55 protein-coding genes and 1 pseudogene (2 of these 56 only partly in view) are annotated in these 55,462 nt (G+C 68.8%); 27 read left to right on the forward strand and 29 right to left on the reverse strand.

Features of this window, described 5'->3' with window-relative positions; all coding sequences use genetic code 11:
* The 6 genes from AC5Y6X_RS04380 to AC5Y6X_RS04405 all read right to left on the reverse strand — a co-directional run.
* Positions 1-762: the 5' portion of an SDR family oxidoreductase gene (locus AC5Y6X_RS04380; RefSeq protein ID WP_499985240.1), read on the reverse strand. The gene continues 21 nt to the left of window position 1, outside the view; the window shows 762 of its 783 coding nt (coding positions 1-762); the start codon lies at positions 760-762; its stop codon lies beyond the left edge, outside the window.
* A 2-nt stretch (positions 763-764) separates the two neighbouring features.
* A complete protein-coding gene (locus AC5Y6X_RS04385; protein WP_499984810.1) occupies positions 765-1,892 on the reverse strand; it encodes a hypothetical protein in 1,128 nt (375 codons plus the stop codon).
* 88 nt (positions 1,893-1,980) lie between these two features.
* Positions 1,981-2,286: a hypothetical protein gene (locus AC5Y6X_RS04390; protein WP_499984813.1), complete on the reverse strand. Its 306-nt coding sequence runs from the start codon at positions 2,284-2,286 to the stop codon at positions 1,981-1,983.
* Between the two features lie 36 nt (positions 2,287-2,322).
* Positions 2,323-3,381, reverse strand: a complete 1,059-nt coding sequence (gene dmpG, locus AC5Y6X_RS04395) for a 4-hydroxy-2-oxovalerate aldolase (protein ID WP_499984815.1) — start codon at positions 3,379-3,381, stop codon at positions 2,323-2,325.
* The gene (locus AC5Y6X_RS04400; RefSeq protein WP_499984817.1) at positions 3,378-4,304 is read right to left on the reverse strand and encodes an acetaldehyde dehydrogenase (acetylating); all 927 of its coding nucleotides are present in this window, start codon (positions 4,302-4,304) and stop codon (positions 3,378-3,380) included. The genes dmpG and AC5Y6X_RS04400 overlap by 4 nt, the downstream gene beginning before the upstream one ends.
* Positions 4,305-4,361: 57 nt before the next feature.
* The gene (locus AC5Y6X_RS04405) at positions 4,362-5,147 is read right to left on the reverse strand and encodes a 2-keto-4-pentenoate hydratase (protein WP_499984819.1); all 786 of its coding nucleotides are present in this window, start codon (positions 5,145-5,147) and stop codon (positions 4,362-4,364) included.
* A gap of 71 nt (positions 5,148-5,218) precedes the next feature.
* On the opposite strand from AC5Y6X_RS04405, the gene kstD reads away from it, so the two are divergent.
* Both kstD and chsH3 read left to right on the forward strand, forming a co-directional pair.
* Entirely contained in the window at positions 5,219-6,910 is a 1,692-nt protein-coding gene (gene kstD / locus AC5Y6X_RS04410) for a 3-oxosteroid 1-dehydrogenase (RefSeq protein WP_499984821.1), read from the forward strand.
* 1 nt (position 6,911) lies between these two features.
* A complete protein-coding gene (chsH3, locus tag AC5Y6X_RS04415; protein WP_499984823.1) occupies positions 6,912-7,781 on the forward strand; it encodes an enoyl-CoA hydratase ChsH3 in 870 nt (289 codons plus the stop codon).
* A gap of 114 nt (positions 7,782-7,895) precedes the next feature.
* Here the strand turns inward: chsH3 and ltp2 are convergent, their stop codons facing one another.
* From ltp2 to AC5Y6X_RS04445, 6 genes are read right to left on the reverse strand one after another with little or no spacing between them, the layout of a single operon-like run.
* Positions 7,896-9,065: a 17-hydroxy-3-oxo-4-pregnene-20-carboxyl-CoA lyase gene (gene ltp2 / locus AC5Y6X_RS04420; RefSeq protein WP_499984825.1), complete on the reverse strand. Its 1,170-nt coding sequence runs from the start codon at positions 9,063-9,065 to the stop codon at positions 7,896-7,898.
* Positions 9,065-9,466: a MaoC family dehydratase gene (locus tag AC5Y6X_RS04425; protein WP_499984827.1), complete on the reverse strand. Its 402-nt coding sequence runs from the start codon at positions 9,464-9,466 to the stop codon at positions 9,065-9,067. Before AC5Y6X_RS04425 ends, ltp2 begins: the two co-directional genes overlap by 1 nt.
* Positions 9,463-10,413, reverse strand: coding sequence for a bifunctional MaoC family dehydratase N-terminal/OB-fold nucleic acid binding domain-containing protein (locus tag AC5Y6X_RS04430; RefSeq protein WP_499984828.1), 951 nt, complete (start codon positions 10,411-10,413; stop codon positions 9,463-9,465). The genes AC5Y6X_RS04425 and AC5Y6X_RS04430 overlap by 4 nt, the downstream gene beginning before the upstream one ends.
* Complete coding sequence (gene fadE29 / locus AC5Y6X_RS04435) at positions 10,410-11,573, reverse strand: acyl-CoA dehydrogenase FadE29 (protein ID WP_499984830.1); 1,164 nt, start codon at positions 11,571-11,573, stop codon at positions 10,410-10,412. The genes AC5Y6X_RS04430 and fadE29 overlap by 4 nt, the downstream gene beginning before the upstream one ends.
* Positions 11,558-12,577 (reverse strand): acyl-CoA dehydrogenase family protein, encoded by a 1,020-nt coding sequence (locus AC5Y6X_RS04440; protein WP_499984832.1) that lies wholly within the window; start codon positions 12,575-12,577, stop codon positions 11,558-11,560. The genes fadE29 and AC5Y6X_RS04440 overlap by 16 nt, the downstream gene beginning before the upstream one ends.
* Positions 12,577-13,830, reverse strand: coding sequence for a cytochrome P450 (locus AC5Y6X_RS04445; protein WP_324673434.1), 1,254 nt, complete (start codon positions 13,828-13,830; stop codon positions 12,577-12,579). The genes AC5Y6X_RS04440 and AC5Y6X_RS04445 overlap by 1 nt, the downstream gene beginning before the upstream one ends.
* 127 nt (positions 13,831-13,957) lie before the next feature.
* Here AC5Y6X_RS04445 and AC5Y6X_RS04450 point away from each other — a divergent pair, with 127 nt between their 5' ends.
* The 3 genes from AC5Y6X_RS04450 to AC5Y6X_RS04460 are packed head-to-tail and all read left to right on the forward strand — an operon-like array spanning position 13,958 to position 15,974.
* Positions 13,958-15,118: a steroid 3-ketoacyl-CoA thiolase gene (locus AC5Y6X_RS04450; RefSeq protein WP_499984833.1), complete on the forward strand. Its 1,161-nt coding sequence runs from the start codon at positions 13,958-13,960 to the stop codon at positions 15,116-15,118.
* Positions 15,119-15,125: 7 nt separating this feature from the next.
* On the forward strand, positions 15,126-15,512 hold the full coding sequence (locus tag AC5Y6X_RS04455) for a DUF8021 domain-containing protein (RefSeq protein WP_324673430.1): 387 nt from the start codon (positions 15,126-15,128) through the stop codon (positions 15,510-15,512).
* Positions 15,513-15,527: 15 nt separating this feature from the next.
* Complete coding sequence (locus AC5Y6X_RS04460; RefSeq protein WP_499984834.1) at positions 15,528-15,974, forward strand: nitroreductase family deazaflavin-dependent oxidoreductase; 447 nt, start codon at positions 15,528-15,530, stop codon at positions 15,972-15,974.
* 120 nt (positions 15,975-16,094) lie between these two features.
* Here AC5Y6X_RS04460 and AC5Y6X_RS04465 read toward each other — a convergent pair whose 3' ends face one another.
* Positions 16,095-17,000 (reverse strand): SDR family oxidoreductase, encoded by a 906-nt coding sequence (locus AC5Y6X_RS04465; protein ID WP_499984835.1) that lies wholly within the window; start codon positions 16,998-17,000, stop codon positions 16,095-16,097.
* A 15-nt stretch (positions 17,001-17,015) separates the two neighbouring features.
* Positions 17,016-17,774: an SDR family oxidoreductase gene (locus AC5Y6X_RS04470; RefSeq protein ID WP_499985241.1), complete on the reverse strand. Its 759-nt coding sequence runs from the start codon at positions 17,772-17,774 to the stop codon at positions 17,016-17,018.
* Positions 17,775-17,869: 95 nt separating this feature from the next.
* Between AC5Y6X_RS04470 and echA20 the strand changes: the two genes are divergently transcribed.
* Genes echA20 through AC5Y6X_RS04505 form a run of 7 tightly spaced genes read left to right on the forward strand, consistent with a single transcriptional unit; the run spans position 17,870 to position 23,217 of the window.
* A complete protein-coding gene (gene echA20 / locus AC5Y6X_RS04475) occupies positions 17,870-18,628 on the forward strand; it encodes a (7aS)-7a-methyl-1,5-dioxo-2,3,5,6,7,7a-hexahydro-1H-indene-carboxyl-CoA hydrolase (protein ID WP_499984837.1) in 759 nt (252 codons plus the stop codon).
* Positions 18,625-19,509, forward strand: coding sequence for a cholesterol ring-cleaving hydrolase subunit IpdA (gene ipdA / locus AC5Y6X_RS04480; RefSeq protein ID WP_499984838.1), 885 nt, complete (start codon positions 18,625-18,627; stop codon positions 19,507-19,509). The genes echA20 and ipdA overlap by 4 nt, the downstream gene beginning before the upstream one ends.
* Positions 19,506-20,249 (forward strand): cholesterol ring-cleaving hydrolase subunit IpdB, encoded by a 744-nt coding sequence (ipdB, locus tag AC5Y6X_RS04485; RefSeq protein WP_499984839.1) that lies wholly within the window; start codon positions 19,506-19,508, stop codon positions 20,247-20,249. The genes ipdA and ipdB overlap by 4 nt, the downstream gene beginning before the upstream one ends.
* Positions 20,246-21,319 carry a (3aS,4S,5R,7aS)-5-hydroxy-7a-methyl-1-oxo-octahydro-1H-indene-4-carboxyl-CoA dehydrogenase gene (gene ipdC / locus AC5Y6X_RS04490; protein WP_499984841.1) on the forward strand — a complete coding sequence of 358 codons (1,074 nt, stop codon included), beginning with the start codon at positions 20,246-20,248 and terminating at the stop codon, positions 21,317-21,319. Before ipdB ends, ipdC begins: the two co-directional genes overlap by 4 nt.
* A gap of 54 nt (positions 21,320-21,373) precedes the next feature.
* The gene (locus AC5Y6X_RS04495) at positions 21,374-21,790 is read left to right on the forward strand and encodes a PNPOx family protein (RefSeq protein ID WP_499984842.1); all 417 of its coding nucleotides are present in this window, start codon (positions 21,374-21,376) and stop codon (positions 21,788-21,790) included.
* Positions 21,791-21,832: 42 nt separating this feature from the next.
* Positions 21,833-22,480 carry a SatD family protein gene (locus tag AC5Y6X_RS04500; protein WP_499984844.1) on the forward strand — a complete coding sequence of 216 codons (648 nt, stop codon included), beginning with the start codon at positions 21,833-21,835 and terminating at the stop codon, positions 22,478-22,480.
* On the forward strand, positions 22,477-23,217 hold the full coding sequence (locus tag AC5Y6X_RS04505) for a hypothetical protein (protein WP_499984846.1): 741 nt from the start codon (positions 22,477-22,479) through the stop codon (positions 23,215-23,217). Before AC5Y6X_RS04500 ends, AC5Y6X_RS04505 begins: the two co-directional genes overlap by 4 nt.
* 84 nt (positions 23,218-23,301) lie before the next feature.
* Here the strand turns inward: AC5Y6X_RS04505 and fadA6 are convergent, their stop codons facing one another.
* The 4 genes from fadA6 to ipdE1 are packed head-to-tail and all read right to left on the reverse strand — an operon-like array spanning position 23,302 to position 27,044.
* Positions 23,302-24,462, reverse strand: coding sequence for a steroid 3-ketoacyl-CoA thiolase FadA6 (gene fadA6 / locus AC5Y6X_RS04510; protein WP_499984848.1), 1,161 nt, complete (start codon positions 24,460-24,462; stop codon positions 23,302-23,304).
* The gene (gene kstR2, locus AC5Y6X_RS04515; RefSeq protein WP_499984850.1) at positions 24,462-25,067 is read right to left on the reverse strand and encodes a TetR family transcriptional regulator KstR2; all 606 of its coding nucleotides are present in this window, start codon (positions 25,065-25,067) and stop codon (positions 24,462-24,464) included. The genes fadA6 and kstR2 overlap by 1 nt, the downstream gene beginning before the upstream one ends.
* A 43-nt stretch (positions 25,068-25,110) precedes the next feature.
* Complete coding sequence (gene ipdF / locus AC5Y6X_RS04520) at positions 25,111-25,899, reverse strand: (5R,7aS)-5-hydroxy-7a-methyl-1-oxo-2,3,5,6,7,7a-hexahydro-1H-indene-carboxyl-CoA reductase (protein ID WP_499984852.1); 789 nt, start codon at positions 25,897-25,899, stop codon at positions 25,111-25,113.
* Positions 25,896-27,044, reverse strand: coding sequence for an acyl-CoA dehydrogenase IpdE1 (gene ipdE1, locus AC5Y6X_RS04525; protein WP_324679282.1), 1,149 nt, complete (start codon positions 27,042-27,044; stop codon positions 25,896-25,898). The genes ipdF and ipdE1 overlap by 4 nt, the downstream gene beginning before the upstream one ends.
* A 51-nt stretch (positions 27,045-27,095) precedes the next feature.
* On the opposite strand from ipdE1, the gene fadD3 reads away from it, so the two are divergent.
* Genes fadD3 through AC5Y6X_RS04550 form a run of 5 tightly spaced genes read left to right on the forward strand, consistent with a single transcriptional unit; the run spans position 27,096 to position 32,848 of the window.
* Positions 27,096-28,637, forward strand: a complete 1,542-nt coding sequence (fadD3, locus tag AC5Y6X_RS04530) for a 3-((3aS,4S,7aS)-7a-methyl-1,5-dioxo-octahydro-1H-inden-4-yl)propanoate--CoA ligase FadD3 (RefSeq protein WP_499984854.1) — start codon at positions 27,096-27,098, stop codon at positions 28,635-28,637.
* Positions 28,637-29,770 (forward strand): acyl-CoA dehydrogenase family protein, encoded by a 1,134-nt coding sequence (locus AC5Y6X_RS04535; protein WP_499984856.1) that lies wholly within the window; start codon positions 28,637-28,639, stop codon positions 29,768-29,770. The genes fadD3 and AC5Y6X_RS04535 overlap by 1 nt, the downstream gene beginning before the upstream one ends.
* On the forward strand, positions 29,770-30,723 hold the full coding sequence (locus tag AC5Y6X_RS04540) for an acyl-CoA dehydrogenase family protein (RefSeq protein ID WP_499984857.1): 954 nt from the start codon (positions 29,770-29,772) through the stop codon (positions 30,721-30,723). Before AC5Y6X_RS04535 ends, AC5Y6X_RS04540 begins: the two co-directional genes overlap by 1 nt.
* Positions 30,720-31,676, forward strand: a complete 957-nt coding sequence (gene ipdE2 / locus AC5Y6X_RS04545) for an acyl-CoA dehydrogenase IpdE2 (protein ID WP_499984859.1) — start codon at positions 30,720-30,722, stop codon at positions 31,674-31,676. Before AC5Y6X_RS04540 ends, ipdE2 begins: the two co-directional genes overlap by 4 nt.
* A 44-nt stretch (positions 31,677-31,720) precedes the next feature.
* Entirely contained in the window at positions 31,721-32,848 is a 1,128-nt protein-coding gene (locus AC5Y6X_RS04550) for a pyridoxal phosphate-dependent aminotransferase (RefSeq protein ID WP_499985243.1), read from the forward strand.
* Here the strand turns inward: AC5Y6X_RS04550 and AC5Y6X_RS04555 are convergent.
* A complete protein-coding gene (locus AC5Y6X_RS04555) occupies positions 32,845-33,675 on the reverse strand; it encodes an arylamine N-acetyltransferase family protein (protein ID WP_499984861.1) in 831 nt (276 codons plus the stop codon). The genes AC5Y6X_RS04550 and AC5Y6X_RS04555 overlap by 4 nt on opposite strands.
* Positions 33,676-33,792: 117 nt before the next feature.
* Between AC5Y6X_RS04555 and AC5Y6X_RS04560 the strand changes: the two genes are divergently transcribed.
* Positions 33,793-36,930 (forward strand): Kelch repeat-containing protein, encoded by a 3,138-nt coding sequence (locus tag AC5Y6X_RS04560; RefSeq protein ID WP_499984862.1) that lies wholly within the window; start codon positions 33,793-33,795, stop codon positions 36,928-36,930.
* Between the two features lie 145 nt (positions 36,931-37,075).
* Here AC5Y6X_RS04560 and AC5Y6X_RS04565 read toward each other — a convergent pair whose 3' ends face one another.
* The 7 genes and pseudogenes from AC5Y6X_RS04565 to hsaA all read right to left on the reverse strand — a co-directional run bounded on the left by AC5Y6X_RS04565 (position 37,076) and on the right by hsaA (position 43,099).
* Positions 37,076-37,492, reverse strand: coding sequence for an ArsI/CadI family heavy metal resistance metalloenzyme (locus tag AC5Y6X_RS04565; protein ID WP_499984864.1), 417 nt, complete (start codon positions 37,490-37,492; stop codon positions 37,076-37,078).
* A 23-nt stretch (positions 37,493-37,515) separates the two neighbouring features.
* Positions 37,516-39,017 (reverse strand): annotated as a pseudogene (gene arsB / locus AC5Y6X_RS04570) (ACR3 family arsenite efflux transporter).
* Positions 39,014-39,382, reverse strand: coding sequence for an ArsR/SmtB family transcription factor (locus tag AC5Y6X_RS04575; RefSeq protein WP_499984866.1), 369 nt, complete (start codon positions 39,380-39,382; stop codon positions 39,014-39,016). Before AC5Y6X_RS04575 ends, arsB begins: the two are co-directional and overlap by 4 nt.
* 183 nt (positions 39,383-39,565) lie before the next feature.
* Entirely contained in the window at positions 39,566-40,129 is a 564-nt protein-coding gene (gene hsaB / locus AC5Y6X_RS04580; protein ID WP_324679300.1) for a 3-hydroxy-9,10-secoandrosta-1,3,5(10)-triene-9,17-dione monooxygenase reductase subunit, read from the reverse strand.
* A 2-nt stretch (positions 40,130-40,131) separates the two neighbouring features.
* Positions 40,132-41,046, reverse strand: coding sequence for an iron-dependent extradiol dioxygenase HsaC (hsaC, locus tag AC5Y6X_RS04585; RefSeq protein WP_324679302.1), 915 nt, complete (start codon positions 41,044-41,046; stop codon positions 40,132-40,134).
* Positions 41,046-41,918: a 4,5:9,10-diseco-3-hydroxy-5,9,17-trioxoandrosta-1(10),2-diene-4-oate hydrolase gene (gene hsaD, locus AC5Y6X_RS04590; protein WP_499984867.1), complete on the reverse strand. Its 873-nt coding sequence runs from the start codon at positions 41,916-41,918 to the stop codon at positions 41,046-41,048. The genes hsaC and hsaD overlap by 1 nt, the downstream gene beginning before the upstream one ends.
* Positions 41,915-43,099: a 3-hydroxy-9,10-secoandrosta-1,3,5(10)-triene-9,17-dione monooxygenase oxygenase subunit gene (hsaA, locus tag AC5Y6X_RS04595; protein WP_499984868.1), complete on the reverse strand. Its 1,185-nt coding sequence runs from the start codon at positions 43,097-43,099 to the stop codon at positions 41,915-41,917. Before hsaA ends, hsaD begins: the two co-directional genes overlap by 4 nt.
* A 158-nt stretch (positions 43,100-43,257) precedes the next feature.
* Between hsaA and AC5Y6X_RS04600 the strand changes: the two genes are divergently transcribed.
* Positions 43,258-44,337, forward strand: a complete 1,080-nt coding sequence (locus AC5Y6X_RS04600) for a 2Fe-2S iron-sulfur cluster-binding protein (protein ID WP_499984870.1) — start codon at positions 43,258-43,260, stop codon at positions 44,335-44,337.
* Positions 44,338-44,364: 27 nt separating this feature from the next.
* On the forward strand, positions 44,365-44,898 hold the full coding sequence (locus tag AC5Y6X_RS04605; RefSeq protein ID WP_499984872.1) for a hypothetical protein: 534 nt from the start codon (positions 44,365-44,367) through the stop codon (positions 44,896-44,898).
* A 58-nt stretch (positions 44,899-44,956) separates the two neighbouring features.
* Here the strand turns inward: AC5Y6X_RS04605 and AC5Y6X_RS04610 are convergent, their stop codons facing one another.
* The gene (locus AC5Y6X_RS04610; protein WP_499984874.1) at positions 44,957-45,817 is read right to left on the reverse strand and encodes a type IV toxin-antitoxin system AbiEi family antitoxin; all 861 of its coding nucleotides are present in this window, start codon (positions 45,815-45,817) and stop codon (positions 44,957-44,959) included.
* 110 nt (positions 45,818-45,927) lie between these two features.
* Positions 45,928-48,057, reverse strand: a complete 2,130-nt coding sequence (locus AC5Y6X_RS04615; RefSeq protein ID WP_499984876.1) for an acyl-CoA dehydrogenase family protein — start codon at positions 48,055-48,057, stop codon at positions 45,928-45,930.
* Positions 48,058-48,340: 283 nt separating this feature from the next.
* Between AC5Y6X_RS04615 and kstR the strand changes: the two genes are divergently transcribed.
* Positions 48,341-48,940, forward strand: coding sequence for a cholesterol catabolism transcriptional regulator KstR (kstR, locus tag AC5Y6X_RS04620; RefSeq protein WP_499985245.1), 600 nt, complete (start codon positions 48,341-48,343; stop codon positions 48,938-48,940).
* A gap of 6 nt (positions 48,941-48,946) precedes the next feature.
* On the opposite strand, the gene AC5Y6X_RS04625 is transcribed toward kstR, so the two are convergent.
* Positions 48,947-50,026 (reverse strand): Rv3575c family transcriptional regulator, encoded by a 1,080-nt coding sequence (locus tag AC5Y6X_RS04625; RefSeq protein WP_324679316.1) that lies wholly within the window; start codon positions 50,024-50,026, stop codon positions 48,947-48,949.
* Positions 50,027-50,143: 117 nt separating this feature from the next.
* Between AC5Y6X_RS04625 and AC5Y6X_RS04630 the strand changes: the two genes are divergently transcribed.
* The 6 genes in view from AC5Y6X_RS04630 to AC5Y6X_RS04655 are tightly spaced (at most 21 nt apart) and all read left to right on the forward strand, a layout consistent with a single transcriptional unit that may run on beyond the window.
* Entirely contained in the window at positions 50,144-51,055 is a 912-nt protein-coding gene (locus tag AC5Y6X_RS04630; RefSeq protein ID WP_499984877.1) for a metal ABC transporter solute-binding protein, Zn/Mn family, read from the forward strand.
* Entirely contained in the window at positions 51,052-51,879 is an 828-nt protein-coding gene (locus AC5Y6X_RS04635; RefSeq protein ID WP_499984879.1) for a metal ABC transporter ATP-binding protein, read from the forward strand. The genes AC5Y6X_RS04630 and AC5Y6X_RS04635 overlap by 4 nt, the downstream gene beginning before the upstream one ends.
* The gene (locus tag AC5Y6X_RS04640; RefSeq protein ID WP_499984881.1) at positions 51,879-52,739 is read left to right on the forward strand and encodes a metal ABC transporter permease; all 861 of its coding nucleotides are present in this window, start codon (positions 51,879-51,881) and stop codon (positions 52,737-52,739) included. The genes AC5Y6X_RS04635 and AC5Y6X_RS04640 overlap by 1 nt, the downstream gene beginning before the upstream one ends.
* 21 nt (positions 52,740-52,760) lie before the next feature.
* The gene (locus AC5Y6X_RS04645) at positions 52,761-53,519 is read left to right on the forward strand and encodes a LamB/YcsF family protein (RefSeq protein WP_499984883.1); all 759 of its coding nucleotides are present in this window, start codon (positions 52,761-52,763) and stop codon (positions 53,517-53,519) included.
* Entirely contained in the window at positions 53,519-54,439 is a 921-nt protein-coding gene (locus AC5Y6X_RS04650; RefSeq protein WP_499984885.1) for an MBL fold metallo-hydrolase, read from the forward strand. Before AC5Y6X_RS04645 ends, AC5Y6X_RS04650 begins: the two co-directional genes overlap by 1 nt.
* A 13-nt stretch (positions 54,440-54,452) precedes the next feature.
* Positions 54,453-55,462 carry the 5' portion of an SLC13 family permease gene (locus AC5Y6X_RS04655; RefSeq protein ID WP_499984886.1) on the forward strand. It continues 232 nt past the right edge of the window, so 1,010 of the gene's 1,242 nt are visible here — the first part of the coding sequence; it begins with the start codon at positions 54,453-54,455; its stop codon lies beyond the right edge, outside the window.

Here is a 55,462-nt window from a genome sequence, read left to right on the forward strand (position 1 = left end):
ATTGACGTCCAGGGTCTGCCCGGTGATGCCGCTGGACAGGTCGCTGGCCATGAACAGGATCGCCGAGGCCACCTCGTCCTCGGTGGGGAGCCGCTTGAGATCCGAGTTCGCCGCGGTGGCCGCATAGATCTGATCCACCGTCGTTCCGTACTTGCCGGCCTGATGCTCGAAGTAGGATTGCAGCGTGTCGCCCCAGATGTAGCCGGGCGCAACGGAATTGACGCGAATGCCCTTCTCGCCCAGCTCGGTCGCCAGCGAATGCGACATCGACAGCAGGGCGGACTTGGCCATCTTGTAGGCGCCGTATTTCGCCTGCGAGTGGCGCAGCACCATGGAGTTGACGTTCACGACCGATCCGCCCGCCTCTTCCAGCGCCGGCGTGAAGGCCTGGATCAGCCGCAACGCACCCAGCGCGCTGAGCTCGATCGCGTCACGGATGTGCTGAAACGTGGTGCCCGCCAACGGCTTCATCGACGGCACCCGGAACGCGTTGTTGATCAGCACGTCGACCTTGCCGTAGGCATCCATGGTGGCCTCGACGAGGTTGTTCACGTCGTCGTCGTCGGTGATGTCGGTGCGCACGGGCAGCGCCTTGCGCCCGGTGTCGGCGATCTCCTTGGCGACGGCCTCCAGCCGGTCCAGGGAGCGGGCCGCCAGCACCAGGTCGGCGCCGTCGCGCGCGCACCGGTGCGCCAGCGTGGTGCCGAGCCCCGGCCCGACCCCGCTGATGACCACCACTTTCCGCTTGAGCATCCCCGTCATCGTCACCCCAGCATCCTGGCCGCGATTTGGCTTTGCCGCAACGCGATTCGTTCGCGCCACTGTTCCTCCGAGATCTTGTTGTACTCGAAATACGGCAGCGCGGCCGGCACCGCGTCGAAGTCCACCAGCTCGACGGCGGGCCCGTCGGCCTCGGTGAGCTGACGGGACACCCGCTGCCAGCGGAACTGCAGAAAGCCGCGCCGGTGGCCGAGGGTCTCGACCCAGTTGGTCACCCCCGGGTTCCGGTCGGCGACGACGATGCGGACCTTGCCGTCCGGATCCGCTTGGGCCTGAGTGTTGTTCAGCGATGTCTGGTGGTTGATGTAGTCCAGCGAGATGTACCACATGCTGCCCAGCTGGAAGCCGAGATACGGCGCGTCGGAGACGGGGATGGTGATCACCAGCGCCTGTTCAGGCGTCAGGTCGAAATGCCCGGCCGACGAGTACTGGGTGGCCAGGCCGCCCGGGGTCAGCCGCGGCGCGACCATCGTGTTGACCGGGATGTTGAGGTAGAACCACTGCGGGAACTGCAGCCAGGTCTTGACCCGGTTGACGAGCTGGGATCCCGCTGTGGCGTAACGCTTTTCGATGGTTTGGCGGGTCAGCGGCGGCGGTGCGGTGCCGGCGGTGTCCAGCCTGGAGATGGCCAGCGTGCCGCGCTGCGCCGACCAGTCGGCGTAGACCTCACGGATCACCAGTTGCCCGTTGCCGGTCGGCCGCACCCGCCACTCGAAGCTGCCGTCCGGGGCGATCTCGAGTTCGCGGTCGTCGAACGCGGCCTGGCTGGCCGGCACGTTGTCGTCGGTGTATTCGCCGCCGAGCAGCTGAAAGCTCAGGTCGGTGGTGGTGCCCCGCCTGCCGGTGACCACGTAGTCCTTCTCGGCGTGCACCCGGGTGCCGAAGTAGAGGGTGTCGGGGTTGTCCAGGCCCATCTTGGTGAACGGGCCGGTACCCGACTGCAGGAACGGGTGGTCGCGCTCGTAGTCGAATGCCAGGTGCATGCAGCCCGCGACGCACCCGGCCAGGTATTGCAGCCCTTCGAGCAGGTCGGCTTCGGACTCGATGTGCGGCGCGGCGGCGACGAGTTTCTCGGCCTCGGCGATGGCGTCGGTGAGGGGATCAGAGAACACGACTAGACGCTAGAACGTGTTCTACTTTTTCGTCAATGGCGAACGTTCGCGCGCGTCGTCGGCGGCGTTGACGGACGAGGCCGGCTCGCTAGGGGACGCACTGCTGGGACAGGTCGATCAGATGCTGGCGAACGTCCGGATGCCTATTGAGGTAGTCGATGACGTTGCCGTTACCGCCCTCCGCCCGCGACTTGGCTTCCAGCTGCTGGTGCAGGTCGGGATGCCGCTGCAGGTACGAATCGATGGAGTTGCCCACTGTCTGATCGCATTGGGGAGCCGCGCCGGCCACCGGCAGGGCGATCACCGCCGATGCGACAGCGGTCAGCAGTCCCCCGGCGAGCACCCCGCAGATCCCGCGGCGAGAACGGCTCGCTGTCTTAGATGTCACGGTCATGCGCGCCAGGCTACCCGCGCATAATTGACGACGGCGTCAGTGCGTGACGGCGGCGCCGCTCTCCTGCTCGCGCTTGATCTCCAGCGCGATGTCGATCAGCTGGTCCTCCTGGCCGCCGATCAGCTTCCGCTGCCCGGCCCGGTGCAGCAGCGCCGCGGCGGGCACGCCGTAGCGCTCGGATTGACGGACCGCGTGCTTGAGGAAGCTGGAGTACACCCCGGAGTAGCCCATGATCAGCGCGTTGCGATCGAGCAGGCACTCGGCGGGCATCGCCGGCCGCACCACGTCCTCGGCGGCGTCGGCGATGTCGAAGAAGTCGATGCCGGTCTTGACGCCGATCTTGTCGAACACCCCGATGAGGGCCTCGACGGGCGCGTTGCCCGCGCCGGCCCCGAAGCGGCGGCAGGAGCCGTCGATCTGCTTGGCGCCGGCCCGGACGGCCTCCACCGAGTTGGCCACCCCCAGCCCGAGGTTCTCGTGCCCGTGGAAGCCCACCTGGGCGTCGTCACCCAGTTCGGCGACCAGCGCCGCGACCCGGTCGCGCACCCCCTCGAGGACCAGCGCCCCGGCCGAGTCGACCACATAGACGCACTGGCAACCGGCGTCGGCCATGATGCGGGCCTGCGCGGCCAGCTTCTCCGGCGGGATGGTGTGGGCCATCATCAGGAACCCGACGGTTTCCAGGCCCAGCTCGCGGGCAAGCCCGAAGTGCTGGATCGACACGTCGGCCTCGGTGCAGTGCGTGGCGATGCGGCAGATCGACCCGCCGTTGTCCTGCGCCTCCTTGATGTCCTCCTTGGTGCCCACCCCGGGCAGCATCAGGAAGGCGATCTTGGCCTCTTTGGCGGTCTCGGCGGCAAGTTTGATCAGCTCCTGCTCGGGCGTCTTGGAGAACCCGTAGTTGAAGCTCGAGCCGCCCAGCCCGTCGCCGTGCGTCACCTCGATGACCGGGACGCCGGCGGCATCCAGGGCGGCGACGATGGCGCCGACCTCGTCCTTGGTGAACTGGTGACGCTTGTGGTGGGACCCGTCCCGCAGGGATGTGTCGGTCATCCGGACGTCCCAGATCGGGTTGAAGAAGATGTCGGTAGTCATCGCGTTCCTCCTGCCACCGACAGCGTCTCCTTGGCGATCTCCTCGCCGACCTTGGTGGCCGCGGCGGTCATGATGTCCAGGTTTCCCGCGTACGGGGGCAGGTAATCGCCGGCCCCCTCGACCTCGATGAAGGTGGTGACCAGGGCCTGGCCGCCAGAGTTCATCGACGGCTCGTCGAACTGCGGCTCGTTGAGTAGCCGGTATCCCGGCACATAGGTCTGCACCTCGGCCACCACGTCGTGGATGGATTTGGCGATCGCGTCGCGGTCGGCGTCCTCGGGGATGGCGCAGAAGATGGTGTCGCGCATGATCATCGGCGGGTCGGCCGGGTTCAGGATGATGATCGCCTTGCCGCGCCTGGCGCCGCCGATGGTTTCCACGCCCCTGCTGGTGGTCTTGGTGAACTCGTCGATGTTCGCCCGCGTGCCCGGGCCCGCCGACACCGAGGCCACCGACGCAACGATCTCGGCGTAGGGCACCCCGCCGTGGTCGACGAGCGCGCGCGACACCGCGTAGACGATGGGGATGGTCGCCTGCCCGCCGCAGGTGATCATGTTGACGTTCGGGGCGTCCAGGTGCTCGCGCAGGTTGGCGGGCGGGATCACCGCCGGGCCGACCGCGGCCGGCGTCAGGTCGATGGCGCGAATTCCCGCGGCCTCGTACTTGGGCGCCGCGTCCCTGTGCACGTAGGCGCTGGTCGCCTCGAACACCAGGTCGGGCTTCTCCGCCTGCGCCAGCAGCCAGTCGACCCCCTCGTGGGTGGTCTCCAAACCCAGCTTGCGGGCCCGGGCCAGGCCCTCGCTCTCCGGGTCGATCCCGACCATCCAGCGCGGTTCCAGCCAGTCCGACCTCAGTAGCTTGTAGAGCAGGTCAGTGCTGATGTTTCCCGACCCGACAATGGCCACGCTTGCCTTAGACGGCATGACGGTCCTCTTTCAAAAGCTCCTGGTATTTGGACTAATTCAAAAAGTAATCCGAGATCATTCGACCGACAACCGGACCGAACCGAGGCCCTTGAAGTCGGCGACGAACTCGTCTCCGGCCCGCGCATCGATCGCCCGCGTGCACGAACCCGGCAATACGATGTCACCCTTTCGCAGCCGCACCCCGAAACTTTCCACCTTGCGGGACAACCATGCGACCGCCGTGACCGGATTGCCCAGCACGGCGTCGCTGCGGCCCTCGGCGATCACCTCGCCGTTGCGGGTCAGCACCGCGTCGATCGCGGTGACGTCGATGTCGGCCGGCGACACCCGCGCCTCGCCCAGGACGAAGCTGGCCGACGAGGCGTTGTCGGCGATGGTGTCGCACAACGAGATGTTCCAGTCGGTGATCCTGGTGTCGATCAGCTCGATCGCGGGAACCAGGGCTTCGGTGGCCGCGAGCACGTCGTCCTCGGTGCAACCGGCCGCCGGCAGGTCCTCGGCCAGGATGAAGGCCACTTCGACCTCTACCCGTGGCAGCAGATAGCGAGCCGCCTTGACCGGGGTGTCCTCGAACAGCTGCATCTCGTCGAGCAGGTGGCCGTAGTCGGGCTCGTCGACCCCCATCATCTGCTGCATCGCCTTCGACGACAGGCCCACCTTGTGGCCGACGATGCGGGCGCCCTCGGCGACGCGCTGCCGGATGTTGATCAGCTGAATCTCATAGGCGTCGACGACGTCGATATCCGGGTAGGCGGCCGTCAACGGAGCGATCGCCTGACGGCTCCGTTCGGCTTGCGCCAGGTCGGCAGCCAGCTCGTCGCGCGTGGCAACAGTGAGCATTACCGAAGTCCCCTCGTCCGTGTGACCGGGTCAGTAGCGCCCGACCCGGGCAATTCTATAACGTGTTCTACATGACAGCGCAGGAGTACGACGTCGTCGTGGTCGGGAGCGGCGGGGCCGGGATGGTTGCTGCCCTCGCCGCCGCGCACCGAGGCCTCTCGACAGTAGTCATCGAAAAGGCGGCCCACTTCGGCGGCTCCACCGCGCGGTCGGGCGGGGGCGTCTGGATTCCGAACAACGAGGTTCTTCGGCGCGACGGCGTCAAGGACACCGCCGAGGCGGCCCGCACCTATCTGCACGGCATCGTCGGCGACATCGTCGAGCCCGAGCGCATCGACGCCTACCTCGAACGCGGGCCCGAGATGCTGTCGTTCGTGCTCAAGCACACACCCCTGAAGATGTGCTGGGTCCCGAACTACTCCGACTACTACCCCGAGGCGCCGGGGGGCCGCGCGGGGGGGCGTTCGATCGAACCCAAGCCGTTCGACGCGCGCAAGCTCGGCGAGGACGAGGCCGGACTCGAACCAGCGTACGGCAAGGTGCCGCTGAATGTCGTTGTGATGCAACAGGACTACGTGCGGTTGAACCAGCTGAAGCGGCACCCGCGGGGCGTGCTGCGCAGCCTGCGGGTCGGCGCCCGCACGATGTGGGCGAAGGCGACCGGCAAGAACCTCGTCGGCATGGGCCGCGCCCTGATCGGGCCGTTGCGGATCGGCCTGCAACGGGCGGGCGTCCCGGTCAGGCTGAACACCGCGCTCACCGACCTGTTCGTCGAGGACGGGGCGGTGCGCGGCGTCTACGTCACCGACACCACCGCGCCGGAACCGGCCGAGCCCCAACTGATCCGGGCCCGACGAGGGGTGATCCTGGCCAGCGGCGGTTTCGAGCACAACGAGCAGATGCGGGTGAAATACCAGCGCGCGCCGATCACCACCGAGTGGACCGTCGGCGCCAAGGCCAATACCGGTGACGGCATCATCGCCGGTGAAAAGCTCGGTGCCGCACTGGATCTGATGGAGGACGCGTGGTGGGGGCCGACGGTACCGCTGGTCGGCGCGCCCTGGTTCGCCCTGTCGGAGCGCAATTCCCCCGGGTCGATCATCGTCAACATGTCGGGCAAGCGGTTCATGAACGAATCGATGCCCTACGTCGAGGCCTGCCATCACATGTACGGCGGGGAATACGGCCAGGGGCCCGGACCGGGAGAGAACATACCGGCGTGGCTGGTGTTCGACCAGCGGTACCGGGACCGCTACATCTTCGCGGGACTCAATCCCGGACAACGCATTCCACGCAAGTGGCTGGAGTCCGGCGTGATCGTCCAGGCCGACACGTTGGAGCAGCTGGCCTCAACGGCGGGGCTGCCAGCGGGCGAATTTGTGGCCACCGTGCAGCGGTTCAACGGCTTTGCGCGGTCGGGTGTCGACGAGGACTACCACCGCGGCGAAAGCGCCTACGACAGGTATTACGGCGACCCGACCAACAAGCCGAATCCCAACCTCGGCGAGATCAGTCAGCCGCCGTACTACGCCGCCAAGATGGTGCCGGGGGATCTCGGTACCAAGGGCGGAATCCGCACCGATGTCCACGGCCGCGCCCTGCGCGACGACGGGACCATCATCGAAGGCCTTTACGCCGCCGGCAATGTCAGCGCCCCGGTGATGGGACACACCTACCCCGGCCCGGGCGGCACGATCGGGCCGGCGATGACCTTCGGATACCTGGCCGCGCTGCATATCGCCGATCAAGCGGGAGAGAACTGACATGCCGATCGACGTGGAAGTCGCCCTGGCCGCCGAGCTGGAGCCGATCGAATTCTCTTGGGTCAGCAGCGATATCCAGCTCTACCACCTGGGGCTGGGCGCCGGCGCCGACCCGATGGATCCCCGCGAGCTTCGTTACCTGGTCGACGACACGCCGCAGGTGCTGCCGACATTCGGCAACGTGGCGGCGACTTTCCACGCCACCAAACCGCCGACCGTGAAGTTTCCCGGCATCGACATCGAGCTGGGCAAGGTGTTACACGCGTCCGAGCGGGTCGAGGTGCCCGCGCCGCTGCCGCCGTCGGGCTCGGCCCGCGCGGTCACCCGGTTCACCGATATCTGGGACAAGGGCAAGGCCGCGGTGATCTGGAGCGAGACGACGGTCAGCGCGCCGGACGGCACCCTGCTGTGGACGCAGAAACGGTCGATCTTCGCCCGCGGCGAGGGCGGATTCGGCGGGGAGCGTGGGCCTTCAGGGGGTGCGTCGTCGGACGCGGCGCCGGACCGGGCCCCCGACCTGGAGGTGTCGATGCCGATTTTGCCGCAGCAGGCGCTGCTGTACCGGCTCTGCGGCGACCGCAACCCGCTGCACTCGGATCCCGAATTCGCCGCTGCCGCAGGGTTTCCCCGGCCGATTCTGCATGGCCTGTGCACCTACGGCATGACCTGCAAGGCGATCACCGATGCGCTGCTGGACGGCGATGCCGGGGCGGTGGCCGCCTACGGCGCGCGTTTCGCCGGCGTGGCCTACCCCGGCGAAACGCTCAAGGTCGGCATCTGGAAGGAGAACGGCCGTTTCCTGGCGAGCGTCGTCGCGCCCGCGCGCGACAACGCCGTCGTGCTGTCCGGTGTCGAACTGGTCCCCGCCTAGCGTCAATGCGTCTCCTTCGCGCCCAGCGTGAAACTGTTGCGAGTCTTCCGCCAATTCTTCGCAATGGCTTCACTTTCGGCGCACGAAGGCGCGTTGGCACGTTGGCGCGTTGGCCTAGCCCAGAATCAGGCCCGACGTCGGGACGCCCGTCCCCGCGGTGACGAGCACGTGCTCGACGTCGGGCACCGGGTTCACCGAGGTGCCGCGCAGCTGCCGCACGCCCTCGGCGATCCCGTTCATGCCGTGGATGTAGGCCTCGCCGAGCTGGCCCCCATGCGTATTGATGGGTAGCCGGCCGCCCACCTCGACGGCGCCGTCGGCGATGAAGTCCTTGGCCTCACCCTTGCCGCAGAATCCCAACTCCTCCAACTGAATCAGCGTGAACGGGGTGAAATGGTCGTAGAGCACCGCGGTCTGGATGTCCGACGGCTTGAGCCCGGACTGCTGCCATAGCTGCCGGCCCACCAGGCCCATCTCGGGCAGGCCCAGTTCGGGGCGGTAGTAGCTGACCATCGTGTACTGGTCGGGGCTGGAGCCCTGGGACGCGGCCTCGATGACCGCCGGCCGCTGCTTGAGATCGCGCGCCCGCTCCACGGATGTCACCACGATCGCCACCGCGCCGTCGGTTTCCTGGCAGCAGTCCAGCAGCCGCAGCGGCTCGGCGATCCACCGCGAATTCTGGTGATCCTCAATGGTTATCGATTTGCCGTAGAAGTACGCCTTCGGGTTGCTGGCGGCATGCTTGCGGTCCGCCACCGAGATGACGCCGAAGTCGCGGCTGGTGGCACCGGAGAGATGCATGTACCGCTGGGCGATCATGGCCACCTGCGCGGCCGGCGTGGAAAGCCCGTGCGGATAGGAGAAGGAGTTGTCCGCCGTCGTCGAATCGGCTTGGGCCGCAGCGTCACCCACCAGCCGGGCCTGAACCTGGCCGAACCGCATGCCGGACCGCTCGTTGAACGCCCGGTAGGCCACCACCACATCGGCAACGCCGGTCGCGACGGCCATCGCCGCGTGCTGAATGGTCGCGCACGCGGCACCGCCGCCATAGTGGATCTTGGAGAAGAACTTCAGCTCACCGATGCCGACCGCACGGGCGACGGCGATCTCGGTGTTGGTGTCCATCGTGAACGTGGTGAGACCGTCGACGTCGGCCGGGGTCAGGCCGGCGTCGTCGAGCGCGTCTTGGACCGCCTCGGCGGCGAGCCGCAGCTCGCTGCGGCCGGAGTCCTTCGAGAAGTCGGTGGCGCCGATGCCGACGATGGCGGCCTTCCCGGACAACATCAGGCATCCCCCATCGTCAGCGTGGCGGTCGCGATGACATGATCGCCAAGGCTGTTGCGGCCCACCACCTTCACGGTGATCAGCCCGTCCTCCACCGCCGTCACCTCGCCGGAGAACGTCACCGTGTCGTAGGCGTACCACGGCACACCCAGGCGCAGCCCGATCGACTTGATCAACGCCGCCGGCCCGGCCCAGTCGGTGACATAGCGCTGCACCAGCCCCGTGTCGGTGAGGATGTTGACGAAGATGTCCTTCGAGCCCTTGGCCTGCGCCTTGTCGCGGTCGTGGTGCACGTCCTGGAAGTCGCGGGTGGCCAGGGCGGTCGAGATGATGAACGTGGGATCGCCGTAGAGCTTCAGCTCGGGCAGTTTGGTGCCCACCTCGACGGTCGGCGCGCTCATGCCTGCGGCTCCCACGCGTACAGCGTCCACTCCGGTCCGCTGTCACCGGCGGGGAAGTCGATATAGGTTGCGCGCACCGGCATTCCGATCTCCACCTTCGCCGGGTCGACGTTGCGCAGCTCACCCAGCATGCGCACGCCCTCCTCGAGTTCGACGAGGGCGATGACGAAGGGCAGCGTGCGTCCGGGCACCTTGGGCGCATGGTGCACGACGAAACTGAAGACCGTGCCGCGGCCGCTGGCCACCAGGTAGTCGATCGGCTGGGCCTTGTCCTGCCACACCGCGGGCACCGGCGGGTGCTGCAGGCTGCCGTCGGGGCGGCGCTGGATCCGCAACTCGTGCGCCTTGACGCCCTCCCAGAAGAACGCGGTGTCCCGCGACATCGAGGGCCGCATCATGGCGTCGGGATCCAGGTCCGCCGGCACCTGTGACGGCGCGGAATCCTCGCGCGGCCTGAATTTGAGGATGCGCCAATTCATCTCGGCGACGTCCTCGTCGCCCACCCGCCAGATGATGTGCTGGTTGACGAAGAACCCCTCGCCCAGGGCGGTCTGCTTGGGACCCACCACGTCGCCCATCTCGGAGGTGACGCTGACGTGCTCGCCCGGCTGCAGGTAGCGATGGTAGGTCTGCTCGCAGTTGGTGGCGACCACACCGACATAGCCGTTGTCGTCGAACAGCTGCATGATGGGGCCGAGCGGGTCGTCCTTCGGGCGTTCTCCGCCCAGCCCGAACATCGTCCACACCTGAATCATCGCGGGAGGGGCGACAATTCCCGGGTGGCCGGCGGCCCGGGCCGCGGCGTCGTCCACATAGATGGGGTTGCGGTCGCCGATGGCCTCCACCCAGTTGTTGATGGTGGGCTGGTTCACCGGATCCCGGGCCAGGCGCGGCTTGGCGCCGGCGGCCGCCTTGATATCGGCGATGGCTTCGGCGATGTCGGTCATCGGGGCACCCTCGGCACCTTGAGGCCGGAGGCCGCGATCATCTCCCGCATGACTTCGTTGACGCCCCCACCGAACGTGATCACCAGGTTGCGCTTGGTCTGCGAGTCGAGCCAGTTGAGCAGCTCGGCGGTGTCGGACTCGGCGGGGTTGCCGTACTTGCCGACGATCTCCTCGGCGAGCCGGCCGACGTACTGAACCCGCTCGGTGCCAAACACTTTCGTCGACGCGGCGTCGGCCACGTTGATATCCTCACCGGCGGCGGCCACCTGCCAGTTGAGCAGCTCGTTGATCCGCCACAGCGCGTGGATCTCGCCGAGCGCGCGCTTGACGTCGTCGTGGTCGATCGGGGTGACGCCGTCGCCGCCCGGCTTGGACGCCCAGGCGTGCACCCGGTCGTAGATCGCGGCGAACCGGCCGGCCGGGCCGAGCATCACCCGCTCGTTGTTGAGCTGGGTGGTGATCAGCCGCCAGCCGCCGTTCTCCTCGCCGACCAGCATGTCGGCGGGCACCCGCACGTCGTTGTAGTACGTCGCATTGGTGTGGTGCGCGCCGTCGGAAAGGATGATCGGCGTCCAGGAGTAGCCGGGATCCTTGGTGTCGACGATCAGGATCGAAATCCCCTTGTGTTTGGCGGCTTCCGGGTCGGTGCGGCAGGCCAGCCAGATGTAGTCGGCGTCGTGGGCCCCGGTGGTGAAGATCTTCTGACCGTTGACGATGTACTCGTCGCCGTGGCGCACGGCGGTGGTCCGCAGCGACGCCAGGTCGGTGCCCGCCTCGGGCTCGGTGTAGCCGATCGCGAAGTGCACCTCGCCGGCCAGGATCGCCGGGAGGAACTTCTTCTTCTGCATCTCGTTGCCGAAGACCTGCAGCGTCGGGCCCACCGTCTGCAGCGTGACCGCCGGCAGCGGCACGTCGGCCCGGTGCGCCTCGTTGACGAAGATCTGCTGTTCGATCGGCCCGAAACCACGGCCGCCGAACTCCTTTGGCCACCCGACACCGAGCATGCCGTCCTGGCCCATCCGTCGGACCACCGCCCGGTAGGCGGCGTTGTGGCGGTCCTCCCCCATCGCCTTCACCTCGTCCGCCGAGACGAGATTGGAAAAGTATTGGCGCAGCTCGGCCTGCAGCTGGCGCTGCTCCGGGGTCAGTTCGATGAACATTGCGCTCCCACCAGGTCGAGACGATGAGACGGCCCGCCCAGCAGCCGGGTCAGGTCCTTGATCGTGGAGTAATACCGGTGCATCGGGTAGGTGATGTCCATCCCCATCCCGCCGTGCAGGTGATGACACGTCTGCATCACCGGAGGCGCCTGCGACGCGATCCAGTACCCGAGCACGTCGAGGTCGTCGTCGGCGTCCCGGCCCTCGGAGAGCCGCCAGACCACCGACTTCGCCGCCAAATCGATAGTGCGCGAGGCGATGTAGACCTCCGAGAGCTGCGCGGCCACGGTCTGGAAGGTGGACAGCGGCTTGCCGAACTGTTTCCGGTTGGCCACGTAGTCGGCGGTCAGCCGCAGCGCCCCGGCAACCAGCCCGTCGGCGTACGCCCCGATCGCGGCCAGCGCCAGCTGGTTAACCCGGTGCGCGGTCGCGCCCGTCAGAACGTCGGAATCGTCAACCGGCACACCGTCAAACGTCACCGCGTACTCGTCGGAGCCGTTGGACGTCGGCGTGCGCACCAGCCGCACCCCGTCGGCCTTCGGTGACACCACGACGACCGCGCTGTCGGCGGTCACGATCATCCAATCCGCTTGTTCGGCATACGGAACGGCGATCTTGGTGCCGGTCAGTCGCCCGCCGGCGAACGTGGTGGCCGGCCGGTCGGGCAGCGCCGCGCCGGGTTCGTTGAGCGCGGCGGTCAGCACCCCGCCCTTGGCCACGCCGGCCAGGAATCGGTCCTGCTGCTCCTCGGAGGCCAGGTCGAGCAGCGGCAGCACGCCGAGGCCGAGCGTGGCCAGCGCCGGCGTGATGGCGCCGTGGCGGCCCACCTCGGTCAGCACCGTCGCGACCTCCGGCAGGCCGACGCCATCGCCGCCGAGGCGTTCGGGCACCGGCAGCGCCGTCACACCCCCGTCAACCAAAGCGGCCCAGGAGATTTCGCGATCCAGCACCGACGTGACAACGTCGGCGACGGCCTGTTGCGTCGCGGTGAGATCGAAATCCATCAGTGCTCCACCGGGCATTTGCCGGTGTAGTCGACCTGCCAGTGCTTGATGCCGTTGAGCCAGCCCGACCGCAGCCGCTCGGGCTTGGACAGGGGCTTCAGGTCGGGCATGTGGTCGGCCACGGCGTTGAAGATCAGGTTGATCGTCATCTTGGCCAGGTTGGCGCCGATGCAGTAGTGCGCGCCGGTGCCGCCAAAACCGACGTGCGGGTTGGGATTCCGCATGATGTCGAAGGTGAAGGGATCCTCGAAGACCTCCTCGTCGAAGTTGGCCGACCGGTAGAACATGAGCACCCGCTGGCCCTTCTTGATCTGCACGCCGGACAACTCGTAGTCCTCCAGCGCGGTGCGCTGGAAACTGGTGACCGGGGTGGCCCAGCGGACGATCTCGTCGGCGGCGGTCTCGGGCCGTTCCTTCTTGTACAGCTCCCACTGGTCGGGGTAGTCGGCGAAGGCCATCATCCCCTGGGTGATGGAGTTGCGGGTGGTCTCGTTGCCGGCCACGGCGAGCATCACCACGAAGAAGCCGAACTCGTCGTCGGAGAGCTTTTCGCCCTCGATGTCGGCCTGGATCAGCTGGGTCACGATGTCGTCGCCCGGGTTCTTGGCCCGCTCCTCGGCCATCTTCATGGCGTAACCGATCAGCTCGGCCGAGGACATCTTCGGGTCGATGTGGGCGTACTCCGGGTCCTCGGCACCGGTCATCTCGTTGGACCACTCGAACAGCTTCCCGCGGTCCTCCTGCGGTACGCCGAGCAAGCCGGCGATCGCCTGCAGCGGCAGCTCGCAGGACACCTGCTCGACGAAGTCGCCGGAACCCATGGCGGCGGCGTCGCGGGCGATCTTCTGAGCGCGCTCGCGCAGCTCGTCCTCGAGGCGCCCGACCGCGCGCGGCGTAAAGCCGCGGGAGATGATCTTGCGCAGCCGGGTGTGGTGCGGCGCGTCCATGTTGAGCATGACGAAGCGCTGCACCTCGATGTCCTCGCGCGCGATGTCGTCGTTGAACCGCGGGATCACACCGTTCTCATAGCTGGAGAAGATGTCGCTGCGCCGCGATATGTCCTTGACGTCGTTGAGCTTGGTGATCGCCCAGAAGCCGCCGTCGTGAAAGCCGCCGCCCTTGCCCGGGGCCTGCGCGTTCCACCAGATCGGCGCGGTCGCCCGCAGCTCGGCAAACTCCTCGACGGGAATCCGCTCGGCGTAGATGTCGGGATCGGTGAAATCGAACCCCGGGGGAAGATTCGGGCTGGGCACGGTACTTCTCCTTACTAGCTCTCCTAGTGGCGCTCTGCTGCCAGTAAAACATGCCTCCACCGCAGACAAAAGGCGCCGGAGCATCCTCGCTTGTCAGAGTAATGAAACGTGTTCTAGCCTGGGCCCCATGGGTAACCCGGTAATCGTCGAAGCCACCCGCAGCCCGATCGGCAAACGCAACGGATGGCTCTCAGGACTGCACGCCACCGAGCTGCTGGGCGGGGTGCAGAAGGCACTGGTGGCGAAGGCCGGCATCGACGCCGGCATCGTCGAACAGCTGGTCGGCGGCTGCGTGACGCAGTTCGCGGAACAGTCCAACAACATCACCCGCACGTCGTGGCTGACCGTGGGCCTGCCCGAGCAGGTGGGCGCCACCACCGTCGACTGCCAGTGCGGCAGCGGGCAGCAGGCCAACCACCTGATCGCCGGGCTAATCGCGATCGGCGCCATCGACGTCGGCATCGCGTGCGGCATCGAGGCGATGAGCCGGGTCGGGCTGGGCGCCAACGCGGGGCCGGACCGCAACTGGCGGGCGGAGTCGTGGGACATCGACCTGCCCGACCAGTTCACCGCGGCCGAGCGGATCGCCAAGCGCCGCGGCATCACCCGCGAGGACATCGACGCCTGGGGGCTCGAGTCCCAGCTGCGCGCCAAGCGGGCCTGGGACGAGGGCCGCTTCGACCGGGAAATCTCGCCGATCGAGGCTCCGGTGCTCGACGAGCAGAAGCAGCCCACCAGCGACCGCCACATGGTCTCCCGGGACCAGGGCCTGCGCGACACCACGATGGAGGGGTTGAGCCAGCTCAAGCCGGTGATCGAGGGCGGGATCCACACCGCGGGCACGTCCTCGCAGATCTCCGACGGCGCGGCGGCCGTGCTGTGGATGGACGAGGACAAGGCCAAGGCGCTCGGCCTGCAGCCGCGGGCCCGCATCGTCAGCCAGGCGCTGGTCGGCGCCGAGCCCTACTACCATCTGGACGGCCCGGTGCAGTCGACGGCCAAGGTCCTCGAGAAGGCCGGCATGAAGATGGGCGACATCGACCTCACCGAGATCAACGAGGCGTTCGCGTCGGTGGTGCTGTCCTGGGCGCGGGTGCACGAGCCCGACATGGCCAGGGTCAACGTCAACGGCGGCGCGATCGCGCTCGGGCACCCGGTGGGCTGCACCGGCAGCCGGCTGATCACCACCGCGCTGCACGAGCTGGAGCGCACCGATCAGAGCACCGCGCTGATCACCATGTGCGCCGGCGGCGCCCTGTCCACCGGCACCATCATCGAACGGATCTAGCCGGTCGGTGGTCGTCTCCGAAGAAAGCCGGATCGCCGCGGCGCAGGCGTACATCGACGCGCTCGTCAGCCACGACGGCGATGCCGTGCCGTTCGCTCCCCGCTGCACCCGCGTCGAGCAAGGCGTCAAGAACGGGTTCTCCGGAAATCACCTGCGCCGCAGCCTGAATCGCGGGCTGCAGTACTGGGTCATCGCCGACACGACACCACCGGATTACCGCATCACCGGCGACGAGGTGCACGCGGCGTACGACGTGCTGACCAAGGCGGGACTCGGCCGCAGGCGGCTCGCCGCGCGGGTCAACGAGACGTTCGTGATCCCCGCCGAAAGCCCAAGCGGCCAAGCCGAAATCCAGCACATCAGGGTTCGCTTCCAACCATTCATTCAGCGCTGAAGGGCCGGCAGTCAAATGGACAAACCAAAGAGTCTCAATTCGCCTTGGGTGACCTTCTTCATCAAGTGGATGTCTCGCGGCAACGCCTGGATCTACAAGCGCAGCAACGGAAAATTCGGCGGCACCTTCCAGAAGAGTCCGGTCGCGCTGCTGACCACGACCGGTCGCAAGAGCGGCCAGCCGCGGGTGAGCCCGCTGCTCTACCTGCGCGAGGGGAACCGCGTCGTTCTGGTCGCGTCACGCGGCGGCAGTGACAAGCACCCGATGTGGTACCTCAACCTCAAGGCGGAGCCGAAGGTGTCGGTTCAAATCAAGGATGAGGTGCTGCAGCTGCGCGCGCGCGACGCCACGGCGGAAGAGCGCGACGAGTACTGGCCCAAGTTGACGGCCATGTATCCCTCGTTCGACGACTACCAGTCCTGGACCGACCGGACCATCCCGATCGTCATCTGCGATCCATAACCGCGTCGAGCCGACGACGCCACCACCACCCCTTCGCCACCCCTTCGCCGATAGTGAAACTGTTGCGAGGATGAGCGCGCAGTTTCGCAACGGCTTCACACTCGGCGCGAGCTCGGCGAGCTAGGCGCCGTAGACCGGGACCGGCGGGCGCGACTTGGCCAGCAGGTCGGCCACCACCGGCCCGAGCTCGGCGGGATCCCACCGCGCGCCCTTGTCGATCTGCGGTCCGTGCCCCCAGCCCTCGGCGACGCGGATCTTGCCGCCCTCGACCTCGAACACCCTCCCGGTGACGTCGCGCGATTCGGTGCTGCCCAGCCACACGACCAACGGCGAGACGTTCTCCGGCGCCATGGCGTCGAAATCCTGGTCCTGCGTCGACATCATCTCGGCGAAGACGGTCTCGGTCATGCGGGTTCGCGCCGACGGTGCGATGGCGTTGACGGTGACGCCGTAGCGACCCATCTCGGCGGCCCCGACCAGTGTCATCGCCGCGATGCCCGCCTTGGCGGCGCTGTAGTTGCCCTGTCCCACGCTGCCCTGCAGGCCGGCGCCCGAACTGGTGTTGATGATCCGTGCCTCAACGGTTTTGCCCTCTTTGGACAGCCCGCGCCAGTACGACGCGGCGTGCCGCATCGTGGCGAAGTGGCCCTTGAGGTGGACGGCGACGACGGCGTCGAACTCCTCCTCGCTGGTGTTGGCGATCATCCGGTCGCGCACGATGCCGGCGTTGTTCACCAGGACGTCCAGCCCACCGAACTTCTGGACGGCGGTGCGGATCAAGCCCGCCGCCTGGTTCCAGTCCGCGACGTTGGACCCGTCGGCGATGGCTTCGCCACCGGCAGCGGTGATCTCGTCGACGACACCCTGCGCGGCGCTGCCGCCGCTCGCGGGCGACCCATCCAGACCAACACCGATGTCGTTGACGACGACGCGCGCACCCTCGGCCGCGAAGGCCAGCGCGTGCGCGCGACCGATACCGCCGCCCGCCCCGGTGACGATGACGACACGGCCGTCGACCACTCCCATAGTTTCCTGTCTCCTCTACTTGACTGCGCTCGCGTTCGTGGTGGCCAGATAGTGCGGCGGCTCGCCACCCCCATGCACCTCCAACGTGGCGCCGCTGATGTAAGACGCCGCGTCCGAGGCCAAAAACGCTGCGGCCCAACCGACATCCTGCGGCTTGGCCAGCCGCCCCAGCGGCACGTTCTTCGAGATCGCGGCGATCGACTCCGCGTCGCCGTAGAACAATTCCGACTGTTCGGTCTCCACCATGCCGACCACGCACGCATTCACCCGGACCTTCGGCCCCCACTCGACCGCCAGGGTCTGGGTGAGGCTCTCCAGGCCCGCCTTGGCCGCCCCGTAGGCGCCGGTGCCCGGCGACGGGCGGCGGCCGGACAGGCTGCAGATGTTGACTATCGAGCCACCCTGCGGCTGGCCTTGCATGTGAGCGTTTGCGTGCTGCGAAACCGACAGCGCACCAATCAGATTGAGCTCGATGATCTTACGGTTGAAGTTCGGGGTGGACTCCGCGGTCAGCACGTACGGCGATCCGCCGGCGTTGTTGACGACGACGTCGAGCCCACCGTGGTTGCCGACGATGGTGTCGATCATCGCCTTGACGGCATCGTCATCGCGGACGTCGCAGGCGTGAAACTCATAGGGCAGACCGTCGACGGCGCGCCGAGCGCAGGTGATCACGGTAGCGCCCTGCCGGGCGAAAACGGAGCTGATGCCGGCACCCACCCCACGCACGCCGCCGGTGACCAGAACGACCCGCCCAGCCAGCCCCAGGTTGATGCCTTCCGAAAGGGGCGAGCCTGCTTCGGGCGGAGTCACTGTGCTAGCGTACCAAGCAAGTGCTTGCTTAGGTAGCCACCCCATCAGGAAGTGCAATGACGATCACATCCACCACCACGGAACCGGGCATCGTCGCGGTCACCGTCGACTACCCGCCCGTCAACGCCATCCCGTCACGAGGCTGGTTCGAGCTCGCCGACGCGATCACGGCCGCCGGCGACAACCTCGACACCCACGCCGTCATCCTGCGGGCCGAGGGCCGCGGCTTCAACGCCGGCGTCGACATCAAGGAAATGCAGCGCACCGAGGGATTCACCGCGCTCATCGACGCCAATCGCGGATGCTTCGCCGCGTTCCGCGCGGTGTACGAATGCGCGGTGCCGGTGATCGCGGCGGTGAACGGATTTTGCGTCGGCGGCGGCATCGGGCTGGTCGGCAACTCTGACGTCATCGTGGCCTCCGACGACGCCACCTTCGGGCTGCCGGAGGTGGAGCGCGGCGCGCTCGGGGCGGCCACCCACCTGTCCCGGCTGGTGCCGCAGCACCTGATGCGGCGCCTGTTCTTCACGGCGGCGACGGTGGACGCAGCCACCCTGCACCACTTCGGCTCGGTGCACGAGGTGGTGCCCCGCGACCAGCTCGACGAGGCCGCCCTGCGGGTGGCCCGCGACATCGCCGCCAAGGACACCCGCGTCATCCGGGCGGCCAAGGAGGCGCTCAACTTCATCGACGTGCAGCGGGTCAACTCGAGTTACCGTATGGAGCAAGGCTTTACGTTCGAGCTCAACCTCGCCGGGGTGTCCGACGAGCACCGCGACGCGTTCGCCGGCACAAAGAAGGGCGAGAAGTCTTGAGCGACAAGCGGACCACCCTCGACGACGCCGTCGCGCAGTTGCGCAGCGGCATGACGATCGGCATCGGCGGCTGGGGGTCGCGGCGCAAGCCGATGGCCTTCGTGCGTGCCATGCTGCGCACCGGCCTCACCGACCTGACCGTCGTCACCTACGGCGGGCCCGACCTGGGGCTGCTGTGCTCGGCGGGCAAGGTCAAGCGCGCGTACTACGGCTTCGTCTCGCTGGATTCGCCGCCCTTCTACGACCCGTGGTTCGCCAAGGCCCGCACCAGCGGCGCGATCGAGGCCCGGGAAATGGACGAGGGCATGCTGCGCTGCGGGCTGCAGGCGGCGGCGCAGCGGCTGCCGTTCCTGCCGATCCGCGCCGGGCTGGGCAGTTCGGTGCCCGACTTCTGGGAGGGCGAATTGCAGACGGTGACCAGCCCCTATCCCGCCCCGGGCGGCGGGCACGAGACGCTGATCGCCATGCCCGCGCTGTCGTTGGACGCCGCCTTCGTGCACCTCAATCTCGGTGATAGCCAAGGCAATGCCGCCTACACCGGCATCGACCCCTACTTCGACGACCTCTTCCTGATGGCCGCCGAGCGGCGCTACCTATCGGTGGAGCGCGTCGTGCCGACCGAGGAGCTGGTCAAGGCGGTGCCGCCGCAGGCGCTGCTGGTCAACCGGATGATGGTCGACGCCGTCGTCGAGGCGCCCGGCGGGGCCCACTTCACCACCGCCGCACCGGATTACGGCCGGGACGAGAAGTTCCAGCGACACTACGCCGAGGCCGCCTCGACCGAGGATGGCTGGCGGCGGTTCGTCGAAACGTACCTGTCCGGCGGCGAGGACGAATACCAGGCGGCCGTGCGCGCTTTCGGAGAGGAGTCGGACCAGTGAGCACCCGGGCCGAGATCTGCGCGGTTGCCTGCGCCGAATTGTTCAGGGACGCGGGCGAAATCATGATCAGCCCGATGACGAACATGGCATACGTCGGGGCGCGGCTGGCCCGGTTGACGTTCTCGCCGGACATCCTGTTGACCGACGGCGAGGCCCAGCTGCTGGCCGACACTCCGGCGCTGGGCAAGGCCGGGGCAATCGAGGGCTGGATGCCGTTCGGCCGGGTGTTCGAGACGCTGGCCTGGGGGCGGCGCCACGTGGTGATGGGCGCCAATCAGGTTGACCGCTTTGGCAATCAGAACATCTCGGCGTTCGGCCCGCTGCAGCACCCGACCCGGCAGATGTTCGGCCTGCGCGGCGCGCCCGGCAACGCGATCAACCATGCGACCAGCTACTGGGTCGGCAACCACTCCAAGCGGGTGTTCTGCGAGGCGGTCGACGTGGTCTGCGGCATCGGCTGGGACAAGGTGGACGCCGGCAATCCGGCATTCCGGTTCGCCAACCCGTATCGGGTGGTGTCCAACCTCGGGGTGTTCGACTTCGGCGGCCCCGGCAAGACCATGCGCGCGGTGTCCCTGCACCCCGGGGTGTCGCCCGACGAGGTCCGCGAGAACACGTCGTTCGAGGTGCACGGCCTCGACGAGGCCGGGGAGACAAGGCTGCCGACCGACGACGAGCTGCGCCTGATCCGCGAGGTCATCGACCCGAAGTCGTTGCGGGACAGAGAGATAAGGGCATGAAGTTGCGCACGCCGCTGACCGAGCTGGTCGGCGTCGAGCATCCGGTGGTGCAGACCGGGATGGGCTGGGTGGCCGGGGCCCGGCTGGTGTCCGCCACGGCCAACGCCGGCGGGCTCGGCATCCTGGCGTCGGCGACGATGACGCTGGACGAGCTGGCCACCGCGATCGGCAAGGTCAAGGCCGCTACCGACAAGCCGTTCGGCGTGAACATCCGCGCCGACGCGGCCGACGCCGGTGACCGGGTCGAGCTGATGATCCGTGAGGGCGTGAAGGTAGCCTCGTTCGCGCTGGCGCCCAAGCAGGAGTTGATCTCCCGGCTGAAAGACGCTGGGGCGGTTGTCATCCCCTCGATCGGCGCGGCCAAACACGCGCGCAAGGTCGCGAGCTGGGGCGCCGACGCGATGATCGTGCAGGGCGGCGAGGGCGGTGGGCACACCGGTCCGGTCGCGACCACGCTGCTGCTGCCGTCCGTGCTGGACGCGGTGCAGGGCACCGGCATCCCGGTGATCGCGGCGGGCGGGTTCTTCGACGGCCGCGGGCTCGCGGCCGCGCTGTCCTACGGCGCCGCCGGCGTCGCGATGGGCACCAGGTTCCTGCTCACCTCGGATTCAACCGTGCCCGACGCCGTCAAGCGTCGTTACCTGGAGGCGGCGCTGGACGGCACCGTCGTCACCACGCGCGTCGACGGCATGCCGCACCGCGTGCTGCGCACCGGTCTGGTCGAGAGGCTGGAAAGCGGTTCCCCGGTAAGGGGTTTCACCGCCGCGGTGCGCAATGCGGCGAAGTTCAAGAAGATGTCGCAGATGACCTGGCGGTCGATGATCCGCGACGGGCTGGCGATGCGGCACGGCAAGGAGCTGACCTGGTCGCAGGTGGTGATGGCGGCCAACACCCCGATGCTGCTGAAGGCCGGCCTCGTCGAGGGCAACACCGACGCCGGGGTGCTGGCGTCCGGGCAGGTGGCCGGCATCCTCGACGACCTGCCGTCGTGCGCCGAGCTGATCGATTCGATCGTCCGCGACGCGATCGAGCACCTGCGGGCCGCGGCGGCGCTGATCGAGGAACCGTAGCCGGAGGACCAACGACCCTGGCCCCGGCCCAGGGCGCGGCGTCATCCTGGATGGATGATCACGCTCGCACCAGAATCCTGGCCCGCCCCGCTCCTGAACGCGGTTCGCGCCTCCAACAGGCATCTGCTCAACCCGCTGATGTTGCGGCTGGCCGGCCACAAGCACTGGTATGCGGCGGTAATCCGGCACACCGGACGGCGCTCGGGCAAGCAGTACGCCACACCGGTCGTGGCCGAGCGCGTGCCCGACGGCTTCGTGATACCGCTGCCGTACGGCACCCGGGTCGACTGGTTGCAAAACGTCCTCGCCGCGGGGCATGCGGCGATTTCGTCCGGCGCCGAAAGCTACGCCGTGACGCAGCCCGAGATCATCGACGCGGCGACGGCCCTGCCCCTGCTGTCGGCGCGACGGCGACGTACCTTCCAACGGGTCGGCATAGAACGGTATCTCAGGGTCAAGAGCGGCCCTTAAGCCATGTTCTAAATTATGTCTGAATGAAGCTATACTCTTCATATGACAAGGGTGAAGGCTCCCCCTTCACCGCGTGCGACCCTGATCGGCGACGTGGTGGGATCCAGGCGGGCCGGCGATCGGCCCGCCCTGCATCAACGCGTCGCCGCCGCCCTGCGCCGGGCCGCCGACGGTGCGCTCGACCCGCCCGCCTTCACCATCGGCGATGAGTTCCAGGGCAGCTACCCCACCCTCGGTGCCGCCATCGACGCGGCATTGACCGTGCGCCTACTGCTCGCCCCCGAGATCGATGTCCGTTTCGGGATTGGTTGGGGCGCGGTCATCGTGCTCGACGCCGACGCGGGAATCCAGGACGGTCCGGGCTGGTGGACCGCGCGGGAGGCCATCCAACAGACGGCGCAGATTCAGCGGCAGCCCGGCTTCGCGCTGGTGCGCACCACATTCCGGGCGGACGACGACACGCGCACCGACGTCGCCGCCGTCAACGCGGCCCTGATTTGTCGGGACCATCTGCTTGGATCACTCGACGAGAGATCGTCACGGATCGTGAGGGGCTTGATGACGGGCCTGACCAAAAAGGAACTCGCCGCGGCGGAGGGCATCAGCCCTTCCGCGGTGTCCCAGCGGGCGGCCCGCGACGGTCTGGATCTGATTGTCCTTGCGTCCCAATATCTTCGGGGTCTCCCGTGAGTGGTGTCGCGGTCCTGCTGCTCGCGGTCGGAATAGCCGACCTGTGTCGGCGGGCGGTCCGCACCGCATGGCCCCCAATGGCGATCGGTCCGGCGGTGGTGGTGGCGTGCGCGGCGCTGGGCGCGCTGTGGCATCGCGGTGACATCCCACTACTCGCGGTGGCGGCCGCCGCGGCGGTCGTCTGGGAATGGCTATGCCTGCGCAGCGAGCGCAGCGGCCGTCAGCAGGCGGCCCCGTTGGCCGTGTTCGCCGCCGCGCTGGCGCTGCTGATCGTGTTGTCCGGATGGTCGTCGCGGGTCGGCGGGGTCGTCGGCCGGTGGTCGGCGTGGGTGCAGCTGCCGCTGAGCCACGTAACGCCGACCCGGCTGCTGATGATCGTCGGCGTGGTGCTGGCGCAGTTCGCCACCGGAAATCAGTTGGTCCGCCTCGTGCTCGGCTCGGTGGGCGCGGTGCGCCCGGCCGGTGAGCCGCAACCGTCGGACCGGCTCAAGGGCGGCCGGCTGCTGGGACCGATGGAGCGCCTGCTGATCCTCAGCCTCGGCGTCGGCGGACAGGTCGCGGCGGCCAGCGCCGTCGTCGCCGCCAAGGGCATCATCCGCTTTCCCGAGCTGAGCGCCCAGAAGAACCGCAATGGCGGCGTGGGCATCGACGAGGTGACCGAGTACTTTCTGGTGGGCAGCTTCACCAGTTGGCTGCTGGCACTCGGCGGGATCGCGCTGGTTGTGGCTGCCCGGTAGGCGCTTTGCCCACCGCCGAGCGTGCGCAGTTGTACGCGCGACGCGGCGTGCCGGCGTACAGATACGCACGCTCGGCGAAAAGGATTACAGGCGCTCGATGATGGTGACGTTGGCGGTGCCGCCGCCCTCGCACATCGTCTGCAGGCCGTAGCGGCCGCCCACGCGCTCCAACTCGTTGAGCATGGTGGCGAACAGCTTGGCGCCGGTGGCGCCGAGCGGATGACCCAGGGCGATCGCCCCGCCGTTGGGGTTGACCTTCTCCGGGTCGGCCTTGATCTCCTTGAGCCAGGCCAGCACGACGGGCGCGAATGCCTCGTTGATCTCGACGGTGTCGATGTCTTCGATCGACAGCCCGGTCTTTTCCAGCGCGTAGCGCGTGGCCGGGATGGGCCCGGTCAGCATGAACACCGGGTCGGCGGCGCGGGCGCTGATGTGGTGGATGCGCGCCCGCGGGGTCAGCTTGTGGTCCTTGACGGCCCGCTCGGAGGCCAGCAGCACCGCGCTGGCGCCGTCGGAAATCTGGCTGGCCATAGCCGCCGTCAGCCGGCCGCCCTCGACCAGCGTCTTGAGGCCGGCCATCTTCTCCAGCGACGACTCGCGCGGCCCCTCGTCGACCCGGAACGGCCCGGATTCGGTTTCCACGGTGATGATTTCGTTGTCGAAGTGGCCGCCGCGGATCGCGGCGAACGCGCGCTCGTGACTGGTCAGCGCGTAGCGCTCCATCTCCTCGCGCGACAGGTTCCACTTCTCGGCGATCATCTCGGAGCCGCGGAACTGTGAGATCTCCTGATCGCCGTACCGGTGCAGCCACTGCTTGGATTCGCTTGTGGGCGAGGTGAACCCGAACTGCTCGCCGACCGTCATCGCCGACGAGATCGGGATCTGGCTCATGTTCTGCACGCCGCCGGCCACGATGAGGTCGGCGGTGCCGGCCATGATCGCCTGCGCGCCAAAGGAAATCGCCTGCTGGCTGGAGCCGCACTGGCGGTCCACGGTGACACCGGGCACCTCTTCGGGATAGCCGGCGGCCAGCCAGGAGAGCCGGGCGATGTTGCCCGCCTGTCCCCCGATGGCGTCGACGCAACCGGCGATCACGTCGTCGACGGCGGCCGGGTCGACGTCGACGCGGTCGAGCAGCCCGCGCCATCCCAACGCGCCGAGGTCGACGGGGTGTATGCCGGCCAGTGATCCGCCGCGCTTGCCGACCGGGGTGCGGACGGCGTCGATGACGTACGCCTCAGCCATCACAGAACTCCTTCTTTGGTGATCCCGCCGAGAACGACGGCGAGATATTGCTGACCCACCTGCTGCGCGGTGAGCGGTCCGCCGGGTTGATACCAGCGCACCGACACCCAGGTGGTGTCACGGATGAATCGGTAGACGAGGTCGACGTCGAGGTCGGGCCGGAAGTAGCCCTCGTCGACTCCCTGGTTGAGCACCTCGACCCACATCTTGCGTTGCTGGCGGTTCATGTCCTCGATGTAGGAGAACCGGGGCTGCGACAACAGCCGCTTGGCCTCGTCCTGATAGATGACGACCTGCGCGTGCCGATGCTCGATCGCCTCGAACGACGCCATGAACAGCCCCTTGAGCCGCTCCAGCGGGTTGGCCTCGCTGTCGATGATTTCCCGATAGCGGGCGAACAGCCAATCCAGGAAGCTGCGCAGCACCTCGTCGACCATCTCCTCCTTGGAGGAGAAGTGGTGGTAGAGGCTGCCGGACAGGATGCCGGCGCTGTCGGCGATGTCGCGCACGGTGGTGGCGCGCAGGCCGCGCTCGGCGAACATGGCCGCGGCGAGCTCCAGGAGCTCGTCGCGGCGGGTGTTCGCTTGACCGGTCACTCGGTCCACTCGATCAGGGTATCAACCAAGCGCTTGCTTGGCCAGTTCGCGCTCACGGGTGCTGACTCGAGACGGAGATGACCTCGCCGGTGAGGTAGCTGGAGTAGTCGCTGGCCAGGAACGCGATGGTGGCCGCCACTTCCCACGGCTCGGCGGCCCGGCCGAACGCCTCGCCGGCGGACAGCCGGTCGAGCAGGTCGGCCGACGTGGTCTTGTCCAGGAATTTGTGCCGGGCGATGCTCGGCGACACCGCGTTGATGCGGACCCCGTACTCGACGGCTTCGATTGCGCTGCAACGGGTTAGGGCCATCACCCCGGCCTTGGCGGCGGCGTAGTGCGACTGCGAGTGTTGCGCGCGCCAGCCCAGCACGCTGGCGTTGTTGACGATCACCCCGCCGTGCGGCGCGTCGCGGAAGTACCGCAGCGCCGCGCGGGTGGCCCGGAACACCGACGTCAGGGTCACGTCCAGGACGCGGTCCCACTCCTCGTCGGTCATGTCGACCACCGGCGTCTGCCCGCCCAGCCCGGCGTTGTTGACCAGCACGTCGATGCGGCCCATCCGGGCGTGGGCCGATGCGAACAGCGCGTCGACCTGGACGCTGGACGTCACGTCGCACAGCACGCTCTCGACGCGGCCCTGCCGCAGCGCCGCCAGCTCGTCGGCCGTCGCCCCCAGCCGTCGTTCGTGGTGGTCGGAGATCACCACGTCGGCCCCCTCGGCCAGCGCCCGCCGCGCGGTCGCCGATCCGATGCCGGTTCCCGCGGCGGCGGTCACGACGACGACCTTGCCGGTCAGAAGCCCGTGTCCGGCAATCTCTTTGGGCGCTTCGGCCAGACTCATCCCTTGACCTCTCGGGGTAGGCCGAGCACCCGCTCGGCGATGATGTTGCGCTGGATCTCGTTGGAGCCGCCGTAGATGGTGTCGGCGCGGGTGAACAGGAAGAGCCGCTGCCACTCGTCGAATTCGCCGTCGGGCATGGTCATGCCGGGCTTGCCGATGACGTCCATCGCCAGCTCGCCCAGATCGCGATGCCAGTTGGCCCACAACAGCTTCGACACGTTGTCCTGTCCGGGCTGCTCGACATCCATGGTGGCCAGGGCGTACGACCGCATGGCCCGAAGCCCGGCCCACGCCCGGGTCAGCCGCTCCCGGACGAACGGGTCGTCGGCGGCGCCGTTGCGCTGCGCGAGCTCGGCCAGGTTGGAAAGCTCACGGGCGTAACGGATTTGCTGTCCCAGCGTCGACACGCCGCGCTCGAAGGTCAGCGTTCCCATCGCAACCCGCCACCCGTCGCCCGGCTGGCCCACCACCAGCGACGCGTCGGTGCGGGCGTCGTCGAAGAACACCTCGTTGAACTCCGCGGTGCCGGTGATCTGCACGATGGGCCGGATCTGCACGCCTGGCTGGTCCAGCGGCACCAGCAGATACGACAGCCCGGCGTGCCGCTTGGATCCCTTCTCGGTGCGCGCGACCACGAAGCACCACTGCGACAGGTGGGCCAGCGACGTCCACACCTTCTGGCCGTTGATCACCCACTGATCGCCGTCGAGCTCGGCCGTGGTCGACACATTGGCGAGGTCGCTGCCGGCGCCCGGCTCCGAATATCCCTGGCACCACAGCTCGGTGACGTCGAGGATGCGCGGCAGAAATCGCTGCTGCTGCTCGGGGGTTCCGAACGCGATCAGCGTCGGTCCAAGCAGCTCCTCGCCGAAGTGGTTGACCTTGTCCGGGGCGTCGGCGCGGGCGTACTCCTCGTAGAACGCCACCCGGTGCGCGGTGGACAGCCCGCGGCCGCCGTGCTCGACCGGCCACCCCAGACACGTCAGCCCGGCCTTGGCGAGGTGCTGGTTCCACGCCCGGCGCTCCTCGAACGCCTCGTGCTCGCGCCCCGGCCCGCCGAGGCCCTTGAGCGCCGCGAATTCGCCGACCAGATTGTCGGCGAGCCAAGAGCGGACCTCCGCCCGGAACTCCTCGACGTCCTGCATGCCCTGTAGGCTAACCTACCAAGCACTTGCTTTGTTAGCCCAGGAGCATCAATGTCGAACGATCCCCGCACCGTGCCCGCGGCGCTGGATCGTTTCGCGCGCCAGCTCCCCGACCACCCCGCGCTGGTCACCGACGACCGCTCGTTTGCCGCGGCCGAGCTGCGCGACGAGGTGCACCGGGCGGCCGCCGCGCTGATCGCGCTCGGCGTCCAAGCCGGCGACCGGGTGGCCATCTGGTCGCCGAACACCTGGCACTGGGTGGTCGCCTGCCTGGCGATTCACCACGCCGGCGCCGCGATGGTGCCGCTGAACACGCGCTACACCGCGTCGGAAGCCGCCGACATCCTGGCCCGCACCCGGGCGCCGGTGCTGTTCGGGATGGGCCGGTTCCTCGGCAACGATCGCGTCGCCGACCTGGACCGCTTGGGCTCTCAAGCCCTGCCCGCGCTGCGGCATGTCGTGCGGATACCGATCGAGGCCGACGATCCTGTTCAAGGGACGTGGGACGAGTTCATCGCCGGGGGCGCCGGCGCCGAAGCGGCCGTCGCGGAGCGCGCCGCCGCCGTCACCCCCGACGAAGTCAGCGACATCCTGTTCACCTCCGGCACCACCGGGCGCAGCAAGGGCGTGCTGTGCGCGCACCGGCAATCGCTGTCGGCCTCGGCGTCGTGGGCCGGCAACGGCAAGATCACCAGCGACGACCGCTACCTGTGCATCAACCCGTTCTTCCACAACTTCGGGTACAAGGCCGGCATCCTGGCCTGCCTGCAGACCGGCGCGACGCTGATCCCGCACCTGACGTTCGATCCGCTGCGCGCGCTGCAAGCGATCGAGCAGCACCGCATCACCGTATTGCCCGGGCCCCCAACGATTTACCAAACCCTGCTCGATCACCCGGCGCGCCGCGATTACGACCTGAGCTCGCTGCGGTTCGCGGTGACCGGTGCGGCCACGGTGCCGGTCGTGCTGGTGGAGCGCATGCAGTCCGAGCTTGACATCGACATCGTGCTGACCGCCTACGGCCTGACCGAGGCCAACGGCATGGGCACCATGTGCCGCCCCGACGACGACGCGGTGACCGTCGCCACCACCTGCGGCCGCCCGTTCGCGGACTTCGAGTTGCGCATCGATGACACTGGCGAAGTCCTGTTGCGTGGGCCCAACGTTATGCTGGGCTACCTCGACGACCCGGAGGCCACCGCCGCGGCCATCGACGCCGACGGGTGGCTGCACACCGGTGACATCGGCACCGTGGACAAGGCCGGCAACCTGCGCATCACCGACCGGCTCAAGGACATGTACATCTGCGGCGGATTCAACGTCTACCCCGCCGAGGTCGAGCAGGTGCTGGCCCGGATGGAGGGCGTGGCCGACGCCGCGGTGATCGGGGTTCCCGACGAGCGGCTGGGCGAGGTGGGCCGGGCGTTCGTGGTCACCCGGCCCGGGCACCACCTCGACGAGCAATCGGTAATCGCTTATACCCGTGAACATCTGGCGAACTTCAAGGCCCCACGGTCGGTGCGGTTCGTCGACGCGTTGCCGCGCAATGCGGGCGGCAAGGTGGTCAAGCCACAACTGCGAGAAATGGCGTAATGGACCTGCAACTAGACGAAGAGACATTGGCCTTCCGGGCCGAGGTGCGCGAATTCCTCTCGGCAAGCGCCGCGGCGATCCCGACGAAGTCCTACGACAACGCGGAAGGCTTTGAACAGCACCGGCGTTGGGACCGGGTACTGTTCGACGCCGGCCTGTCGGTGATCACCTGGCCCAAGAAGTACGGTGGGCGCGACGCGCCGCTGCTGCACTGGGTGGTGTTCGAGGAGGAGTACTTCCACGCCGGGGCGCCGGGCCGCGCCAGCGCCAACGGCACCTCGATGCTGGCCCCGACGCTGTTCGCGCACGGCACCGAGGAGCAGCGCGACCGGATACTGCCCAAAATGGCCAGCGGCGAACAGATCTGGGCGCAGGCCTGGTCGGAGCCCGAATCCGGGAGCGACCTGGCGTCGCTGCGTTCCACCGCCACCAAGACCGAAGGCGGCTGGCTGCTGAACGGTCAGAAGATCTGGAGCTCGCGGGCGCCGTTCGCCGAGATGGGCTTCGGGCTGTTCCGGTCCGATCCCGCGGCGGAGCGCCACAACGGGCTGACGTACTTCATGTTCGACCTGAAGGCCAAGGGCGTCACGGTGCGGCCCATCGTCCAGCTCAGCGGCGACACCGGTTTCGGTGAGATTTTCCTCGACGACGTCTTCGTGCCCGACGAGGACGTCATCGGTACCCCGAACGACGGCTGGCGCGCGGCCATGAGCACGTCGAGCAACGAGCGCGGCATGTCGCTGCGCAGCCCGGCCCGCTTCCTGGCCGCCGCCGAGCGGCTGGTGCGGCTGTGGAAGGACAACGGGTCGGCCGCCGAATTCGCCGATCGGGTCGCCGACGCCTGGATCAAGGCGCAGGCCTACCGGCTGCAGACGTTCGGCACGGTGACCCGGCTGGCCGCCGGCGGCGAGCTGGGCGCCGAATCGTCGGTGACCAAGGTGTTCTGGTCCGACCTCGACGTCGCGATCCATCAGACCGCACTGGACATCCTCGCCGCCGACGGCGAGCTCGCGGGGCCGTGGACCGAGGGCCTGCTGTTCGCGCTCGGCGGCCCGATCTACGCCGGTACCAACGAGATTCAGCGCAACATCATCTCCGAACGTTTGCTGGGTTTGCCCCGGGAGAAGCGGTAATGGACTTCGCACTAGACGAACAGCAACGCGACTTCGCGGCCAGCATCGACGCCGCGCTGGGCGCGGCGGACCTGCCGGGCGCGGTGCGGGCGTGGGCCGCCGGGGATACCGCACCCGGCCGCAAGGTGTGGGAGCAGCTGGCCAACCTGGGCGTCACCGCGCTGGCCGTGCCGGAGAAATTCGACGGCATCGGCGCCGACCCGGTGGACCTGGTGGTCGCGCTGGAGCGCCTCGGGCGCTGGTGCGTGCCCGGACCGGTGGCCGAATCCATCGCTGTCGCACCGGTTTTGCTCGCCTCTGACGATCAGGCTGAGCGCTGCGCCGGGCTGGCGTCCGGTGAGCTGATCGCCACCGTCGCACTGCCACCGCAAGTCCCGCGCGCGGTCGACGCCGATACCGCCGGACTGGTGCTGCTGGCCACCTTGGACGGGGCTGACGGCGTCAGCGAAGCCGCGACGGGCGAGTGCCACCGTTCCGTCGACCCCAGCCGCCGCCTGTACGACGTGACGGCGACGGGCCGGTCCTGGCGGGCAGACATCAAGCGCGCCTACGAGTTCGGCGCGCTGGCGACCGCGGCGCAGCTGGTCGGCGCCGCGGAGGCGCTGCTCAACGATGCCGTCGACTACGCCAAACAACGGACCCAGTTCGGCCGGGTGATCGGCTCGTATCAGGCGATCAAACACAAGCTGGCCGATGTGCACATCGCGATCGAGCTGGCCCGCCCGCTGGTCTACGGCGCGGCGCTGTCGCTGCAGCCGCGCGACGTCAGCGCGGCCAAGGCGGCGGCATCCGAGGCCGGCCTGCTGGCGGCGCGCGCCTCGTTGCAGACGCACGGCGCGATCGGGTTCACCCAGGAGCATGACCTGTCCCTGTGGCTGCTGCGGGTGCAGGCACTACGCTCGGCCTGGGGCACGCCCGAGCACCACCGGTGGCGGGTTCTGGAGGCGCTATGACCGTAAACCAAGAGCGAGAGCTGCTGCGGGAGACCGTCGCCGCATTGGTCGCCAAGCACGCGGACCCGGCGGCCGTGCGTTCGGCGATCGAATCCGAACGCGGCTACGACGAGTCGCTGTGGCGGCTGCTGTGCGAGCAGGTGGGCGCCGCCGCGCTGGTGGTACCCGAGACGCTGGGCGGCGCCGGCGGCGAATTAGCCGACGCCGCAACAGTTTTGCAGGAGCTGGGCCGCGCCCTGGTGCCCTCCCCGCTGCTGGGGACCACGCTGGCCGAGCTGGCGCTACTGGCCGCGCCCGAGCCCGATGCCGAAACGCTTTCGGAGCTGGCCGAGGGTAGCTCGATCGGCGCGCTGGTGCTCGATGCCGACTACGTGGTCAACGGCGACATCGCCGACGTCGTCGTCGCCGCCGACGGCGGCGAGCTGAGCCGGTGGACCCGATTCGGCGCGCAACCCGTCGCGACCATGGACCCCACCCGCCGGCTGGCCCGGGTGCGGCCCGAAGAGACCACCGCGTTGGGCCCCGACCCCGGCCTCGCCGACTCCGCGGCCATCCTGCTGGCCGCCGAGCAGATCGGGGCCGCCGAACGCTGCCTGGAGCTGACCGTCGAATACACCAAGAGCAGAGTGCAATTCGGCCGCCCCATCGGCAGCTTCCAGGCGCTCAAGCATCGGATGGCGGATCTGTACGTCGCGGTCGCCGCGGCCAAGGCCGTTGTCGCCGACGCGTGCGCCGACCCCACGCCCACCAACGCCGCCACCGCGCGCCTGGCCGCGACCGAGACGCTCACCAAGGTGGCCGCCGAGGGCATTCAGCTGCACGGCGGCATCGCGATCACCTGGGAACACGAGATGCACTTGTATTTCAAACGCGCACACGGCAGCGCGCAGCTGCTCGGCACGCCCCGAGAGGTGTTGGGCCGCCTGGAATCCGAGGTGCTCAAAACGTCGTGAGCCTTCCCGTCGCGCTGCGTGCCGGCATCCCGCCGTTCTATGTGATGGATGTCTGGCTGGCCGCCGCGGAGCGCCAGCGCAGCCACGGCGATCTGGTGAACCTGTCGGCGGGCCAGCCCAGCGCCGGAGCCCCCGAGCCGGTGCGGGCCGCCGCGGCCAGCGCGCTGCATCTCAACGAGCTGGGCTACACCGTGGCGCTGGGCATCCCCGAGCTGCGCGACGCCATCGCGGCGGATTACCAGCGCCAGCACGGGATCTACGTCGACTCCGATGCCGTGGTGATCACCACGGGTTCCTCGGGCGGGTTCCTGCTCGCCTTCCTGGCGTGCTTCGACGTGGGCGATCGGGTGGCGCTGGCCAGTCCCGGCTACCCGTGCTACCGAAACATCTTGTCGGCGTTGGGATGTGAGGTGGTGGAACTTCCGTGCGGGCCGGACACCCGGTTCCAGCCGACGGCGCAAATGCTGGCCGCACTCGACCCACCGGTGCGGGGCGTGGTCGTCGCCAGCCCGGCCAACCCCACCGGGACGGTCATCCCACCGGCCGAGCTGTCGGCGATCGCGTCGTGGTGCGATGCCTCGGGGGTGCGGCTGATCAGCGACGAGGTGTACCACGGTCTGGTCTACCTGGGAGCACCGCAGACCAGCTGCGCCTGGCAGACTTCGCGAAACGCGGTGGTGGTCAACAGCTTTTCGAAGTATTTCGCGATGACGGGCTGGCGGCTGGGCTGGCTGCTGGTGCCGCCGGAGCTGCGCCGCGCGGTTGACTGCCTGACCGGCAACTTCACCATCTGCCCGCCCGTGCTGTCGCAGATCGCGGCGGTCGCGGCGTTCACCCCGGAGGCGATCGTCGAGGCCGACGGCCATCTGCAGCACTACACGGTCAACCGCTCGCTGCTGCTGGACGGGTTGCGCCGCATCGGGATCGACCGGTTGGCGCCGACCGACGGCGCGTTCTACGTGTACGCCGACGTCTCCGACTTCACCGACGACTCGCTTGCGTTCTGCTCGAAGTTGCTGGCGGACACCGGTGTTGCCATCGCGCCGGGCATCGACTTCGACACGGCCCGCGGGAATTCGTTCGTCCGGTTGTCGTTCGCCGGGCCGACCGGCGACATCGAGGAGGCGCTGCGGCGGATCGGCCCGTGGCTGCCGCGGCGGGGCCCGACCTAAGCGGCGAGGACCTTGTCGAGGCGCGCCTCGAGCGCGCCGGGCTCGCCGAGGCCGTCGAGATCGATGCCGAACCGGTCGCGCAGCGCGTCGACGACCGCCGCGGCGTCCTCGAGGCGGATCTTCTCGCTCCCGTCGGCGCGGTGAATGGTCAGGTCGCGCCCGGCCAGGTTAATCCGGGCCTCGCCGGTGACCCGCGCGACCATCAGGCCCGTCACGAAGTGCGACGACGGGTGGGTCGAGACGTACCAGCTGCCCACCTCCAGGTCGATGATCGGCCGGGTCCGCGTGGTGAACTCGTAGAGCGGCCGCCACTCGCCGCGGACCTGAGCCTGCAGGACCAGCCCGTCGCGGCGGTCCTGCAATCGGCACGGTTCGTGCGTGGTCTGCTGGACGCCGCCCGTCTCGAGGCGGATGGGCGACGTCGGCGTCTGGCCGCCGAAACCCACGTCGACGAGATACGGCCCCCCGCAGCCGGGGAACGTCACCGCCAGGAGCGTGTGCGTCTGTGCTCCCACCGGCGCGTCGGGCGGCAGCATCCAGACCACCCGCCCGGCCAATCGCCGCACCCGAAAGCCGATTTCGGTCAGCACATAGCCCATCAGCCCGTTCTGCTCGTAGCAGTAGCCACCCCGGCGCCGGCGAACCAGCTTGTCGGCGAGGGCCTCCGGGCTCAGGTCATAGACCGGCACCCCCATCAGCGGGTCGAGGTTCTCGAAGGGGATGGCTTGCGTGTGAGCGGTCACCAGACCCTGGAGCACATCGAGGTTGGGCTCGGCAGCGCCGCGATAGCCGATGCGATCGAAATATCCGTTCAGATCCAGCCCCATGCAGCCATTCTGGCAAAGGGCCAGATAACGATCCTCACCGAATCTTTTCCACAGGAGATTGCGAGCGATACTCTTGACCTCGCGAATTAAATCGTCAGCAGAATGGGCGGCTCAGAAATGGCTGAAGGACCCACCCCCGACGGTCCGGCGCCGGCACCGAGCGGGCTCGCGACGGAGTTGGCCGCCGCCGGATTCGAAGACGCGCGCCAGGTGGCCAGGGGCGGCGCCGGGGTGGTCTATTGCTGCTACGAGACGGCGCTGGGTCGAAACGTCGCGGTCAAGGTGTTGCCGTCGCATTTCGACCAGGACAGCAGGGAGCGCTTCCTGCGCGAGGGCTACGCGATGGGCGGGCTCTCGGGGCATCCGAACATCGTCAACATCCTGCGCGTCGGCGTGACCGAGAGCGGGCGGCCGTACATCGTGATGCCCTACCACGCCGAGGATTCGCTGGCGGTCCGGCTGCGCCGCGAAGGCGCGATCCCGTGGCCCGAGGCATTGCGGATCGGTGTCAAGTTGTGCGGCGCGCTGGAAACCGCGCACAAGAGCGGCACTTTGCACCGCGACATCAAACCCGCCAACGTGCTCATCAACGACTACGGCGAGCCGCAACTGAGCGATTTCGGCATCGCCCACATCGAGGGCGGGTACGAAACGGCGACCGGGTTCTTCTCCGGCACAATCGACTACACCGCGCCGGAGGTGATGACCGGCAATCCGGCGACGGTCGCTTCCGACCTGTACTCCCTCGGTGCGACGATCTATGCGCTCATCGCCGGCAACGCCGCGCATGAACGCCGCAGCGGCGAGGACCTCATCGCGCAGTATCTGCGGATCAGCACGACGCGGGTCCCGGACATGCGTCCGGACGGGATCCCGGACGCGGTGTGCTCGGCGATCGAGCATGCGATGGCGATCGATCCGGCGGAGCGGCCGGCGTCGGCGGCGGAGTTCGGCCGCGAGTTGCAGGCGGCGCAGCGGCTCAACGGCCTGAAACCCGATTCGATGGCGATCACCAACGCCGGCGTCGATCCGGCGCGCGCGGTGGGCGTGCCCGCGGGCCCCGGTGCGACCCCGTCCGTCCCGCCCGGCGAGCACACCGCGGCGATGCCGCCGCCCGAACGGACCACGTCGACCATTCCGAACCCGCCGGTGGCGGAGAGCGCCCCGGCCACCACCAAGACGCCGAGTCGGCCCGCGCCCGCCGGCCGCGACGAGTTCTCCGAAGCGGCGATCAGGTTGCGCGGCGGCGGCATCGCGCCGCCCGGAAACGGCAGCCCGATCGGCCCGCCGGGCGGTCCCGGGCGGCCGAAGCCGCCGGGCGCTCCCGGTGGGAAACCTCCGCTGACCGCGCGGGCCGCAGCCTGGTTCGGGGAGCCGGGAAAGAAGCGCAATCGCATTGCGCTGGTCGTCGGTGCCGCCGCGCTGGTGGCGCTGCTGGTGATCGCCGGGATCTTCTTCGCGCTTCCGAGCGACAAAGGCAATAGCGGCGGCACCGCGAGCCAACCGACCACCCAGGCGCCGGTGGTGTGGAAACCGATCACGAACGCGCGCGTTTCGCGCGACGCCGCGGCGACCACCCAGGTCGACGGGACGATCTGGATCTTCGGCGGAATCCGCGCCGACGGCGCCCTCAGCGCGATGCAGGAGGGCTATGACCCCGTCATCGACAGCTGGAAGGGCGGCGACGATCTGCCGGTCCCGGTTCAGCGCGCGGCGGCGGTCAACTGGCAGGGAAATCCCGTCGTGCTGGGTGGTTTCAAGACGGTGGGCGGCAAAAACGTTGCGTCGGACCAGGTTTGGCGGGTGATCAACAGTCGCTGGGTGGAGATGCCGCACATGCTGCAGCCGAGGGCGGCGGCCGCGGCGGCCGTGGTGGGTGATCACCTCGTCGTCACCGGCGGTGTCGACGCGGGCGGCGCGCTGCTGAACACGACCGAGGTCTTCGACGGCAACTCGTGGAGCCTGGGCGCGCCGCTGCCGACCCCGCGGCAGATGCTGGCCGCGGCATCCGACGGAAAGCTGGTCTACGCGGTCGGCGGCAGCAACGGCGGCTCGGACCTGGCGACCGTCGAGGCGTACGACCCGGCCGCGAAGACCTGGACGTCGCTGCCGGCGCTTCCCGAAGCGCGCAGCGACCTCGGCGTGGCCATCGCCGACGGACGCCTGGTGGCGGTCGGGGGCGTGTCGTCGGGGCAGGTCCTCAAGACCGTTTCGGTGTTCGACCTGATGACCAAGGCGTGGGCGGGGCTGCCGGACATGACGACCGCGCGCCACGGCATGGCCGTCGCCGCGGTGGAGAAGGCCGTATACGCGATCGGCGGGTCCACCGCCGTCGGGGATGGCCAGCTGACCGCGTCGGCGGAGGTGCTGAAGCTGCCCGCGCGCAAGGTCCAGCCGGTTTCGCAGTGGCGGTCGCTGCCGGACGCACCCACCCCCAGGCTGATGATGGCGTGGGCCGTGCAGGGCGACAAGATCTGGATCGTGGGCGGCCTGCGCAACGGCGTCGCGCTGCAGACCGTCGAGAGCTACGACCCGCGCAGCGGCGCCTGGGAACCCGGGCCGCCACTGCCGATCCCGCTGCACCACGCGGCGGCGGCGACCTATCGCGGCGAGGTGGTAGTGCTCGGGGGCGCGAAAGAGAACCTCGCGGACGCGTCCAACAAGGTGTTCGCCCTGCGCGGCGGCAGCTGGGTGGAGCTGCCCAGCCTCACGCACGCCCGGGCGGCGCCGGCCGCCGCGGTCGTGGGTGACAAGCTCGTGGCCGTCGGCGGGCAGAACGCCAAGCAGCTCGTCCCGCAGACCGAGGTCTTCGACGGCAGTTCGTGGAAGGACGCCGCCGACATGCCGACGCCGCGCGAACACCTGGCGGCCGTGTCCGACGGCACCTACGTGTACACGCTCGGCGGCAGGTTCCTTTCGGCGGACAAGAACTCGGCGGCGCTCGAACGGTTCGACCCCGGAGCGGGGACATGGACCAAGCTGGTCGGCATGCCGACGCCGCGGGGAAGCTACGGCGCCACCTACATCGACGGGCGCATCGTGGCCGTCGGCGGCGAGGAGCCGACGCGGGTGCTGAACGTGGCCGAGATGTACGACATCGCCGACGGGAAGTGGAGCACGCTGCCCCCGATGCCGACGGCGCGTCACGCCGAGGTGGTGGCGACGGTCGGCAACACCGTGTACTGCATCGGCGGCGCCAACCGTCCCACCCACGAGGGCCCCATCGCGACGGTGGAGGCGCTGGACTTCATGTAGGCGCTCGGGTGCGTTGCGGGTTCGACTGTGAATCCTTGGCTTTGGGCGGGAATCGTGGGCGGAAAAATCGGCCGAAATCCCGCCGTGGGTTCACCGTGAAAGCCCCGTGTTCACACTCGATTTGCGGCGACGGCGGGTCGCGCGCCTAGGCCGTACAACAGGTTTCGCCGGGCTGGTCGGCGCCCGAGCCGAAGGTGTCGGAGTCTGCGAGGACCGTGTAGACCTCCCAGCGTTCACCGCCCGGCGCGGTTACCCAGACCTTGTCCTGGGCGGCGAAGCAGCAGGTGGTGTTCAGCTGTTCCTCGGTGAACAAGCCTTCGTCGCCGAGCCGGGCGATCTCCTGGTGCACGGCGTCGCTCGTGGCGACTTCGACGCCGAGGTGGTTAAGGGTTCCGCCGTGGCCGGGGTTTTCTATCAGCACCAGCTTGAGCGGGGGTTCCGGCACCGCGAAGTTGGCGTACCCGGGCTTCACCTTCGCCGGCGCGGTGTCGAACAGCTTGGAGTAGAACGTGATCGCCTCGTCGAGGTCGTCGACGTTGAGGGCCAACTGGATACGTGACATGGTGATTCCTTTCCTTGGGTGCGCTAGGGAGTCAGTTCGGTGACGAGGGCCCGGACGCGGTCGGCGATCTCGTCGCGGATGGCGCGCACCGAGTCGAGCGGCCGGCCGGCGGGGTCGTCGAGGTTCCAGTCGCGATAGGAAACCCCCGCGAAGTTAGGGCAGGTGCCACCACAGCCCATGGTGATCACGACGTCGCTGGATCGCACCGCGTCGCCGGTGAGAACCCGGGGTCTGGCGGCGGTGATGTCGATGCCCAGTTCGGCCATCGCCGAGACGGCCGCAGGGTTGATCCGCTCGGCGGGTTCGGTTCCGGCGGAACGGACTTCGATGCGGTCGCCCGCCAGATGCGTCAGCAGGGCGGCTGCCATCTGGGAGCGGCCGGCGTTATGGACGCACACGAACAGCACACGGGGCTTGCCGGCGGTCACGAGGGGCTCCATGAGAGTTCGGCGGTTCCGGGGAACAGGCGTGGGCGAAGGGCCAGCGAGACGTAGACCAGCGCGACGAGGACGGGAACCTCGATGAGGGGTCCCACGACGCCGGCCAGGGCTTGCCCGGAGGTGGCGCCGTAGGTGGCAATCGCCACCGCGATTGCGAGTTCGAAGTTGTTGCCCGCGGCGGTGAACGCCAGGGTGGCCGTGCGGGCATAGCCCAATCGCAACGAGACGCCGAGCGCGTACCCGCCGGCCCACATGATCGCGAAGTACCCCAGCAGCGGGATCGCGATGCGCGTGACATCCCATGGCCGAGCGGCGATCTGGTGGCCTTGCAGCGCGAACAGGATGACGATGGTGAACAACAGTCCGTAGAGCGCCCATGGACCGACGCGTGGCAGGAAGCGGGTCTCATACCAGTCACGGCCTTTGGCCCGCTCGCCGAACCGGCGCGACAGATATCCGGCCAGCAATGGAATGCCGAGGAAGACGAGCACCGATTTTGCGATCTGCCATGGGTGGACGTCGACGCCGGTCTGAGGCAGACCCAGCCAGCCGGGCAACACCGAGAGGTAGAACCAGCCCAGGATGGCGAAGCAAGCGACCTGAAATATCGAATTCAGGGCGACCAGGACAGCCGCGGCTTCGCGGTCCCCGCACGCCAGGTCGTTCCAGATGATGACCATGGCGATGCAGCGGGCCAACCCGACGATGATCAGCCCGGTGCGGTACTCCGGCAGATCCGCGAGGAACAGCCAGGCCAATGCGAACATCACCGCCGGACCGACCAGCCAATTCAGCACCAGGGAGGACACCATGAGCTTGCGGTCGGCGGTGACATCCCCCAGACGGTCATAACGGACCTTGGCGAGCACCGGGTACATCATCACCAGCAGACCCACCGCGATCGGCAACGAGACACCGTCCACGCCAACCGCACTCAACGCCGATCCGAGGCCGGGAACGAGACGGCCCAGTAGCAGACCGGCGACCATCGCCACCCCGATCCACACCGGAAGCAGCCGGTCCAGTGTCGACAACCGGGCGCCCACCCCGTGCGGGGCCCCGGCCGAAGCCCGCAGCTGGATCATTGGCCGCAGCCTTGGGCTGTCTCAACCAGACGCTCCTCACCGTGAAGCACCGACGAAAGCTGCTGCAGCGCTTGGGGAATCACCCAGTAGTAGACCCAGGTGCCCCGCCGCTCGCAGTCCAGCAGGCCGGCGGAGCGCAGCAATTTGAGGTGGTGGGAGATCGTCGGCTGGGACAGGTCGAACGTCGACGAGATCTCGCACACGCATGCCTGCCCGCCGGGGTGGCTGGCGATCAGGCTCAACAGCCGCAGCCGCACCGGATCGCCCAGGGCCTTGAACATCGCCGCCAGCTCGACGGCCTGCGGCTCGCCCAGGGCGGCCGCCCCCAGCGCCGGGCAACATTCCAGGCGCGCTTGATTCGACATCCATCTATATAAACACCTATCGAATCAGTGCGCAAGCGTCCCGGCGTCGAAAATCCTCCAAAGCGCACGCGTTTTGTGCGCTTGTTTGATATATGTCAAATACGGGCACCTCGTGGAGACGGGTCCCCACCCGGTGGCCCGCCCCCTCAGCGGGCCACCGGGAGCCCCGCTAAGCGCCATACGTCAGAGCCAGGTGTCCTGGGTGGTGGTGGTGAGGAACGCCTCCAGGTCGTCGCGCCACTGGGCCGGCGTGGTCTTGTCCGGTTCGATCCCGGTGTAGTCGCCGCGGTAGAACAGCAGCGGCCGCGGCTTGATCTTGGGCGCCTCCGACAGCGACTGCACGGCGCCGAAAACCACGAAGTGATCGCCGCCGTCGTGCACCGATGCGACGGTGCAGTCGATGTAGGCCAGCGAGCCGTCGATGATCGGCGAACCGAGTTCGGAAGGGTGCCAGTCGATGCCGGCGAACTTGTCCGGCTCCTTCGAGCCGAACCGCGCGGAGACGTCCTTCTGCTTTTCGGTCAGCACGTTGACACAGAACCGCCCGGTCGCCTCGATGGCCTTCCAGGACCGCGACACCTTCGTCGGGCAGAACAGCACCAGCGGCGGGTCCAGCGACAGCGCCGCGAACGACTGGCACGCGAAGCCGACCGGCACGTCGTCGTGCATGGTGGTGATGATGGTGATCCCGGTGCAGAACTGACCCAGCACCTGCCGGAAGGCCCGCGGATCGATCGGCGCCGACATGGCTACCCGCGCATGCCCACGGTGAAGTCGTGGCCCCACAGGCTCACCGCGGTGCTTTCCCGGGCGATCCAATCGTGATCGTCGACTTTCCTGCCCTCGCAACCGAATTCGACATCGAACCCGCCCGGTGTCTTCATGTAGAACGACAGCATCAGGTCGTTGACGTGGCGGCCCAGCGTCGCCGACATGGGCACCTTGCGGCGCAACGCCCGGTCCAGACAGAGGCCCACGTCGTCGGCCTGCTCGACTTCGACCATCAGGTGCACGATCCCGCTCGGCGTCGGCAACGGCAGGAAGGCCAGGCTGTGGTGGCGCGGGTTGCAGCCGAAGAAGCGCAGCCAGGCCGGCGCGCCGTCGGCGGGCCGGCCGACCACCTGCGGCGGCATCCGCATCGAGTCACGCAGCTTGAACCCGAGCACGTCCCGGTAGAAGTGCAGGGCCTCGGCGTCGTCGCGGGTGGTCAGCACGACGTGGCCCAGGCCCTGTTCGCCGGTGACGAACTTGTGGCCGTACGGGCTGACGACGCGGCGGTGCTCCAGCGCGGCGCCGTGGAAGACGGCCAGCGGGTTGCCGGAGGGGTCGGAGAACTGGATCATCTCGTCCACCCGCCGCTCCGCCAGGTCGGCGGCGGTGGCCTCCTTGTAGGGGGTGCCCTCCACATCGAGCCGGTTGCGGATCTCTTGCAGCCCTTCGGCATTCGCGCATTCCCAACCGGCCTCGGCGAGCCGGTCCTGCTCGCCGGGCACGATCACCAGCCGGGCCGGGAAATCGTCCATCCGCAGATACAGTGTTCCTTCTGGCGCGCCTTGCGCCGCGCCTTTGCCCTCGACCATGCCGAGGACCTTCAGCCCGTAGTCGCGCCAGGCCGCCATGTCGGTGGCCTCGATGCGCAGGTAGCCCAGGGACCGGATACTCATCACGCACCTCCCAGGAAATCGATGGTGAGCCTGTTGAACTCGTCGAACTTCTCCACCTGCGCCCAATGCCCACATTGCCCGAAGACATGCAGTTGCGCACGGGGAATGGTCTTCAGCGCGACCAGCGCGCCGTCCAGCGGGTTGACCCGGTCCTCGCGCCCCCAGATCAGCAGCACCGGCTGACGCAGCCGATACACCTCGCGCCACATCATGCCGAGCTCGAAGTCGGCCCCGGAAAACGACATTCCCATCGCCCGGGTCGCCGTCAGCGATTCCGGCGTGCTGGCCAGGGCGAAACGCTCGTCGACCAGCTCCGGGGTGATCAGCTTCTGGTCGTAGACCATCACGCGCAGGAACGCCTCGAGGTTCTCGCGGGTGGGTTCGACGGAGAACTTGCCCAGGCGCTTCACGCCCTCGGTCGGGTCGGGCGAAAACAGGTTGACGCTGAGCCCGCCGGGGCCCATCAGCACCAGTCGCCCGGCCAGATCCGGGTAGTCGAGTGCGAACCGCACCGCCGTTCCCCCGCCCAGTGAGTTGCCCACCAGCGGAACGCGTCCCAGGGCCAGCTGGTCGAAGAGGCCCTTGAGCGCCCTGGCGGCGTACCGGTTGAACTGCCCGTGCTCCGCGCGCTTGTCGGAGTGGCCGTAGCCGGGCTGATCGACGGCGAGCACGTGGAACCGCTGCGCCAGCACCGGAATGTTGCGCGAGAAGTTCGTCCAGCTCGCCGCGCCGGGGCCGCCGCCGTGCAGCAGCACCACCGTTTGGTCGTTGCCGACCCCCGCCTCGTGGTAGTGCAGCCTCAGCGGGCCGTCGACGTCGACCTCGGCGAAGCGCGACGTGGACTCGAAAGTGAGCTCTTCGGTAGCCGTCATACCATCGTGTCGCCGGGCGGCAGCCCGAACTCATGGTTCCCGAAGATCACGTACGCGCGCTCGGGGTCGTTGGCGGCGTGCACCCGTCCGGCGTGCGCGTCGCGCCAGAAGCGTTGCACCGGCTGGTCATTGGCCAGCGCGGTGGCACCGGAGGCCTCGAACAGCCGGTCGATCGCGGCGATCGAGCGGCCGGTGGCGCGCACCTGGTCGCGGCGGGCGCGGGCGCGCAACGCGAACGGGATCTCCTTGCCCGCCGCAAGCAACGCGTACTCGTCGCCGACATTGCCGATCAGCTGCCGCCATGCCGCGTCGATGTCGCTGGCCGCCTCGGCGATGCGGACCTTGGCGAACGGGTCGTCCTTGGCCTTCTCGCCGGCGAACGCCGCGCGCACCCGCTTGCCCTGGTGCTCGACGTGCGCGTCGTACGCGCCGTAGGCCATGCCCACGATCGGGGCCGAGATGGTGGTGGGATGCATTGTGCCCCAAGGCATTTTGTAGACCGGGGCGGTGTTGGTCTGATATCCCCCGGCGGTGCCGTCGTTCATGGCCTTGTAGGACAGGAATCGGTGCCGGGGCACGAAGACGTCCTTGACCACCAGCGTGTTGCTGCCGGTGCCGCGCAGGCCGACCACATGCCACACGTCGTCGATGCGGTACTCCGAGCGCGGGATCAGGAAGCTGCCGAAGTCCACGGGGCGGCCATCCTTGATGACCGGGCCGCCGACGAACGTCCACGTGGCGTGGTCACAGCCCGACGACCAGTTCCACGAGCCGTTGACCAGGTAGCCGCCGTCGGTCACGACGCCCGCGCCCATCGGGGCATACGACGACGAGACCCGCGTATTGGGGTCCTCGCCCCACACCTCTTCCTGGGCCCGCTGGTCGAACAGCGCCAGGTGCCAGTTGTGCACCCCGACGATCGAGCTCACCCAGCCGGTCGAGCCGCAGGCGCTGGCCAGGCGGCGGACGGCCTCGTAGAACAGCGTGGGGTCGCACTGCAGGCCGCCCCACTGCTCGGGCTGCAGCAGGGTGAAGAAGCCGACGTCCTCGAGCGCCTGAACGGTCTCGTCGGGCAGCCGGCGCAAATCCTCCGTCGCCTGAGCGCGCTCCCGAATCTGCGGAAGCAGATCATCGATGCCAGCCAGGATCGACTGGGCATCACGCTGTTGAATGGAAGTCACTTACGTTTGCCTCCTGGGCCGGAACTGCGCAGCGGATTTACACAGAAGACTAGAACACGTTCCGATTTGTGTCGAGCAGGGTATTCCTGCGGCTGGTAGCGGTACCAATCGGGTTTTCTGTAACATGTTCTAGTTGCCACGAAAGGAAGGGCGGGTCTTTGACGGAAGCGATTCCCGACGAGCCACTCGGCGACCACGTCCTCGAACTGCAGATCGCCGAGGTCGTCGCCGAAACCGACGACGCGCGATCGTTGGTGTTCGCGGTGCCGGATGCCGCCGGCGAACCCGGCATCCCGCCGGAGCGGCTGCGGTACGCGCCGGGCCAGTTCCTCACGTTGCGGGTGCCCAGCGATCGCACCGGATCGGTGGCGCGGTGCTACTCGTTGTGCAGCTCGCCGTTCACAGATGATGCCCTCACGGTCACGGTAAAACGGACCGTGGACGGATACGCGTCGAACTGGCTGTGCGACCACGCGCACAAGGGCATGCGGATCCATGTGCTGGCGCCGTCGGGCAACTTCGTGCCCAAGACGCTGGACGGCGACTTCCTGTTGATGGCCGCCGGCAGCGGGATCACCCCGATCATGTCGATCTGCAAGTCGGCGCTGTCCGAGGGCGGCGGGCAGGTGACGCTGCTCTACGCCAACCGCGACGACCGCTCGGTGATCTTCGGCGACGCGCTGCGCGAGCTGTCCGCCAAGTACCCCGACCGGCTCACGGTGCTGCACTGGCTGGAATCGCTGCAGGGGTTGCCCAGCGCGACGGCGCTGGCGAAACTGGCCGCCCCCTACACCGACCGTCCCGTCTACATCTGCGGGCCCGGCCCCTTCATGGATGCGTCGCGCGAGGCGCTGGAAACGCTGAAAGTGCCTGCGCCCCAAGTGCATATCGAGGTGTTCAAGTCGCTGGAGTCCGATCCGTTCGCGGCGGTCAAGATCGAGGACAGCGGGGGTGACGAGCCGCCGGCCACCGCCATCGTCGAGCTGGACGGCGAGACCCACACCGTGTCCTGGCCGCGCAACGCCAAGCTGCTCGACGTGTTGCTCGCCAAGGGCCTGGACGCGCCGTTCTCCTGCCGGGAGGGCCACTGCGGCGCATGCGCCTGCACGCTGCGCGGCGGCAAGGTGAGCATGGAGGTCAACGACGTGCTGGAGCAGCAGGATCTCGACGAGGGCCTGATCTTGGCCTGTCAATCTCACCCGGAATCTGATTCGGTAGAAGTGACCTACGACGAGTAGGGTCAGCGAACCGGGAAGGGGAGCGCGATGATGCGGCTGGTGACGGGATTTGCGGTCGTCGGGTCCATGCTGGTGTTCCTGCCCGCGCCGATCTCCTTTGGCGCCAGCAACACCGCCACCACCCTGTTCCCGCTGGACGGCCCCAACCAGCTCGAGACGCACATGACCCTCGAATGCTTCAAGTCCGGCGGCTTCTGCAACTTCACCGCAGGCGCCGACATGCGCACACCCGACGGCGTGACGGGCTTCCCGCACGACCTGTGGGCCCGCCAGACCACCGAGATCCGGTCGTCGAACCGGCTGGCCTACCTGGACGCGCATGCCAACGGCCAGTACGAGCGGGTGCACAAGTCGATGGGCAACGACGAGATCACCACCGTCTACTTCGGTGAGGGGCCGCCGGACAAATACCAGACGACCGGGCGCATCGACTCCACCGACTGGCAGACCGGACAGCCCAAGACCGACATCAACGTGATCACCTGCACCCACATCCAGGTGGTCTACAGCGGGGTCAACATCACCTCGCCCAGCACCTGCGCGCAGACGACGTTCTCGTAGCTGTGGTCTCGCCGAGCCTGTAAATCTGCAGCCAAAGTGCGAGTAAGGGCCTGCGGGATTACAGGCTCGACGAATCGGGTCGCCAACCTCTCGCGAGCAGCGCCCGCCTGACGCGCTCGATGACATCGTCGGGCTTGTCCTCGGCGATCACGCGAATCACAATCCAGCCCATTTCCGCGAGCCTTCGTAGTCGCCACTGGTCCTTTACGTACTGACGCCGATCGCTGCGGTGCTGGTCGCCGTCGTACTCGACGGCCACGCCGAACTCGCGCCAGCCCATGTCGAGCATGGCCAGGGCGCGGTAGCCGTCGACCACCGGTATTTGGGTGGTCGGGGCAGGCAACCCGGCGTCGATGAGCAATAGCCGCAACCAGGTTTCCTTCGGCGAGGCGGCACCGCCGTCGACAAGGCGCAATACCGAGCGCAGCTTCCGTACCCCACGGGCACCGGGGTATTTATCGGCGAGCAGCAGCACATCCTTCGTCGAAAACGGCGTCGCCCTCATCAGCGCGTCGAGCCGCGCGATGGCTTGCCCGCGCGGCAGATGCCGGGCCAAGTCGTACGCCGTCCGCACGGGAGTGGTGACCGGCAATCCCGCGACGCGGGTGGCTTCATCGCCCGCCAGCAGCTGCTCACGCGCAATGATCCCCCTCGGCGGCCGCGTGCTCGACCAGATCAACTCGATGGGGATGTCGGCGTCGACCCAACGGGCGCCATGCAACGCGGAAGCCGCGACACCCGCCACGATCGCCCGGCGGCGCGACCACAACCATGCGCCTTCGGTCCTGGCCCGCAGCGAAAGTTGTTGACCCCGTGCGGCATACACGCCCGGGAAGATCGGCTCGTACCACCGACGCACTTCGTGCCGCGTCACTTCCGCGCTTGCGATCGCTTCACCGCCGATAAACACCACCCGCATGCCCGCATGGTGACATCGACGTCCGACAGTTCGCCGAGCCTGTAAGCCTGCAGGCAAAGTGCGAGTAGGGGCCGCCAAGATTACAGGCTCGGCGAACGGGAGGGGGCCGCCTAGCGCGGCAGGCCCAGCAGGCGCTCGGCGGCCACCGTGAGCAGGATCTGCTCCGTACCCCCGGCGATCGTCAGGCAGCGGGTGTTGAGGAAGTCGAAGACCGCCTGGTTGTGGACCAGGCCGCCGCCCTCGGAGACGTCCATCGCGAATTCGGCCAGCGCCTGCCGGTAGCGCACGCCGATCAGCTTGCGCACGCTGGACTGCGCGCCGGGGTCCTGGCCGCCCACCGCGAGCTGGGCGATGCGCTGGTCCAGCAAAGCGCCGGTTTGGGCGGCGACGATCAGCCTGCCCAGCCGGTCTTGCAGGGACACGTCGAGGTCGATCTCCGCCAGCACCTTGAGCAGCTCCTCCATCGGGTTGCCCAGCGCGGTGCCGGTGGCCATCGCGATCCGCTCGTTGGCCAGCGTGGTGCGGGCCAGCCGCCAGCCATCGTTCACCGTGCCGACCACCATCGCGTCGGGCACGAACACGTTGTCCAGGAACACCTCGTTGAACAGCGAGTCGCCGGTGATCTCGCGCAGCGGGCGGATCTCGATGCCCGGCGACTTCATGTCCACCAGGAAGTAGGTGATGCCCTTGTGTTTGGGGGCGTCCGGATCGGTGCGCGCCAGGCACACGCCCCACCGCGCCTTGTGCGCCGCGGACGTCCACACCTTCTGCCCCGTCAACTGCCAGCCGCCGTCGGTCCGCACCGCCTTGGTGCGCAGCGACGCCAGGTCGGATCCGGCCCCCGGCTCGGAAAACAGTTGGCACCAAAGGAATTCGCCGCGCAGAGTGGCCGGCACGAAGCGCTCGATCTGCTCCGGCGTGCCGTGCTCCAGGATGGTCGGCGCCGCCCACCAACCGATCACCAGGTCCGGCCGCACCACACCGGCCGCCGCCAGCTCCTGATCGATCAGCAGCTGCTCGGCCGGTGACGCGGCGCGCCCGTACGGCGGTGGCCAGTGCGGCGCCTGCAGCCCCGCATCGGCCAGGGCCGCCTGGCGTTGGTCCTCGGGCAGGGCGGCGATCTCGGCGACGGCCGCGGCGATCTCCGGCCGCACGCCCTCGACCTCGGTGAGGTCGATACCCAGGCGGCGCCGCACGCCCGACTGGGTCAGCTCGGTGATGCGGCGCAACCAGCGCTCGGCGCCGCCGAGGAAGCGGCCGATGCCGTGCGCCCGGCGCAGGTGGAGATGCGCGTCGTGCTCCCAGGTGCAGCCGATGCCGCCGAGCACCTGAATGCAATCCTTGACGTTCGCCTTCGCCGCGGCGATGCCGGTGCTCGCGGCCAGCGCCGCGGCGATCGAGAACTGAGCCGGGTCGGAATCCGCCGCGGCGCGGGCGGCGTCGGCCGCGACCACCTCCGCCTGTTCGGCGCGGCAGAGCATCTCGGCGCACAGGTGCTTGACGGCCTGGAAGCTGCCGATCGGCTTGCCGAATTGCTCGCGCACCTTCGCATAGGCGACCGCGGTGTCCAGGGACCAGCGGGTCACCCCGGCCGCCTCGGCCGCCAGCACGGTCGCGGCAAGTTCGGCGACCCGCTCCCGCGACATGTCGATCGCGGTGGCCGGCGCCGACGTCAGCACCACCCGCCCCAGCGGCCGGGAGAAGTCAGTGGCCCGCAACGGTCCCACCCGCACGCCGTCGCCCTCGGTGTCCACCAGCACCCACGTCCCGTCGGCGGGCAACAGCAGCAGGCCGCCGTCGGCGGCACCCAGCACCAAATCGACTGAGCCCGAGGCCGTCTCGCCGTCGAACTCCACGCTGCCCTCGAGGGCCACGCCGGCGAAGCGTTCACCGGAGGCCAGCGCGGCCAGCGTTTCGGGGTCGGCACCGGCCTCGGAGACGACGAGCGTGGCCAGCGCCGTGGTCGCGACCGGCCCGGGGACCAGCACCTTGGCCGCTTCCTCGACCATCGCGCACAGGTCCTCGATGCTGCCGCCGGCCCCACCGGAGTCCTCGGCAACCGCCACGCCGAACAGCCCCAGCTCGGCCAGGCCCGCGAACACCGGCCGCCAGGCGTCGGCGTCGCCCTGCTCGACTTCGCGGATCGCCTTGGTCCCGTTGGGCCCCGACGACGCGTCGCGCGCCCAATCGCGCACCAACGCACGCGCCGCGAACTGTTCGTCGGTGACGGTCGCTACCACGTGCGTCCTCCGCGTCCTTGATTCGAGGTGATAAAAGGGGGGCCCGCGCCCACTAGAACGTGTTCTAATAGTGCCAGCGATCGAGCGTCAAGTCGAACGCCATTACAGCAGGACAGGTCCTGGAAAGGGCCGCAGTCCCGGCGGGATGGAGGTGGGAAATTCGCAATCGGCTTGCGTATCGTTTGCGAACGAACCGCCCGGAAGAGGGGGAATCCGCCAGATGTCGCCAGCGAACACCAACTTGGGCCGCGTCTCCGACTCGCAGCCGCGCGAGGTCATAAACGTGGCGGTATTGGCCGAATCCGAGCTGGGCTCGGAGGCACAGCGGGAGCGCCGCAAGCGCATCCTGGACGCCACCATGGCGATCGCGTCCAAGGGCGGCTACGAGGCGGTTCAGATGCGCGCCGTGGCGGACCGGGCCGACGTGGCCGTTGGCACGCTGTACCGCTACTTCCCGTCGAAGGTGCACCTGCTGGTGTCGGCGCTGGGCCGGGAGTTCAGCCGCATCGACGCCAAGACCGATCGCTCCGCGGTGGCCGGCGGCACCCCGTTTCAGCGGCTGAAATTCATGGTCGACAAGCTCAACCGCGCGATGCAGCGCAATCCGCTGCTCACCGAGGCGATGACGCGCGCCTACGTCTTCGCCGATGCGTCGGCGGCCAGCGAGGTCGACCAGGTCGAGAAGATCATCGATTCGATGTTCGCGCGCGCGATGGCCGACGGTGAGCCGACCGAGGAGCAGTACCACATCGCCCGGGTGCTCTCGAACGTGTGGACGTCGAACCTGCTGGCCTGGCTCACCCGTCGGGCCTCGGCGACCGACGTCACCAAGCGGCTGGACCTGGCGGTGCGGTTGCTGATCGGCCACCAGGAAGGGTCCTGAGCGGTCCTAGGCCGGCGGGCCGGCGGTGCGCCCGCGAACCAGCTCGGTGTCCAACAGCTCGACGACCGGCAGGCCCGAGCGCGGCGGGTTCAGCAGCAGTTCGCCCGCGCGGCGGCCCTTTTGCAGGCTCGGCTGGGCCACCGTCGTCAGCCCGCGGCTGATCGCCTCGGGCACGCCGTCGAACCCGGTGACGGTCATCTGCCCCGGCACGTAAATGCCATGTGCGCGAAGGTAATCCATGGCCGACAGCGCCAGGATGTCCGCGGTGCACATCAGCGCGGTGATCCGCGGATTGGCCTCCAGCGCCGCCTTGGCCGCATCGCCACCCGACTCCGGAAGGTGTTCGTAGCTTTCCACCACGATCAGCGAGTCCGGGTCCAACCCTGCGGCTTTCATCGCCTCCCACACACCGGCGATGCGCTCGCGCTGCACGTCGAACGCCGGCGACCGCAGCCGCTCGGCGTCGGCCAGGCCCTGCCGGCGGTCCCGGCCCAGCCGCATGGTCAGCAACCCGATCTCGCGATGCCCCAGCCCCAGCACGTGGTCGGTGAGCTCGCGCATCGCCGCCCGGTCGTCGATGCCGACCCGGGAAACCCCGGTCAGGTCCTTGGGCTGATCCACCACCACGACGGGCAGCCGGCGCTGCAGCACCACCTGAAGGTAGGGATCGTCGTCGCAGACCGAATAGACCACGAAGCCGTCCACCCCGGCGCCCAGCACCGCGGCGGTCCCGTCCTGCAGGCTTCGGCCGGGCCCGACGGCCACCAGCAGCAGCCCCTGCCCCAACTCCTCGCACGATTGCGCCACTCCCGCAACGAAATCCCGCGCCGCCGGGTCGCTGAAGAAATAGGTCAGCGGCTCGGCCATCACCAACCCGACGGCCCCGGCCTTGCGGGTCCGCAACGATCGCGCCACCGGGTCGGGTCCGGCATACCCGAGCCGCTTGGCCGTCGCGAGCACCCGTTCCCGCAGCTCGGCCGACAGCTGATCCGGGCGGTTGAAGGCATTCGAGACGGTGGTGCGCGAGACCTTGAGTTCGGCCGCCAACGACGCCAGAGTCGCACGCCGGCGGGGTGTGGGACTCACGTTCGGTGACGCTACAGCCGATGCGCGCTCGCGGGTACGCGGCTTCGATTCCCCATTTCCTAATGGAAACGATTGTCATTAGTATTAGGACGCACAATCGACACACATGGGACACGAATGGCTCTGGTAAATCCGACGCGGTGGCTGTCGGCCGCGGTCGCCTGCCTGGTGACCTCGGCCGCGCTCACCGGCTGCGGCATCGCCAGCTCGGCGCACCCGCGGGCGGCCACCGTGGTGGCGTCCACCGACGTGTGGGGCAGCGTGGCGCGGGCCGTCGTCGGGCGCCACGTCTCCGTCAAATCCATCCTGAGCGGCGCGGACGAGGATCCGCACTCCTATCAGGCCAGCCCGTCGGACGCCGCCGCGATGATCGACGCCGCCCTCGTCGTCTACAACGGCGGCGGCTACGACCCGTGGGTGGACCAGGTGCTGGCGGAGCATCCGTCGGTCAAACCGATTGACGCCTACTCGTTCCTGGGTCGCGCGAACCCCGGCGAGCGGCCCAACGAGCACGTCTTCTACGACCTGGACGTGGCCAAATCGGTCGCCTCGGCGATCGCCGACCGCATGGCGGCCATCGACCCCGCCAATGCCGCGGACTACCGGGCCAACGCGGCCGAATTCTGCCGCGGCGCCGACTCGATCGCCATCTCCGAACACGCCATCGCCGGCGCGTACCCCAACGCCGGGGTCATCACGACCGAACCCGTCGTGGACTACCTGCTTCAGGCCTCCGGCCTGGTCAACCGCACCCCCGCCGCCTTCACCGCCGCCAACGAGAACGAGACCGATCCCGCGCCGGCCGACATGGCCTCCGTCCTCGACCTGATCAACCACCGCCGGGTTTTGGCGCTGCTGGTCAACCCGCAGACGTCCACCGCCGCCATCGGCGGGCTCGAGGACGCGGCCCGGCGTGCGGGCGTGCCGGTGACCGAGGTGACCGAGACGCTGCCCGACGGCACCGACTACCTGACCTGGCAGCGCAACACGGTCAAGGGCCTGCTCGCCGCCCTGCGGTCGAACCGGTGAGCGTCCAACCGGTTCAGGCCGTCGAGAATCCCCCGCACGCGGTCTCGCTCACCGGTGCGCGGCTGGCCTTCGGCGATCGCGTGCTGTGGGACCACCTCGACCTGTCGGTGTCGCCCGGCGAGTTCGTCGCGGTGCTGGGCCCCAACGGCAGCGGGAAGACGTCGTTGCTCAAGGTCCTGCTCGGGCAGCTGCCGCTGAGCGCCGGCGTTGCGCTGGTGGACGGCAGGCCGATCACGGCCGGCAGCGAGAGCATCGGCTACGTGCCGCAACACCGGCCGATCGACCGGGACGTGATGCTGCGCGGGCGCGACCTGGTTCGGCTCGGCATCGACGGGGGCCACTGGGGTGGCGCGCCGCTGCGGTCCGCCGATCGGGCCCGTCGGCGCGCCGCCATGTGGCGGGCGCTGCGCGAGGTCAACGGCGAACACCTGGCGAACGTCCGGGTCGGCGTGATGTCGGGCGGCGAGCTGCAGCGCGTGCGCATCGCCCAGGCGCTGGTCGGCGACCCGATGCTGCTGCTGTGCGACGAACCGCTGCTGACCCTGGACCCCGCGAACACCAGGCTGGCCGCGGCGCTGATCGACCGGCGCCGCCGCGACGCCGGCACGACCGTCATCGTCGTCACGCACGAGGTCAACCCGATCCTGCCGTACGTGGACAGGGTGCTGTATCTGGTCGACGGCCGGTTCCGGATCGGCACCGTCGAGCAGGTGATGACCAGCGAGACGCTGTCGTCGCTGTATCGCGCCGAGATCGAGGTGGTCAGGGTCAAGGACGGCTACGCGGTGGTTGGCGAGCCGGTGCGCGTCGACGGGCCGGGGTGATGAACCACCGGCTCGCCGACATGCTGCACCATCTGTTCGCCTTCGACGTCACGGCCCACCTGCTCTCCCACGACTTCGTCCAGCAGGCGCTGCTGGCGGCCGCGCTGCTGGGGCTGGTGGCCGGACTGATCGGGCCGTTCATCGTGATGCGGCAGATGTCGTTCGCCGTGCACGGATCCAGCGAATTGTCTTTGACCGGAGCGGCTTTCGCGCTGCTGGCCGGTTTCGAGGTGGGCCTGGGCGCGCTGATCGGCAGCGCCCTGGCCGCGGCGCTGTTCGGCCTGCTCGGCCAGCGGGCCCGGGAGCGCGATTCGGTGACCGGGGTGGTGCTGGCGTTCGGACTGGGCCTGGCGGTGCTGTTCATCCACCTCTACCCCGGGCGCACGGCGACCAGTTTCGCGTTGCTGACGGGCCAGATCGTCGGGGTGGGCTACAGCGGGCTGGCCATGCTCGCGCTCGTTTGCCTGCTCGTCGTCGCCGTGCTGGCAACGTGCTACCGCCCGCTGTTGTTCGCCACCGTCGATCCCGACGTCGCGGCCGCGCGCGGCGTCCCGGTTCGCGCGCTGGGCATCGTGTTCGCCGCGCTGGTCGGCGTGGTCGCCGCGCAGGCCGTGCAGATCGTCGGGGCGCTGCTGGTGATGTCGTTGCTGATCACGCCGGCGGCCGCGGCGGCCCGGGTGGTCGCCTCGCCGGCGGCGGCGATGGTGGCCTCGGTGGCGTTCGCCGAGGTCGCCGCCGTCGGGGGCATCGTGCTCTCGCTGGCGCCCGGTGTCCCGGTGTCGGTTTTCGTCGCCACCATCTCGTTCGTGATCTACCTGTTGTGCTGGCTGCTGGGACGGCGCCGCGAGGCCGCAACGTAGCGTCACCCATAAGCTAGGCGGGTGGCCGGTATCGACCTCAACGCCGACTTGGGCGAGGGCTTCGGCGTCTGGCGCCTCGGCGACGACGACGCGATGCTCGGGATCGTCACGAGCGCCAACGTGGCGTGCGGATTCCACGCCGGGGACCCGGCGGGGCTGCTGCGGGTGTGCCGCTCGGCCGCCGAGCGCGGCGTGCGGGTCGGGGCGCAGGTGAGCTACCGGGATCTGGCCGGGTTCGGCAGGCGCTTCATCGACGTTGCCGCCGAGGACCTCGTCGGCGACGTCGTCTATCAGATCGGCGCGCTGCAGGCGATCGCGCGGGCGGCGGGCTCGTCGGTGTCGTATGTGAAACCCCATGGGGCGCTGTACAACACGATTGTCACCAACCGTGAGCAGGGTGCCGCCGTCGCCGAGGCGGTGCGCCTGGTGGACCCCACGCTGCCGGTGCTGGGCATGGCGGGCTCGGCGTTTTTCGGCGAGGCCGCCCGCTTCGGGTTGCGTACCGTGGCAGAGGCGTTCGCCGATCGCGCGTATCGGCCGGACGGCCAGTTGGTGTCCCGTCGCGAGCCGGGCGCGGTGCTGCACGACGCGGCGGCGATCGCCGAGCGCGTCGTGGGCATGGTGACGTCGGGACGGGTCACCGCGATCGACGGTGCCGAGATACCCGTGAGCGTGGAATCGGTTTGCGTACATGGTGATTCGCCCGGCGCGGTGCAGATCGCCACCGCGGTGCGCGACGGGCTCGCCGCGGCCGGTGTCGACATCAGGTCGTTCTGCTGATGCGACTGAAGCCCGGCCGCCCCGACATCGCGTGCTATTCGGACCGGTTCGACGTGCCCGCCGCCGGGCCCGACGCGCCCGTTTCGGTGACGTGGATGGGCGTGGCGACGCTGCTGCTCGACGACGGGTCGTGCGCGCTGATGACCGACGGCTACTTCTCCCGTCCCAGCCTGGCGCGGGTCGCGGCCGGCAGGCTGTCCCCGTCACCGGCGCGCGTGGACGGCTGCCTCGCCCGGGCCAAGGTGTCGCGGCTGGAGGCCGTCATCCCGGTGCACACCCACGTCGACCACGCGATGGATTCCGCTCTGGTCGCCGACCGCACCGGCGCGCGGCTGGTCGGGGGCGAGTCGGCGGCCAACGTCGGGCGCGGATACGGGCTGTCCGAGGATCGCCTTGTCGTCGCGGTCAGCGGCGAGCCGATCCGCCTGGGCACCTACGAGGTGACGCTGGTGGAGTCGAATCACTGTCCGCCCGACCGGTTTCCGGGTGTGATCGACGCACCCTTGACGCCGCCGGTGAAGGTGTCGGCCTACCGGTGCGGCGAGGCATGGTCGACGCTGGTGCGCCACCTGCCGTCGGGGCAGCGGCTGCTGATCCAGGGCAGCGCCGGGTTCGCCGAGGGCGCGCTTGCCGGGCACCGCGCCGACGCCGTTTACCTGTCCGTCGGTCAGCTGGGCGTGCAGCCGCGCTCATACCTGCTCGACTACTGGGCGGAGACCGTGCGCGCGGTCGGCGCGCGGCGGGTGGTGCTCGTCCACTGGGACGACTTCTTCCGCCCATTGTCAAAGCCGTTGCGGGCCTTGCCCTATGCGGGCGACGACCTGGACGTGTCGATCCGAACCCTGGACGAACTGGCCGCACGAGACGGTGTCGCGCTGCACTTGCCGACGGTGTGGCGGCGCGAGAACCCCTGGGCGTGAAGCGGTTCAGACGTTGGCACTTACCGCTGCGCTGTTGCTGCTTGCCGTTGTTCTCGGGTTCGCCGTCGCGCGCCCGCGCGGCTGGCCGGAGGCGATGGCGGCGGTTCCGGCTGCCCTCATCCTGATAGGCATCGGCGCGATCCCGGTGCACCAGGCGGCGCGGCAGGTCGCCGATCTGTCGGGGGTGGTCGCATTCCTGGGCGCCGTGCTGGTGCTGGCCAAGCTGTGCGACGACGAGGGCCTCTTCGAAGCCGCGGGCGCCGCGATCGCGCGGGTACCCGCCGGATCGCACGGCCTGCTGCGGCGAGTGTTCGTCATCGCCGCCGCCATCACCGCCGTCCTCAGCCTGGACGCCACGGTGGTGTTGCTGACCCCGGTGGTGCTGGCCGCGGTCCGGCGGCTGCGAACGCCGGTGCGTCCGTACGCGTATGCCACGGCGCATCTGGCGAACGGCGCCTCGCTGCTGCTTCCGGTGTCGAACCTGACCAACCTGCTGGCGTTCCACCAGGCGAACGTCTCCTTCGCCAAGTTCACCCTGGTGATGGCCGTGCCGTGGCTGGCCACGGTGGCCGCGCTGTACGGGGTCTTCCGCTGGTTCTTCGCCGGGGACCTGCGCGTGGCGCCGCATCCCGACCAACTCGCGCCGCCGCCGCGGCCACCGGTGTTCGTCTTGGTGGTCGTGGGTCTGACGCTGGCCGGTTTCGCGCTTTCCGAATCGGTTGGAGTGGCCCCCGCCTGGGTGGCGCTGGCCGGCGCCTCGGTGCTGGCGGTGCGCAGCCTGGGCCGGCGGCACACATCGGCGTCCGAGATTGTGCGCTCCGCGCAGCCGTCGTTCCTGGTGTTCGTGCTGGCGCTGGGCGTCGTGGTGCGCGCGGTCACGCTGAACGGGATGGGCACCGCGATGTCCGCGGTGCTGCCGTCGGGTTCGGGGCTGCCCGCGTTGCTCGGTATCGCCGCGGTGGCCGCGGTGCTGGCCAACGTCGTCAACAACCTGCCCGCGACGTTGGTGTTGCTGCCGCTGGT

This window comes from Mycobacterium sp. NGS26, assembly GCF_059813025.1.

What these genes read in the sequence shown, in the direction of transcription:
- hsaC (WP_324679302.1), bottom strand. Translation starts at nt 41,046, where the DNA reads ATGAGTATCCGGTCCCTGGGCTACCTGCGCATCGAGGCCACCGACATG.
- hsaD (WP_499984867.1), bottom strand. Translation starts at nt 41,918, where the DNA reads ATGACGGCTACCGAAGAGCTCACTTTCGAGTCCACGTCGCGCTTCGCC.
- AC5Y6X_RS04460 (WP_499984834.1), top strand. Translation starts at nt 15,528, where the DNA reads ATGGACAAACCAAAGAGTCTCAATTCGCCTTGGGTGACCTTCTTCATC.
- AC5Y6X_RS04565 (WP_499984864.1), bottom strand. Translation starts at nt 37,492, where the DNA reads ATGTCACGTATCCAGTTGGCCCTCAACGTCGACGACCTCGACGAGGCG.
- ipdE2 (WP_499984859.1), top strand. Translation starts at nt 30,720, where the DNA reads ATGACCGTAAACCAAGAGCGAGAGCTGCTGCGGGAGACCGTCGCCGCA.
- AC5Y6X_RS04535 (WP_499984856.1), top strand. Translation starts at nt 28,637, where the DNA reads ATGGACCTGCAACTAGACGAAGAGACATTGGCCTTCCGGGCCGAGGTG.
- kstD (WP_499984821.1), top strand. Translation starts at nt 5,219, where the DNA reads ATGACAGCGCAGGAGTACGACGTCGTCGTGGTCGGGAGCGGCGGGGCC.
- AC5Y6X_RS04465 (WP_499984835.1), bottom strand. Translation starts at nt 17,000, where the DNA reads ATGGGAGTGGTCGACGGCCGTGTCGTCATCGTCACCGGGGCGGGCGGC.
- AC5Y6X_RS04495 (WP_499984842.1), top strand. Translation starts at nt 21,374, where the DNA reads ATGATCACGCTCGCACCAGAATCCTGGCCCGCCCCGCTCCTGAACGCG.
- ltp2 (WP_499984825.1), bottom strand. Translation starts at nt 9,065, where the DNA reads ATGTTGTCCGGGAAGGCCGCCATCGTCGGCATCGGCGCCACCGACTTC.
- AC5Y6X_RS04405 (WP_499984819.1), bottom strand. Translation starts at nt 5,147, where the DNA reads ATGCTCACTGTTGCCACGCGCGACGAGCTGGCTGCCGACCTGGCGCAA.
- AC5Y6X_RS04630 (WP_499984877.1), top strand. Translation starts at nt 50,144, where the DNA reads ATGGCTCTGGTAAATCCGACGCGGTGGCTGTCGGCCGCGGTCGCCTGC.
- AC5Y6X_RS04610 (WP_499984874.1), bottom strand. Translation starts at nt 45,817, where the DNA reads ATGCGGGTGGTGTTTATCGGCGGTGAAGCGATCGCAAGCGCGGAAGTG.
- AC5Y6X_RS04425 (WP_499984827.1), bottom strand. Translation starts at nt 9,466, where the DNA reads ATGAGCGCGCCGACCGTCGAGGTGGGCACCAAACTGCCCGAGCTGAAG.
- ipdF (WP_499984852.1), bottom strand. Translation starts at nt 25,899, where the DNA reads ATGAGTCTGGCCGAAGCGCCCAAAGAGATTGCCGGACACGGGCTTCTG.
- AC5Y6X_RS04650 (WP_499984885.1), top strand. Translation starts at nt 53,519, where the DNA reads ATGCGACTGAAGCCCGGCCGCCCCGACATCGCGTGCTATTCGGACCGG.
- fadD3 (WP_499984854.1), top strand. Translation starts at nt 27,096, where the DNA reads ATGTCGAACGATCCCCGCACCGTGCCCGCGGCGCTGGATCGTTTCGCG.
- AC5Y6X_RS04540 (WP_499984857.1), top strand. Translation starts at nt 29,770, where the DNA reads ATGGACTTCGCACTAGACGAACAGCAACGCGACTTCGCGGCCAGCATC.
- AC5Y6X_RS04440 (WP_499984832.1), bottom strand. Translation starts at nt 12,577, where the DNA reads ATGGATTTCGATCTCACCGCGACGCAACAGGCCGTCGCCGACGTTGTC.
- hsaB (WP_324679300.1), bottom strand. Translation starts at nt 40,129, where the DNA reads ATGTCGGCGCCGATCGATCCGCGGGCCTTCCGGCAGGTGCTGGGTCAG.
- AC5Y6X_RS04450 (WP_499984833.1), top strand. Translation starts at nt 13,958, where the DNA reads ATGGGTAACCCGGTAATCGTCGAAGCCACCCGCAGCCCGATCGGCAAA.
- fadE29 (WP_499984830.1), bottom strand. Translation starts at nt 11,573, where the DNA reads ATGTTCATCGAACTGACCCCGGAGCAGCGCCAGCTGCAGGCCGAGCTG.
- AC5Y6X_RS04560 (WP_499984862.1), top strand. Translation starts at nt 33,793, where the DNA reads ATGGCTGAAGGACCCACCCCCGACGGTCCGGCGCCGGCACCGAGCGGG.
- AC5Y6X_RS04430 (WP_499984828.1), bottom strand. Translation starts at nt 10,413, where the DNA reads ATGACCGACATCGCCGAAGCCATCGCCGATATCAAGGCGGCCGCCGGC.
- AC5Y6X_RS04555 (WP_499984861.1), bottom strand. Translation starts at nt 33,675, where the DNA reads ATGGGGCTGGATCTGAACGGATATTTCGATCGCATCGGCTATCGCGGC.
- AC5Y6X_RS04640 (WP_499984881.1), top strand. Translation starts at nt 51,879, where the DNA reads ATGAACCACCGGCTCGCCGACATGCTGCACCATCTGTTCGCCTTCGAC.
- AC5Y6X_RS04390 (WP_499984813.1), bottom strand. Translation starts at nt 2,286, where the DNA reads ATGACCGTGACATCTAAGACAGCGAGCCGTTCTCGCCGCGGGATCTGC.
- echA20 (WP_499984837.1), top strand. Translation starts at nt 17,870, where the DNA reads ATGACGATCACATCCACCACCACGGAACCGGGCATCGTCGCGGTCACC.
- AC5Y6X_RS04400 (WP_499984817.1), bottom strand. Translation starts at nt 4,304, where the DNA reads ATGCCGTCTAAGGCAAGCGTGGCCATTGTCGGGTCGGGAAACATCAGC.
- AC5Y6X_RS04500 (WP_499984844.1), top strand. Translation starts at nt 21,833, where the DNA reads ATGACAAGGGTGAAGGCTCCCCCTTCACCGCGTGCGACCCTGATCGGC.
- ipdC (WP_499984841.1), top strand. Translation starts at nt 20,246, where the DNA reads ATGAAGTTGCGCACGCCGCTGACCGAGCTGGTCGGCGTCGAGCATCCG.
- dmpG (WP_499984815.1), bottom strand. Translation starts at nt 3,381, where the DNA reads ATGACTACCGACATCTTCTTCAACCCGATCTGGGACGTCCGGATGACC.
- chsH3 (WP_499984823.1), top strand. Translation starts at nt 6,912, where the DNA reads ATGCCGATCGACGTGGAAGTCGCCCTGGCCGCCGAGCTGGAGCCGATC.
- ipdE1 (WP_324679282.1), bottom strand. Translation starts at nt 27,044, where the DNA reads ATGCAGGACGTCGAGGAGTTCCGGGCGGAGGTCCGCTCTTGGCTCGCC.
- AC5Y6X_RS04575 (WP_499984866.1), bottom strand. Translation starts at nt 39,382, where the DNA reads ATGTCGAATCAAGCGCGCCTGGAATGTTGCCCGGCGCTGGGGGCGGCC.
- AC5Y6X_RS04550 (WP_499985243.1), top strand. Translation starts at nt 31,721, where the DNA reads ATGGATGTCTGGCTGGCCGCCGCGGAGCGCCAGCGCAGCCACGGCGAT.
- AC5Y6X_RS04605 (WP_499984872.1), top strand. Translation starts at nt 44,365, where the DNA reads ATGATGCGGCTGGTGACGGGATTTGCGGTCGTCGGGTCCATGCTGGTG.
- fadA6 (WP_499984848.1), bottom strand. Translation starts at nt 24,462, where the DNA reads ATGGCTGAGGCGTACGTCATCGACGCCGTCCGCACCCCGGTCGGCAAG.